At 71.3% G+C, this 47,343-nt stretch carries 43 protein-coding genes, 1 tRNA gene and 2 pseudogenes (1 of these 46 running past the window's edge); 25 read left to right on the forward strand and 21 right to left on the reverse strand.

Annotation, left to right across the window (positions count from 1 at the left end; translation table 11 throughout):
* From ACZ5C2_RS24695 to ACZ5C2_RS24710, 4 genes are all read left to right on the forward strand, one after another.
* Positions 1 to 815 carry the 3' portion of a hypothetical protein gene (locus ACZ5C2_RS24695; RefSeq protein WP_468794800.1) on the forward strand. It extends 136 nt beyond the left edge of the window, so only the last 815 of its 951 coding nucleotides appear in the window; its start codon lies off the left edge, out of view; it ends in the stop codon at positions 813 to 815.
* Between the two features lie 72 nt (positions 816 to 887).
* Positions 888 to 2,429, forward strand: coding sequence for an APC family permease (locus tag ACZ5C2_RS24700; RefSeq protein WP_468794803.1), 1,542 nt, complete (start codon positions 888 to 890; stop codon positions 2,427 to 2,429).
* An 84-nt stretch (positions 2,430 to 2,513) separates the two neighbouring features.
* Positions 2,514 to 3,269 (forward strand): molybdopterin-dependent oxidoreductase, encoded by a 756-nt coding sequence (locus ACZ5C2_RS24705; RefSeq protein ID WP_468794806.1) that lies wholly within the window; start codon positions 2,514 to 2,516, stop codon positions 3,267 to 3,269.
* Entirely contained in the window at positions 3,253 to 3,876 is a 624-nt protein-coding gene (locus tag ACZ5C2_RS24710) for a cytochrome b/b6 domain-containing protein (RefSeq protein WP_468794809.1), read from the forward strand. The genes ACZ5C2_RS24705 and ACZ5C2_RS24710 overlap by 17 nt, the downstream gene beginning before the upstream one ends.
* A gap of 75 nt (positions 3,877 to 3,951) precedes the next feature.
* Here the strand turns inward: ACZ5C2_RS24710 and ACZ5C2_RS24715 are convergent.
* A pseudogene (locus tag ACZ5C2_RS24715) lies at positions 3,952 to 5,275 on the reverse strand (GntT/GntP/DsdX family permease).
* On the opposite strand from ACZ5C2_RS24715, the gene ACZ5C2_RS24720 reads away from it, so the two are divergent.
* Positions 5,241 to 5,363, forward strand: a complete 123-nt coding sequence (locus ACZ5C2_RS24720) for a hypothetical protein (RefSeq protein ID WP_468795058.1) — start codon at positions 5,241 to 5,243, stop codon at positions 5,361 to 5,363. The pseudogene ACZ5C2_RS24715 and the gene ACZ5C2_RS24720 overlap by 35 nt on opposite strands.
* A 76-nt stretch (positions 5,364 to 5,439) precedes the next feature.
* Here the strand turns inward: ACZ5C2_RS24720 and ACZ5C2_RS24725 are convergent, their stop codons facing one another.
* The gene (locus ACZ5C2_RS24725; RefSeq protein ID WP_468794812.1) at positions 5,440 to 5,946 is read right to left on the reverse strand and encodes a gluconokinase; all 507 of its coding nucleotides are present in this window, start codon (positions 5,944 to 5,946) and stop codon (positions 5,440 to 5,442) included.
* Between the two features lie 136 nt (positions 5,947 to 6,082).
* Between ACZ5C2_RS24725 and ACZ5C2_RS24730 the strand changes: the two genes are divergently transcribed.
* On the forward strand, positions 6,083 to 6,784 hold the full coding sequence (locus tag ACZ5C2_RS24730) for a FadR/GntR family transcriptional regulator (protein ID WP_468794815.1): 702 nt from the start codon (positions 6,083 to 6,085) through the stop codon (positions 6,782 to 6,784).
* Positions 6,785 to 6,799: 15 nt separating this feature from the next.
* Here the strand turns inward: ACZ5C2_RS24730 and ACZ5C2_RS24735 are convergent, their stop codons facing one another.
* Complete coding sequence (locus ACZ5C2_RS24735) at positions 6,800 to 7,174, reverse strand: YchJ family protein (RefSeq protein WP_468794818.1); 375 nt, start codon at positions 7,172 to 7,174, stop codon at positions 6,800 to 6,802.
* A gap of 153 nt (positions 7,175 to 7,327) precedes the next feature.
* Positions 7,328 to 7,415 (reverse strand) — tRNA-Leu (locus tag ACZ5C2_RS24740).
* A 212-nt stretch (positions 7,416 to 7,627) separates the two neighbouring features.
* Here ACZ5C2_RS24740 and ACZ5C2_RS24745 point away from each other — a divergent pair.
* From ACZ5C2_RS24745 to ACZ5C2_RS24755, 3 genes are all read left to right on the forward strand, one after another.
* Positions 7,628 to 8,953, forward strand: coding sequence for a M20/M25/M40 family metallo-hydrolase (locus ACZ5C2_RS24745; RefSeq protein ID WP_468794821.1), 1,326 nt, complete (start codon positions 7,628 to 7,630; stop codon positions 8,951 to 8,953).
* Between the two features lie 152 nt (positions 8,954 to 9,105).
* A complete protein-coding gene (chpH, locus tag ACZ5C2_RS24750; RefSeq protein WP_468794824.1) occupies positions 9,106 to 9,339 on the forward strand; it encodes a chaplin ChpH in 234 nt (77 codons plus the stop codon).
* A 164-nt stretch (positions 9,340 to 9,503) separates the two neighbouring features.
* Positions 9,504 to 10,217 carry a chaplin gene (locus ACZ5C2_RS24755; RefSeq protein WP_468794827.1) on the forward strand — a complete coding sequence of 238 codons (714 nt, stop codon included), beginning with the start codon at positions 9,504 to 9,506 and terminating at the stop codon, positions 10,215 to 10,217.
* Positions 10,218 to 10,290: 73 nt separating this feature from the next.
* Here ACZ5C2_RS24755 and ACZ5C2_RS24760 read toward each other — a convergent pair whose 3' ends face one another.
* Complete coding sequence (locus ACZ5C2_RS24760) at positions 10,291 to 10,479, reverse strand: DUF5703 family protein (protein WP_004933366.1); 189 nt, start codon at positions 10,477 to 10,479, stop codon at positions 10,291 to 10,293.
* A gap of 47 nt (positions 10,480 to 10,526) precedes the next feature.
* Between ACZ5C2_RS24760 and ACZ5C2_RS24765 the strand changes: the two genes are divergently transcribed.
* A complete protein-coding gene (locus ACZ5C2_RS24765; RefSeq protein WP_468794830.1) occupies positions 10,527 to 11,210 on the forward strand; it encodes a hypothetical protein in 684 nt (227 codons plus the stop codon).
* 68 nt (positions 11,211 to 11,278) lie between these two features.
* Here ACZ5C2_RS24765 and ACZ5C2_RS24770 read toward each other — a convergent pair whose 3' ends face one another.
* Both ACZ5C2_RS24770 and ACZ5C2_RS24775 read right to left on the reverse strand, forming a co-directional pair.
* On the reverse strand, positions 11,279 to 13,321 hold the full coding sequence (locus ACZ5C2_RS24770; protein ID WP_468794833.1) for a helix-hairpin-helix domain-containing protein: 2,043 nt from the start codon (positions 13,319 to 13,321) through the stop codon (positions 11,279 to 11,281).
* Positions 13,318 to 14,304: an aldo/keto reductase gene (locus tag ACZ5C2_RS24775; protein ID WP_468794836.1), complete on the reverse strand. Its 987-nt coding sequence runs from the start codon at positions 14,302 to 14,304 to the stop codon at positions 13,318 to 13,320. The genes ACZ5C2_RS24770 and ACZ5C2_RS24775 overlap by 4 nt, the downstream gene beginning before the upstream one ends.
* A gap of 499 nt (positions 14,305 to 14,803) precedes the next feature.
* Here ACZ5C2_RS24775 and ACZ5C2_RS24780 point away from each other — a divergent pair, with 499 nt between their 5' ends.
* A complete protein-coding gene (locus ACZ5C2_RS24780) occupies positions 14,804 to 15,859 on the forward strand; it encodes an LLM class F420-dependent oxidoreductase (RefSeq protein WP_468794839.1) in 1,056 nt (351 codons plus the stop codon).
* 607 nt (positions 15,860 to 16,466) lie between these two features.
* Here the strand turns inward: ACZ5C2_RS24780 and ACZ5C2_RS24785 are convergent.
* The 5 genes from ACZ5C2_RS24785 to ACZ5C2_RS24805 form a co-directional block, all read right to left on the reverse strand.
* Positions 16,467 to 17,351 carry a cytochrome c biogenesis CcdA family protein gene (locus ACZ5C2_RS24785; RefSeq protein WP_468794842.1) on the reverse strand — a complete coding sequence of 295 codons (885 nt, stop codon included), beginning with the start codon at positions 17,349 to 17,351 and terminating at the stop codon, positions 16,467 to 16,469.
* Positions 17,344 to 18,129, reverse strand: coding sequence for a DsbA family protein (locus ACZ5C2_RS24790; RefSeq protein WP_468794845.1), 786 nt, complete (start codon positions 18,127 to 18,129; stop codon positions 17,344 to 17,346). Before ACZ5C2_RS24790 ends, ACZ5C2_RS24785 begins: the two co-directional genes overlap by 8 nt.
* Positions 18,130 to 18,189: 60 nt before the next feature.
* Positions 18,190 to 18,714 (reverse strand): hypothetical protein, encoded by a 525-nt coding sequence (locus ACZ5C2_RS24795; protein WP_468794848.1) that lies wholly within the window; start codon positions 18,712 to 18,714, stop codon positions 18,190 to 18,192.
* Between the two features lie 53 nt (positions 18,715 to 18,767).
* Positions 18,768 to 19,226 carry a hypothetical protein gene (locus ACZ5C2_RS24800; protein WP_468794851.1) on the reverse strand — a complete coding sequence of 153 codons (459 nt, stop codon included), beginning with the start codon at positions 19,224 to 19,226 and terminating at the stop codon, positions 18,768 to 18,770.
* A gap of 170 nt (positions 19,227 to 19,396) precedes the next feature.
* Positions 19,397 to 19,795 carry a DUF302 domain-containing protein gene (locus tag ACZ5C2_RS24805; RefSeq protein ID WP_468794854.1) on the reverse strand — a complete coding sequence of 133 codons (399 nt, stop codon included), beginning with the start codon at positions 19,793 to 19,795 and terminating at the stop codon, positions 19,397 to 19,399.
* Between the two features lie 182 nt (positions 19,796 to 19,977).
* Between ACZ5C2_RS24805 and ACZ5C2_RS24810 the strand changes: the two are divergent.
* From ACZ5C2_RS24810 to ACZ5C2_RS24825, 4 genes and pseudogenes are all read left to right on the forward strand, one after another.
* Positions 19,978 to 21,343, forward strand: a pseudogene (locus tag ACZ5C2_RS24810) (MBL fold metallo-hydrolase).
* 36 nt (positions 21,344 to 21,379) lie between these two features.
* On the forward strand, positions 21,380 to 21,739 hold the full coding sequence (locus tag ACZ5C2_RS24815) for a rhodanese-like domain-containing protein (RefSeq protein WP_468794856.1): 360 nt from the start codon (positions 21,380 to 21,382) through the stop codon (positions 21,737 to 21,739).
* Positions 21,736 to 22,485 (forward strand): sulfite exporter TauE/SafE family protein, encoded by a 750-nt coding sequence (locus ACZ5C2_RS24820; RefSeq protein ID WP_468794859.1) that lies wholly within the window; start codon positions 21,736 to 21,738, stop codon positions 22,483 to 22,485. Before ACZ5C2_RS24815 ends, ACZ5C2_RS24820 begins: the two co-directional genes overlap by 4 nt.
* 323 nt (positions 22,486 to 22,808) lie before the next feature.
* Positions 22,809 to 23,597: a ferritin-like domain-containing protein gene (locus ACZ5C2_RS24825; protein ID WP_468794862.1), complete on the forward strand. Its 789-nt coding sequence runs from the start codon at positions 22,809 to 22,811 to the stop codon at positions 23,595 to 23,597.
* Positions 23,598 to 23,613: 16 nt separating this feature from the next.
* Here the strand turns inward: ACZ5C2_RS24825 and ACZ5C2_RS24830 are convergent, their stop codons facing one another.
* On the reverse strand, positions 23,614 to 24,609 hold the full coding sequence (locus tag ACZ5C2_RS24830; RefSeq protein WP_468794865.1) for a magnesium and cobalt transport protein CorA: 996 nt from the start codon (positions 24,607 to 24,609) through the stop codon (positions 23,614 to 23,616).
* A gap of 86 nt (positions 24,610 to 24,695) precedes the next feature.
* On the opposite strand from ACZ5C2_RS24830, the gene ACZ5C2_RS24835 reads away from it, so the two are divergent.
* From ACZ5C2_RS24835 to mshC, 4 genes are all read left to right on the forward strand, one after another.
* Positions 24,696 to 25,382 (forward strand): histidine phosphatase family protein, encoded by a 687-nt coding sequence (locus tag ACZ5C2_RS24835; RefSeq protein WP_468794868.1) that lies wholly within the window; start codon positions 24,696 to 24,698, stop codon positions 25,380 to 25,382.
* An 89-nt stretch (positions 25,383 to 25,471) separates the two neighbouring features.
* The gene (locus ACZ5C2_RS24840) at positions 25,472 to 26,062 is read left to right on the forward strand and encodes a DUF3090 domain-containing protein (RefSeq protein WP_468794871.1); all 591 of its coding nucleotides are present in this window, start codon (positions 25,472 to 25,474) and stop codon (positions 26,060 to 26,062) included.
* Positions 26,026 to 26,859: an SCO1664 family protein gene (locus tag ACZ5C2_RS24845; protein ID WP_468794874.1), complete on the forward strand. Its 834-nt coding sequence runs from the start codon at positions 26,026 to 26,028 to the stop codon at positions 26,857 to 26,859. Before ACZ5C2_RS24840 ends, ACZ5C2_RS24845 begins: the two co-directional genes overlap by 37 nt.
* Positions 26,860 to 26,988: 129 nt before the next feature.
* Complete coding sequence (gene mshC, locus ACZ5C2_RS24850; RefSeq protein ID WP_468794877.1) at positions 26,989 to 28,218, forward strand: cysteine--1-D-myo-inosityl 2-amino-2-deoxy-alpha-D-glucopyranoside ligase; 1,230 nt, start codon at positions 26,989 to 26,991, stop codon at positions 28,216 to 28,218.
* A 62-nt stretch (positions 28,219 to 28,280) separates the two neighbouring features.
* Here the strand turns inward: mshC and ACZ5C2_RS24855 are convergent, their stop codons facing one another.
* From ACZ5C2_RS24855 to ACZ5C2_RS24880, 6 genes are all read right to left on the reverse strand, one after another.
* Positions 28,281 to 29,267 carry a PAC2 family protein gene (locus tag ACZ5C2_RS24855; RefSeq protein ID WP_468794881.1) on the reverse strand — a complete coding sequence of 329 codons (987 nt, stop codon included), beginning with the start codon at positions 29,265 to 29,267 and terminating at the stop codon, positions 28,281 to 28,283.
* Positions 29,188 to 29,943 (reverse strand): FadR/GntR family transcriptional regulator, encoded by a 756-nt coding sequence (locus tag ACZ5C2_RS24860; RefSeq protein ID WP_468795044.1) that lies wholly within the window; start codon positions 29,941 to 29,943, stop codon positions 29,188 to 29,190. Before ACZ5C2_RS24860 ends, ACZ5C2_RS24855 begins: the two co-directional genes overlap by 80 nt.
* A gap of 313 nt (positions 29,944 to 30,256) precedes the next feature.
* On the reverse strand, positions 30,257 to 31,873 hold the full coding sequence (locus ACZ5C2_RS24865) for a glycerol-3-phosphate dehydrogenase/oxidase (RefSeq protein WP_468794884.1): 1,617 nt from the start codon (positions 31,871 to 31,873) through the stop codon (positions 30,257 to 30,259).
* Between the two features lie 8 nt (positions 31,874 to 31,881).
* Positions 31,882 to 33,420 carry a glycerol kinase GlpK gene (glpK, locus tag ACZ5C2_RS24870; protein ID WP_468794887.1) on the reverse strand — a complete coding sequence of 513 codons (1,539 nt, stop codon included), beginning with the start codon at positions 33,418 to 33,420 and terminating at the stop codon, positions 31,882 to 31,884.
* Between the two features lie 83 nt (positions 33,421 to 33,503).
* Positions 33,504 to 34,298: an MIP/aquaporin family protein gene (locus ACZ5C2_RS24875; RefSeq protein ID WP_468794891.1), complete on the reverse strand. Its 795-nt coding sequence runs from the start codon at positions 34,296 to 34,298 to the stop codon at positions 33,504 to 33,506.
* A 351-nt stretch (positions 34,299 to 34,649) separates the two neighbouring features.
* Positions 34,650 to 35,414: an IclR family transcriptional regulator gene (locus ACZ5C2_RS24880; RefSeq protein WP_468794894.1), complete on the reverse strand. Its 765-nt coding sequence runs from the start codon at positions 35,412 to 35,414 to the stop codon at positions 34,650 to 34,652.
* 296 nt (positions 35,415 to 35,710) lie between these two features.
* On the opposite strand from ACZ5C2_RS24880, the gene metH reads away from it, so the two are divergent.
* The 3 genes from metH to ACZ5C2_RS24895 all read left to right on the forward strand — a co-directional run bounded on the left by metH (position 35,711) and on the right by ACZ5C2_RS24895 (position 42,139).
* Positions 35,711 to 39,232 carry a methionine synthase gene (gene metH / locus ACZ5C2_RS24885; RefSeq protein WP_468794897.1) on the forward strand — a complete coding sequence of 1,174 codons (3,522 nt, stop codon included), beginning with the start codon at positions 35,711 to 35,713 and terminating at the stop codon, positions 39,230 to 39,232.
* A gap of 153 nt (positions 39,233 to 39,385) precedes the next feature.
* Positions 39,386 to 40,087, forward strand: coding sequence for an HAD family hydrolase (locus tag ACZ5C2_RS24890; RefSeq protein WP_468794900.1), 702 nt, complete (start codon positions 39,386 to 39,388; stop codon positions 40,085 to 40,087).
* A gap of 444 nt (positions 40,088 to 40,531) precedes the next feature.
* Positions 40,532 to 42,139: an ABC transporter substrate-binding protein gene (locus tag ACZ5C2_RS24895; RefSeq protein ID WP_468794903.1), complete on the forward strand. Its 1,608-nt coding sequence runs from the start codon at positions 40,532 to 40,534 to the stop codon at positions 42,137 to 42,139.
* A 282-nt stretch (positions 42,140 to 42,421) separates the two neighbouring features.
* Here the strand turns inward: ACZ5C2_RS24895 and ACZ5C2_RS24900 are convergent, their stop codons facing one another.
* Together ACZ5C2_RS24900 and ACZ5C2_RS24905 are read right to left on the reverse strand one after the other, a co-directional pair.
* Positions 42,422 to 43,093 carry a response regulator gene (locus ACZ5C2_RS24900; RefSeq protein ID WP_468794906.1) on the reverse strand — a complete coding sequence of 224 codons (672 nt, stop codon included), beginning with the start codon at positions 43,091 to 43,093 and terminating at the stop codon, positions 42,422 to 42,424.
* Positions 43,094 to 43,107: 14 nt separating this feature from the next.
* Positions 43,108 to 44,049: a RecB family exonuclease gene (locus ACZ5C2_RS24905; protein ID WP_468794909.1), complete on the reverse strand. Its 942-nt coding sequence runs from the start codon at positions 44,047 to 44,049 to the stop codon at positions 43,108 to 43,110.
* A gap of 237 nt (positions 44,050 to 44,286) precedes the next feature.
* Here ACZ5C2_RS24905 and ACZ5C2_RS24910 point away from each other — a divergent pair, with 237 nt between their 5' ends.
* The 3 genes from ACZ5C2_RS24910 (at position 44,287) to ACZ5C2_RS24920 (ending at position 47,203) form a co-directional block, all read left to right on the forward strand.
* Positions 44,287 to 44,484 carry an XRE family transcriptional regulator gene (locus ACZ5C2_RS24910; protein WP_468794912.1) on the forward strand — a complete coding sequence of 66 codons (198 nt, stop codon included), beginning with the start codon at positions 44,287 to 44,289 and terminating at the stop codon, positions 44,482 to 44,484.
* Between the two features lie 161 nt (positions 44,485 to 44,645).
* Positions 44,646 to 46,250, forward strand: coding sequence for a site-2 protease family protein (locus tag ACZ5C2_RS24915; RefSeq protein WP_468794915.1), 1,605 nt, complete (start codon positions 44,646 to 44,648; stop codon positions 46,248 to 46,250).
* 50 nt (positions 46,251 to 46,300) lie between these two features.
* The gene (locus tag ACZ5C2_RS24920; RefSeq protein WP_468794918.1) at positions 46,301 to 47,203 is read left to right on the forward strand and encodes a tRNA (adenine-N1)-methyltransferase; all 903 of its coding nucleotides are present in this window, start codon (positions 46,301 to 46,303) and stop codon (positions 47,201 to 47,203) included.
* Positions 47,204 to 47,343 lie beyond the last annotated feature (140 nt).

Below are 47,343 nucleotides of genomic sequence, written 5' to 3' on the forward strand. Positions count from 1 at the left end.
TGCTCGTCCGTACGGGGGACGACTGGGACCGCCGGGGCCACCGGATCACGGTGCTCGCCAAGGAGTCGTACTGTGCCGCCTGGGCCCGTGAGTGGCTGCTCGCCGAGCCCGACTCCGGTGACGCCCGCGTGCTGCTCGCCCTCGCCCAGGTGCGGCGCGCGCTGCGCGGCAAGGAGAAGCCGGCCCGTGTCGGCGAAACCTGCCACCAGACGGCGGAACTACTGCCCGCCGACCCCACGCCTTGGCTCGGGCTGCTTCAACTGGAGTGCGCCCAGGGCGCGGAGGGGGACGTGGTCCGCGTCTTCGAGCAGGTCCGCACCCGGTACGCGGACCACCACCACGCCCACCACCTGGTGGTCGCCTGGCTCGCCGAGCGGCGGGTGGAGGCGGGCCCGGACCCGCTGCACGAGGTCTACGACTTCGCCAACTGGGCCGCCGAACAGGCACCCGCGGACTCACCGCTGGCGATCCTGCCGGTCATCGCGCACGCCGAGCGCTACCGCACGCTGGCCGCCGCCGGGCACGAACCCGCCGACCCGGTCGCCTCCGGCCACTGGGTCGGCCGCCGCGCCCGGCAGGTGATGAAGGCCGCCTTCGACTGGTGGCTGGAGTGGGAGCACGAGGACCATCCGCGCCGGCTGGTCGACCTGAACTTCCTGGCTCACGCCAAGGTGTGCGAGGGCCGGGGCGCCGAGGCCGCCGCCCTGTTCCACCGCATCGGCGACCACGCCACACCGGCCCCCTGGTCCTATCCCAACCGTGACCCCGTGGTCGCCTTCCGTACCGCCCGCGCCATCGCCCTGGGCACGGTCTGACCCAGCCCTCGGTCACCACCCCCAGTCCACCGCACCCGCCGCAACCACCACCGACCCAAGGACGGTCTCGAGATGACGACGGACAGTTCGAGCAAGAGCAGAGCGACAGCCGACGGCATCAGTACGTTCAAGGGGCAGGAGCGCGCTCTGCGCGCCGACCGCCTCGGCACGGGGGGCCTGCTGCTCTCCGTGCTCGCCGCGACGGCACCGCTCATGGTGGTCGCCGGTGTCATGCCCACCACATTCGCGGTGATGGGCATCGTCGGCCAGCCGCTGCTCTTCGTGGTCCTCGGCACCGTGCTGGTCCTCTTCAGCCTCGGCTACGCCGAGATGAGCCGGCACGTCCACAACGCGGGCGCCTTCTACGCCTACATCTCCCGCGGACTCGGCGGCACCGCCGGCGCGGGCGCCGCCATGGTCGCTCTCGTCGCGTACAACTCCCTCCAGGTCGGCATCTACGGCATCTTCGGCTTCGAGGTCTCCGGCCTCTTCGCCACCTACGCCGACCTCGAGATCGCCTGGTGGATACCGTCGCTGGTGGCCGTGCTCGCCGTCGGCGCGCTGGGCTGGCTGAAGATCGACGTCAACGCGCGTGTGCTCGGCGTGCTGCTGGTCATCGAGGTGTTGCTGGTCGTCGTCTTCGACATCGCCGCCATCGCCGACCCCGGCAAGGAGGGCCTGTCGCTGCACGCCTTCAACCCGGACACGCTCACCGGCGCGGGCGTCGGCACCGCCCTGTGCTTCTGCATCGCGGCCTTCCTCGGCTTCGAACAGGCCCCCGTGTACGCCGAGGAGACCAGCAAGCCGCACGAGGTCGTACCGCGGGTGATGTTCCTCGCGGTCGCCGGCGTCGCCGTCTTCTTCGCCGTCAGCAGCTGGGCGCTCACCGTCGCCACCGGCCCCTCCGGGATCATCGGCACGTCCCAGGAGCAGAGCGCGGGCCTGCTGTTCTTCCTCACCGAGGAACGGCTCGGCGGTACCTTCACCGACGTCCTGCACATCCTCTTCGTGACCGGCATGTTCGCGGCCATGCTCAGCTTCCACAACGTCGTCGCCCGGTACGCCTTCGCCATGGGCCGAGAGGGCCTGCTGCCCGCCGCCTTCGGCCGCACCACCGGCGGCAGCGGCGCCCCCGGCACCGGCTCGCTGCTGCAGACCGGCATCGCCGCCGTGCTGGTCGTCGTCTTCGCACTCACCGACGACAAGGCCACCGGGGATCCGACCGCACCCGTCCTGCGCCTGTTCACCTGGGGCGGCAACATCGGCGCGCTCGGCGTGATCGTGCTGATGGCCATTGCCTCCCTGTCCGTCGTCGTCTTCTTCGTCCGGCGCGGAGCCGCGGGCGCGCAGGCCTGGCGGCTGGTCACGTCGGCGCTGGCGGGCGTCGCCCTGGTGGTGATCGCCGGCTACACGGTCAAGGACTTCGACGTGCTGGTCGGGGCCGGCCCCGACTCCTCCCTGAGCTGGATCCTGCCCGGCGTCATCGGGCTCGCCCTCGTCGCCGGGCTGCTCCAGGGCGCGATCCTGCGCGCCCGCGCCCCCGAGACGCACGCCCGCATCGGACTCGGCAACGAGGCGTTCCAGCTCGACCAGGAGGCCGAGCGCATTCCGTAGGACGGTGGTGGTCGGTGGTTACGGAAGTCTGACGGGCACCTGCGAACCCTGGCCCGGACGGGGCGCGGGTGCTCGAATGAACGAGTGAACTCCGAACAGCCGCCGCAAGGCCAGGACGAGCGGAACGAACCGGACGGGCGTGGCAGGCCCATCGGCCGCCGGGTCCTGCTCGGCACCCTCGGTCTCGGCGCCCTCGGCGTCGTCACCGCACCCACCCTCCAGCGCGGCATGGAGTCCTTCCTCGCCGGAGCCTCCGACAAGGACCCCACCGGCTTGACCGGACTGCTGCCGAACGGTGGCGGCTTCCGCTACTACTCGGTCACCTCCTCCGTCCCGCGCAAGGACGCGGACACCTACCGCCTCACCGTCGACGGCCTCGTCGACCGGCCCGCGCGCTACACCCTGGCCGAGCTGAGGTCCCTGCCGCAGACCCGCACGGTCCGGGACGTCCAGTGCGTCACCGGCTGGCGGGTACCGGACACGGCGTTCGAGGGGGTGCGCCTGTCCCGGCTCCTGGACGCCGCGGGGGTACGCCCTTCGGCCGGGGCGGTGCGCTTCACCTGCTTCGACGGTGCCTACTCCGAGAGCCTCACCCTCGACCAGGCACGCCGCGCGGACGTCCTGGTCGCCCTGCGCCTGCGGGACGAGGACCTCGGCCAAGCCCACGGCGGCCCGGCCCGCCTCTACGTGGCCCCGATGTACTTCTACAAGTCCGCCAAGTGGCTCTCCGGCATCACCGTCACCGAGGACGTCGAACCCGGCTACTGGGAGGAGCGCGGTTACGACATCGACGCCTGGGTCGGCCGCTCGAACGGACGCGACGATGAGCCTACGAGCTGACACCCCGCCCGCCGTCACGGCCGTACGGCGCTTCGGCCGCGCCCAGCGGTGGGTGCACCGCACCACGGCCGCGCTGACGGGCCTGTGCGTCTTCACGGCCGCCTGCCTCTACGTCCCTCAGCTCGCCCAGCTCGTGGGTCGCCGCGCCCTCGTCGTCACCGTTCACGAGTGGTCCGGGCTCCTCCTGCCCGTCCCCGTCCTCGCCGGTCTCGCCTCCCGTGCCCTCCGCGCCGACCTGGGCCGCCTCAACCGCTTCGGCCCGCACGACCGCACCTGGCTGCGCGCCGCCCTGCGCCGCGACAAGCGACCCTCGTCCCGCCCCGCCGGGAAGTTCAACGCCGGCCAGAAGATCTACGCGGCTTGGATCGCGGGCGCCACGCTGGTGATGCTGGGCACCGGTCTGCTGATGTGGTTCACGCAGCTCACTCCGCTGGTGTGGCGCACCAGCGCGACCTTCGTCCACGACTGGACGGCACTGACCCTCGGTATCGTCCTCGCCGGGCACATCGGCATGGCCGTGGCGGATCCCGAGGCCCGCCGCGGCATGCGCACGGGCTCCGTCCGCCGGGAGTGGGCGGAGCGTGAGCATCCACTGTGGCGCCCCTGACAACGCCGACGGGCCGGTCCGTACCTCGTCGCGACAAGGTGACGAGGTACGGACCGGCCCGTGTGCCGGGTTCAGCTAGATGATCAGCGACAGCAGCAGGACCAGACCGCCGGCGACCACCGAGATGATCGTCTCCATCACCGACCAGGTCTTGATCGTCTGCCCGACGTCCAGGCCGAAGTACTCCTTCACCAGCCAGAAACCGGCGTCGTTGACATGGCTGAAGAAGAGCGAACCGGCACCGATGGCCAGCACCAGCAGGGCGGCGTGCGTGGTCGACATGTCGGCCGCGAGCGGTGCCACCAGACCGGCCGCCGAGACGGTCGCCACGGTCGCCGAACCGGTCGCCAGCCGGATCGCCACCGCGATCAGCCAGGCCAGCAGCAGTGCCGGGATGGACCAGTCCTTGGAGATGTCCAGAATCATCCGGCCCATGCCGGTGTCGATCAGCGTCTGCTTGAAACCGCCGCCCGCGCCGACGATCAGCAGGATGCCCGCGATCGGCGCGAGCGACTTCTCGACCAGGACCGAGATGCGCTCCCGGCTGAACCCGGCGGGCATGCCCAGCGTGAAGATGCCGACGAGGACGGCCGCGAGCAGGGCGATCAGCGGCGAGCCGATCACGTCGAAGACGCGCTGCGCCGAGTTCTCGGGGTCGTCGACGACGATGTCGACCAGCGCCTTGGCGAGCATCAGCACGACCGGCAGCAGAATCGTGGCCAGCGTCGCGCCGAAGCCGGGCCGCTTGTCCAGGTCCTCGGAGGGACGCTGCGGGACCATCCCCTCCGGCGCAGGGACGTCCACCCAGCGGGCGGCGTACGTGGAGAACAGCGGACCGGCGATGACCACCGTCGGTATGGCGATCAGCACGCCCAGCGCCAGCGTCACCCCGAGGTTGGCGCCCACGGCGTCGATCGCGACCAGCGGGCCGGGGTGCGGCGGGACCAGACCGTGCATCGGACAGACCGGCGAGCGCCGGGATGCCGATGCGCATCAGGGAGTAGTTGCCGCGCTTGGCGACCATCAGCACCACCGGGATCAGCAGCACCACGCCGACCTCGAAGAACAAGGGCAGACCGATCACCGAGGCGATCAGCACCATCGCCCAGGGCATCGTCCGGCCGCTCGCCCGCTCGAGGATGGTGTCGACGATCTGATCGGCGCCGCCGGAGTCGGCGAGCATCTTGCCGAGGATCGCGCCGAGGGCGATCAGTACGCCCACGCCGGCGACGGTGGAGCCGAGTCCGGCGCTGAAGCTGGTGATCACCTCGTCCAGCGGTGCTCCGGCGAACGCGCCGAGCGCCAGCGAGCCGATGGTCAGCGACAGGAAGGCATGCAGCTTGAACTTGGTGATGAGCAGGACGATGACGGCAATGCCCGCCAGGACGGCGATGCCCAGCTGGGCGTGGCCGGCCGAGGTGATCGGCTCGGGTGCGTCCGCCGCCAGCATCTCGACGCTGAGTCTGGTCACGGTGGTTCCCTGGTGAGTGTGGGGGTCGGTGAGAAACCGGGGGACAGGTGGGGGCCCCGGGGGAGGGTGCGGTCAGGGACCTGCCCGGTGGGCTACGAGAGGGCCTCGAGGGCGGTGGCCGCCTGCTCGGTGATCTCCTCGGGGCTGCCCGTCACCTCCACGGCGATCCCGGACTCGTCCGGCTCCAACGGCTGGAGCGTGGCGAACTGGGAGTCGAGCAGCGCCGTGGGCATGAAGTGCCCCTGCCGGTGCGACATCCGGTCCTCGATGAGCGCGCGGTCACCGGTCAGGTGCAGGAAGACGACGCCGGGCGCGGCATCCCGCAGCCGGTCACGGTACGCACGCTTCAGCGCCGAGCAGCTGACCACCCCGCCGTGACCCGCCCGCCCGTGCGCCCACGCGCCGATGGCGTCGAGCCAGGGCCACCGGTCGTCGTCGCCGAGGGGAGTACCGGCCGACATCTTGTCGATGTTGGCCTGCGGGTGGAAGTCGTCGCCCTCGGCGTACGGAACGTCGAACCGGGCCGCGAGCAAGGCGCCGACGGTCGTCTTGCCGGTGCCCGCGACGCCCATGACCACGACCACATGGGGGGTGTTCATCGCTGCCTCACTGTCTGCTGTCTTCGTTGACCCGTGATGTCGACGCAACTGAAGCGCATTAGATACGACGAATTCAAGAGTGTGTGACATATAAGTCTGACTTTTTAAGGCGTGATCCGCCCCGTACTCTGAGTGCATGAGCACCACGGACCGAGGGCTGCACGGCCGCGTACTGGACGCCCTCGGCCCCGAGATCACCGCAGGCGCCTACCCGCCCGGCAGTGTTCTGCGCACCGACGAGCTCGCCCAGCGATTCGACGTCTCGCGATCGGTGATGCGCGAAGTGGTCCGTGTCCTGGAGTCGATGCGCCTGGTCAGCTCCCGGCGCCGCGTCGGTGTGACGGTCCTGCCGACCCGCGAGTGGAACGTGTACGACCCCCAGGTCATCCGCTGGCGTCTGGCGGGCCCGGACCGCCCCCGGCAGCTGCGCTCGCTCACGGTGCTGCGTTCGGCGATCGAACCGGTCGCGGCGGCCCTGGCCGCGCGCAACGCCACGGCCGAGCAGTGCGCCGAACTCACCGAGTGCGCCCTTGGCATGGTCGCCCACTCACGCGGTCACAAGCTGGAGGGCTACCTCTTCCACGACGTGGCGTTCCACCGCGTGATCCTGACCGCCTCCGGCAACGAGATGTTCGCCCGCCTCGGTGACGTCGTCGCCGAGGTGCTCGCCGGCCGTACCCACCACGACGTGATGTTCGAGGACCCCGACCCGGCGGCCGTCACCCTGCACGTCCAGCTCGCCGAGGCGGTCCGCGAACGCGACGCCGCCCGCGCGGAGCGGCTGACCCGCGAGATCACCGAGGGCGCCCTCCAGGAACTGGACATCCTGGCGCCGTGACGCGGCGCGGCCGCTCTAGCTCAGGAAGTCCCCGTCGACATACACCCACGCCCCGTCGACCCGCTCGAACCGGCTCCGCTCGTGCAGGGAGCCACCCCGCCAGGACGCCCGGAAGGTCACCGTCCCGGCGGCGTGGAAGGCTGACCCGTCGCTCGTCTCCAGGATCTCCAGCCCGGTCCACCGCATCCCGGGATCGAAATCGATCCGCTCCGGCCGTGTCCCCGGATGCCAGGTCCGCAGCAGATACGCGCCGTCCTGCCGCACGAACGCGCAGTACCGCGACCGCATCAGCCGCTCGGCGGTGGGAGCGGCGGCGGCGTCGAGGTGGAACCGGCCGCAGCAGTCCTCGTACGCCTCGGGCAGCCCGCAGGGGCAGGGTCGAGTTGGCATGGTCGCTATTCTGCCCGGTCGGCGTGGCCCGGACGTTCGTACAGATCTTCTGGCTGGCATCTGACCTGGCCCGCGCCCGCTTTCGGGGAGTCGCCGGCTCGACGGGAAACGATGAAGGGCCCTTGGTGACCAAGGGCCCTTCATCAATCCTGCTGGTGTCCGAGGGGGGACTTGAACCCCCACGCCCGATAAAGGGCACTAGCACCTCAAGCTAGCGCGTCTGCCATTCCGCCACCCGGACAAGGTGTCTGTCGCGCGGGTTTCCCCCTGCGGCGACGACGTAAACATTACCAGGTGTTCCGGGGTGGCCGATCACCCCGCCCCGCGGTGTCCTGGCGTGAACGGCGTGTGACGGGCCGGGCCGGGTCTTGGGGTGGGCCCACGGGGGAGGGAGGATGAGGACGACCCACCAGCGGGAACACCAGCAAGGACACCAGCAGCGGGAGGAAGCACGTGAGCGAGACCGGCACGGCCAGGAGCGTCACCGGTGAGGACGAGGTCGTGGACCTCTGCCGCGAGCTGATCCGGATCGACACCAGCAACTACGGCGACCACTCGGGCCCCGGCGAGCGGAAGGCGGCGGAGTACGTCGCCGAGAAGCTCGCCGAGGTGGGTCTGGAACCGCGGATCTTCGAGTCGCACCCGGGGCGTGCCTCCACGGTGGCCCGGATCGAGGGTGAGGACCCGTCCCGGCCCGCGCTGCTCATCCACGGTCACACCGACGTCGTACCGGCCGACGCGGACGACTGGACCCACCACCCCTTCTCCGGCGAGATCGCCGACGGATGCGTGTGGGGCCGCGGGGCCGTCGACATGAAGGACATGGACGCGATGACCCTCGCCGTCGTCCGCGATCGCATGCGCAGCGGACGCAAGCCGCCCCGGGACATCGTGCTCGCGTTCCTCGCGGACGAGGAGGCCGGTGGCACCTACGGCGCCAAGCACCTGGTGCGGGAGCACCCCGAGCTGTTCGAGGGCGTCACCGAGGCCATCGGCGAGGTCGGCGGATTCTCCTTCACCGTCAACGAGAAGCTGCGCCTCTACCTCGTCGAGACCGCCGAGAAGGGCATGCACTGGATGCGGCTCACCGTCGACGGCACCGCGGGCCACGGCTCGATGACCAACGACGACAACGCCATCACCGAGCTGTGCGAGGCCGTCGCGCGCCTCGGCCGGCACACGTGGCCGGTTCGAGTCACCAAGACCGTACGGGCCTTCCTGGACGAGCTCTCCGACGCGCTCGGCACCGAGCTCGACCCGGAGAACATGGACGAGACCCTCGCCAAGCTCGGCGGCATCGCCCGCATGATCGGCACCACGCTGCGCAACTCGGCGGCGCCCACCCAGCTCGGCGCCGGCTACAAGGTCAACGTCATCCCCGGCCGGGCCACCGCGCACGTCGACGGGCGTTTCCTGCCCGGCCACGAGGAGGAGTTCCTCGCCGACCTCGACCGCATCCTCGGCCCGCGCGTGCGGCGCGAGGACGTTCACTCCGACAAGGCGCTGGAGACCGACTTCGACGGCCGGCTCGTCGACGCCATGCAGCTCGCGCTGCGTGCCGAGGACCCGATCGCGCGGGCCGTGCCCTACATGCTCTCCGGCGGCACCGACGCCAAGTCCTTCGACGACCTCGGCATCCGCTGCTTCGGCTTCGCGCCGCTGAAGCTCCCGCCGGAGCTGGACTTCGCGGGCATGTTCCACGGAGTCGACGAGCGGGTGCCGGTGGACGGCCTGAAGTTCGGCGTGCGGGTGCTCGACCGTTTCCTGGACGCGTCCTGAGACGGTTACCCGATGAACTCGATAATCGTGCAGGCGTGCAGAGTTGACCGGGAAGAGTGAATGCGACGATAAGCTCGTAGCCTCATTACTTCCTCCTCGTTACCCGTGATGTGATCCGCGACTTTGGATCGCTCTGCCAACAAGGAGGAATAATGCTCAAGAAGGTCGTCGCCGTCGCAGCTGCCACGGGTGGTCTGGTTCTCGCGGGTGCGGGCATGGCCGCCGCCGACTCGGGCGCCCAGGGTGCCGCCGTGCACTCCCCGGGTGTCATCTCCGGCAACGTCATCCAGGTCCCGGTGCACGTTCCGGTGAACGTCTGCGGCAACACGGTTTCCGTGATCGGGCTGCTGAACCCTGCCTTCGGCAACACCTGCGTCAACGCGTGACGTTGTGCCTCGCCCTCTAGGGAATGCCCGCTAGGGCTCGAGCCCGTCGGCCCCAGAGCGCGCCATGCTCTCCGGGGCCGACCGGTCTTTGAAAACGTCGGAGAACCGGGAATCCACGTGGAATGTCATGTCCCGGTACCAGGTCGAAGACAGGGATTTCAACAATGCGACAGGTGACCCGCAAGGGCCTGATGACGATGGCGGCCGCCACGGGTGTGCTCGCCGCGGGCGGGGCGGCCGCCCACGCCGACTCCGGCGCGGCGGGCACCGCCGCCGGATCGCCCGGCGTGCTCTCCGGCAACACGGTGCAGGCACCGGTGCACGTTCCGGTGAACGTCTGCGGCAACACGGTCAACGTCGTCGGCGTCCTCAACCCGTCCGTGGGCGACTCCTGCGCCAACGACAGCGGCGCCTCGTCCCCGGACGGGCACGGCGGCACCGGCGGCTCGCACGCCGACGGTCGCACGAGCGACTCACCCGGCGTGGGCTCCGGCAACCGGATCCAGGCCCCGGTGCACATCCCGGTGAACGTCTGCGGCAACAGCGTCGACGTCCTCGGCGCGGGCAACGCCACGGAGGGCAACGGCTGCGCGAACGGTGGATCCGGACACGAGCACCCCGAACAGCCCGGCGACCCGGGTGGTCCCGGCAGCCCCGAGCGGCCGGACCGCCCCGGCGACGAGCCGAGCACGCCGGCCACCCCAGGGGACTCCCCGCGCGGCAACCAGTCGGATCCCCACACCGTCGCCCACCCCCGGACCGACGCGCAGCTGGCGCAGACCGGCAGCGAACTGCCCATGGGTCTCGCCCTTCCGGTCGGTGCGGGCGCCCTGCTCGCCGGCACGGTCCTCTACCGCAAGGCCCGCAACGCCGCTTGACACCGGACACACGGAGCGGGCCCCGCGACGCGGGCCCCGCTCCATCGTGTGATTCCGGCCGGGAGAGGCGAGCTCACCAGGTGGCGCGCACCTGGCGGATGATCCGCCGCCGCAGCCGCACCCTGCGGCTGCCGTCACGCATCAGCGTCAGGCGGTACAACTCCCAGTGACCGTACTCTGCGTGGTCCGTCAGCAGACGTGCCGTCTCCTTGCGGGAGACCCCGCGCGGCACGTACACGTCGACAAATTCGTATTCCGGCATCGCATCTATTGTGCGGGCCGGGCCCCGGTACGGATAGCGTCTGCACTATGTCTGATGCTGCGCAGCCCACCGCTGCCGAGGTACGCGCCGCCGCCGAGGCGGTGAAGACCGCGCTCGACCGCCACCTGGCCGCGGTCGAAAGCCGGTCGGGGGAGGACGACCCGGCCGTCTACGAGGCGTTCAACCAGCTGGCCGCGGCCGCGGAGGCGTACGACGAACTGCTCTACGACCGCTACGACGAGGTCACACCCTTCGAGATCCCCAGTGCCGAGGACGCCCTGCCGCCGTACACCGGCCCCGAGGAGCCGAGCGCGCTCAGCGTGCTGATCCGCCGTGACTACGCCGTCGCGGAACCACAGCGGCTGCTCGCGCACGCCCAGCGGATCGAGGCGGCGGACGACGAGAGTTCAGAGACCCCCGGCACCGTCCACGGTGCGCTCGGCCTGCTGTTCGGCGAGTTCGAGCCGGACGAGATCGCCTCCCGGCACAAGGAATTCGGCCTGGAGGAGGGCGATTCCACGCTCTGGGTGACGGCGTCGGACGAACCGGCGGACCCCGGCGAGTGGCTGGAGGCCCCGTTCGATCACGTGGATCCGCAGCAGGTGGTCTGCCGCTTCGACGTCAGCGCCGTCTTCGACGACGACGAGGACATGGAGGACGACACCGACGACGAGCCGCTCCCGCAGCTGGACGAGGACGAGGACCTGGAACCACTCGACGCGGACCGCTGACCGCGGCCGCTCACCCGCACGGGGGCGGCACCACAGGTGCCGCCCCCGTCGCGCGGATGCGGTCGCGGTCAGCGGTCCGCGCCCGCCGGAACCTGCGGTGCCAGCAGCACCGGCAACCGGGTCGTCCGCGGCTTCGCCGTCACCTCGGCCACGGCGCGGGCCAGCGCCTGCTCCACCCCGTGCACCACCGACAGATGACGGCCGGCCCGGCCGAACGCCGTGTACACCCAGGGCCGGCTCAGTGCCTGGGCGGCGTCGCCGGGCAGCACCACGACCACCGCGGGCCACCGGCAGCCCACCGCCTGGTGCGCGGTCATCGCCCACCCGTGCCGCACGGACTGCTCCACCCGCTCCCTCGGAACGACGATCTCCTCGCCGCCGCACGCCAGACGCAGCCCTTCGCCGTCGGCGTTCATCACGCGGCCCGGCAGCGTACGTCCCGGAGCGGGGGAGTAGGCGACCCGGTCACCCGGATCGAACCCGCCGAAGCGCCCCGGCCCCGGATTCAGCCGCTCCTTCAGCGCGGCGTTCAGCACACGCGTACCGACGGCACCCCCGTGCCCCGGGGTGATCACCTGCGTCTCCTCGGCCGGCACCCCGATGGCGCGCGGCACCGAGTCCACCACCAGCTGTACGGTCCGGTGCACGGCCTCCCCCGCGTCCCGCACCGGCACGATCACGACCTCCTTGCCGGGCGCCGCCACCTGGTGCAGCTCGCCGGCGCCGATCCCGGAGACCAGCTCGCCCAGCGGCCCGGGATCCGGCCGCCGGGAGGCGATCTGCGGGCAGGACCGCGCCGTCAGCAGATCGGCGAAGACCCGCCCGGCCCCCACCGACCACAGCACGCCGGGATCACCGGCGAGCACCAGCCGCGCCCCGTCCGGCAGCGACTCCGTCACCAGCGCGGCGGTCTCGACGTCCAGCTGCGGAGCGTCGAGCACCACCAGCAGATCCACCTCCAGCGCACCGTCGGCGTCCCGCCCGGGCCCCTCGGCACCGGACAGCAGCCCGGCGACCGTGGCGACGCCGGGCCCCTCCACCAGTGCCGCGAACCGGGCACGCCCGACCGGACCGTGTGTGGCGGCCCAGACCCGCAGCCCCAGGCCGTGCGCCGCGTCGAGCAGTGCCGCCGGTTCGGCCGACGAGGCCTCCCCGCCGGTGTGCAGCACCAGCCCGTGCCCGGCGACGGCGCGGATCAGCTCACCGGCGGAACCCTCCGCCGAGGCGGCCGCACGCTCCCACTCCTCACTCCCGCCGTCCTGTTTGGGCACGGAGTTGACCAGCCGGGCGAGGCCGTCCGCAAGGCTCTCCTCGGCCATCGCGTACCGCTCGAGACCCACCAGCACCCGGACCGGCTGCTCCTCGTCCTCCCCGGCTTCGCCGACGGCGTCCTGGAAGACGAGAACGTCCCCCTCCGAGATGGCGTCCTGCACGGATCCCTCGGGCTCCGGCACTCCCTGCCGCCCCAGCGCGTCGGCCAGGGCGGCCATCTCGAGAACGGTGTGCCCGGCCAGCGCCGCCTGCTCCAGCAGCCACACGGCGACCGCCCGGCCCCGCCGCTCATCACCCGGCCCCGCCCCGGCACCGAGCAGTGCCCGCGCGAACCCGTCGGCCTGATCGGGCCGCACCCCGGCGATCCGCAGCAACTGCCACGGATCGGAGCGCAGCACCTCCCCGGCCCCTTCACCCAGCACCGCGGCAGCCTGCGCGGCGAGCCCTTCCGGAGCGCCCCCCTGGGCCAGCACGCCCCGCACCTCCTCGACGGCACCGGCGGCGGGGGCGACCGGAGTCACGGCCGTCGTCTGCCGGACGGGCTCGGGAGCGGGCCGCCGGGGCGAGGACCGGGCCTCGTCGAACACGGTGGCCGCCGGCTTCTCCCCGCTCTCCACGGCCCGCACGGCGGCCAGCAGATCCGCGGCCGTGCCGCTCAGCTTGGTGCCGGCCTCGACCGGCCCCTGCCGCTCCGCCTTCCGTCGCTCGATCCGCTCCCGCTCCAGGCGCTGCGCGGCCAGCTCGGCCTCGGCCTCGGACACCTGCGCGCCCTCGGCGGGCGCGGCGCCCGCGCTCCCCGGCTCGGCGTCCTCCGGCGTCTCGGGCGGCTCGGTGCTCACAGCGTGCTCCAGTCGTGATCGGGATAGCGGTGCACGGGCGCCGACACATCGTCCAGCGCCCGGCAGATCTCGTCAGGCAGACTAAGGGTCTCCACTGACAACGCCGCCGCGAGCTGCTGCGCGTTGCGCGCGCCGACGACGGGGGCGGTCACACCGGGCCGGTCCCGCACCCAGGCGAGCGCCACCTGCAGCGCGGTCACGGCGAGCCCGTCCGCCGCCGTGGTGACGGCGTCCACGATCCGGCTCGCGGTGTCGTCGAGGTACGGGGCGACGAACGGCGCGAGGTGCTCCGAGGCGCCCCGGGAGTCCGACGGGGTGGCGTCGCCCCGGTACTTGCCGCTCAGCACGCCCCGTCCGAGCGGCGAGGACGGCAACAGCCCGATCCCGAGATCGAGGGCGGCGGGCAGCACCTCACGCTCCACACCGCGCTGCAGCAGCGAGTACTCCATCTGTGTACTCGCCAGCCGTGTCCGTGTTCCCGGCGCGGCCAGCTGCCAGGTCGCCGCCTTGGCGAGCTGCCAGCCGCAGAAGTTGGAAACACCGGCATAGCGCACCCGGCCGCTGCCGACGGCGATGTCGAGTGCCTGGAGCGTCTCCTCCAGCGGGGTGGCGGGGTCGTAGGCGTGGACGTGCCACACGTCGACGTAATCGGTGCCGAGCCGGGCGAGCGAGGCGTCCAGGGCCCCGAGCAGATGTCCCCGTGAGCCGTCGAACCGGCGGTCCGGATCGGGCACGCTGCCGGCCTTCGTCGAGATCACGAGGTCGCGGCGTGGTACGAGTCCGTCCATCAGCCTTCCGAGCAGGTACTCCGCCTCGCCGTCGCCGTACACGTCGGCGGTGTCGACGAGCGTTCCGCCGGCTTCCCAGAAGGTCTTCAGGAGGTCCGCCGCCTCGTGCTCGTCGGTGTCCCGACCCCAGGTCAGAGTCCCGAGCCCGATCCGGGACACACGCAGGCCGGTACGGCCGAGATGCCTCTGCTCCATGAACGCCGAGATTACTGGCCGAGGGCGGCGGCGTGGGGGCCTGTGGACAACCGATTTCCGCCGGGCCGCGGGCGTTCGCCGGCCGGGTGGGACGTGCGACCCGGTGCCGCCGCGACGCCCCGCGTCCGTGCCGACCCGGGCGCAGCCCGGCGTTCACCGGGCACCCGGCGTCGGTGCGGGGCGGGGGCCTTCGCACGGGCGGGCGCCGACGGCGTGCCGCCGCGCCCGCCCGTGCCGCCATGGAAACACCCTCCCGGCCTTCACGGCACCGGGGGAGGCAGCCGGCCCGCGGCGGGCGGAGGGTGCGGCGTACCGCGGTCGCGTGCGGCGCGTGCGGGGACGGCGGCAGAGGCCGCCCCCGGACCCGACCCGTCCACCGGCATGGCGCTGCACGCACCTTCCACCCGCAGCGGTGCCGCGGGCACAGGACCCGCACCCCCGCCGGAGGTATAGGGTCGGCGCACAAGCGACGTTACTCATCGGTAAGGGGAGAACGGTCATGCAGCTAGGGATCAACCTCGGCTACTGGGGCGCCGGAATGGACGCGGACAACCTCGCCGTGGCCCAGGAAGCCGACCGTCTCGGGTACGCGGTCTGCTGGGCCGCGGAGGCCTACGGCTCCGACGCCGCCACGGTCCTCACCTGGGTAGCCGCCCAGACCCGGCGTATCGACGTCGGCTCCGCCATCTTCCAGATCCCCGCCCGCCAGCCCGCGATGACCGCGATGACCGCGGCCACCCTCGACTCCCTCTCCGGCGGCCGCTTCCGCCTGGGCCTCGGCGTCTCCGGCCCCCAGGTCTCCGAGGGCTGGTACGGCGTCAAGTTCGACAAACCCCTCGCACGCACCCGCGAGTACGTCGAGATCATCCGCAAGGCCATGACCCGCGAGCGCCTCTCCCACGAGGGCGAGCACTGGACCCTCCCCCTCCCCGGCGGTCCCGGCAAGCCGATCAAGCTCACCGTGCACCCCCAGCGCGAACACATCCCCCTCTACATCGCCGCGATCGGCCCGAAGAACCTCGAGCAGACCGGCGAGATCGCCGACGGCGCCCTGCTGATCTTCCCCTCCGCCGACCACCTCGAGGACACCGCCGTCAAGCACCTCCGCGCCGGACGCGAGAAGGCCGGCAAGACCCTCGACGGCTTCGACATCTGCCCCACCCTCCCTCTCGCCGTCGGCGACGACAAGGACGTCACCACTCTCGCCGACACCTTCCGCCCCTACACCGCGCTGTACGTCGGCGGCATGGGCAGCCGCAAGCAGAACTTCTACAACCAGCTCGCCCGGCGCATGGGGTACGAGCGGGAGGCCGCCGAGATCCAGGACGCGTACCTGTCCGGCGACAAGCAGGCAGCCGCGGCTGCCGTCCCGCACGACCTGATCGACAAGACGACCCTCCTCGGTTCGGTCGACCGCATCGCCGACCGGATGAAGGCCTACGCCGCCGCCGGAGTCACCACCCTCACCCTCGCCCCGGCCGGTTTCACGCTCGACGAGCGTCTCGCATCGCTCCGGGCCGGCACCGACGCGCTGGAGCGCGCCGGTCTGGCCTGACCCGCCCCAGTGGAGTACGCAGGGCGGTCCACCTCGCAGGACGTGAGCTGCCACGGCACCGTGGCGCAGAACTCGCAGACCTCCACCACCGGTTTGATCAGCCCGTCCGGCGTCGTGGACGCCGGATCGGCCGCATCCCTCGCCCACTGGAACTCCGACAGCGTGTCGAGGAAGCGGCTCCCCTGGCCCTGCGCCGAGATGCGTGCCTCGGTACTTCGCCGGCCCCGGGAAGCGTGCCCCGTCGACCCTGCGCGGCAAGATCGACGCGTACGTCGCGTTCCTCGAACAGCGCTGCGCCGGCGAGATGATGCGCCGATTCGGCTACACCATCGAGTCGCCCAGCGACCTGTTCAACCGGCCGCGCCACCGCGGCGATTTCGGTCTGCGGATCCCGCCCTCGCTGGCAGCGCTGCGGGTCTTCGGCGGCGCGGGGGGTGCCGGGGTTGGAGGTAGGAGGGGGCGGCGGGCAGGAGGGCGAGGAGAGGGCACCGCCGGTCCTCGCGCTCGCACGTGCCGTGCCAGGACTGGGTTGTCGGCCTTGTGGCCGTCTGCGAACCCCCGTTGTCCTGGGAGAATCCCGACGGGTCCCCCCAGGACACGCGTGAGGTCAGCGATGTTCCTTCGCGGTGCCGTCCGCGCGGACGGCACGCGGCGGGGGTCGCTCCTCCTTCCGTCCGGGGCGAGTGCGCAGCAGGACGGCGAGGGCGGCCGCTGCCGCGGCCGCGGCCAGGCCGAGCAGCAGGATGCGGTCGGGGACCGCGCCCGCCCACCGGGACAGCCGTTCCTCCCAGGCGAATTCCGCGTCCACTCCCATGGGGGACGGCAGTGCGGAGGTGCCGTCGAAGGCCAGGAACAGGACGCCGAGCAGGATGAACATCGTTCCGCCGACCAGGGAGGTGGTGTGCAGCGGTACTGTCCCGAGGTGGATCACCCGCCCGCGCAGCCACTGCCGGCGCCCGAGGTCGTAGCGGTCCCACAGGGCTGCCAGGACGAACATCGGCACCGCCATGCCCAGGGCGTAGACGGCCAGCAGCGCGCCGCCCCGCCAGGGGTTGCCGCCCATGGCCGCGACGGTCAGGACGGCGCCGAGGATCGGTCCCGCGCAGAAGCCCGCCAGGCCGTAGACCGAGCCCAGCGCCAGCACGGAGGCCGCGGATCCCGAGCGGCGCCTGCTGGCCGCCTGCTGCATGCGGCGCGAGCCGTATCCCCGGCCCAGCACCTGGGCCACGCCGAGCGCGATGACCAGCCAGCCGCCGGCCGTGACCAGGGTGTCCCGGTGTCCGTAGAAGAGCCGCCCGGCGAAGGAGCCGGCCACCCCTAGCGGCACCAGGGTGAGGCAGAGTCCGGCGTAGAACAGTGCCGTGCGGCCCAGGAGCCGGGTGCGGCTGCTGAAGGAGTATGCGAAGAACGCCGGCAGCAGCAGGGCCGAGCAAGGGCTGAGGAGGGCGAGCAGGCCGCCGAGGAAGGCGACCAGCACGCCGGGGTCACTCACCGCCGTCTTCCTGCTGCCGTGCCTGTTCGGCGGCCTGGTCGATGATGTCGGTGAAGACGTCCGTGGGCTGGGCGCCGAGCACTGGCCGGCCGTTGATCAGGAATGCGGGAGTGCTGGTGACCCCGATGTCGTAGCCCTCCTCGCTGTCGCGGGTGACTGCCTGGTGGGCGGCGTCGGAGGTCATGTCCTTCTCGAACCGTGCGAGGTCCTTGACACCGGCCTTCCGGGCCATGGCGACGAGCTTGTCCCTAGTGAAGTCGCCCGCGTTGCGGCGGCGCGGTTCGGCGTAGGCCTCGTCGTGGAACTGCCAGAAGCGGTCCTGTTGTCCGGCCGCCCAGCCGGCTCGTGCGGCATGGTCGGACTCGGCGCCGAAGACGGGGAAGTTGCGCCACTCGATGCGCAGGATGCCCGTGTCGACGTAGTCGCGGATCAGGTCAGGCTTGGTCTCACGGGCGAATCGGCCGCAGAAGGGGCACTGGAAGTCGGAGTACTCGATCAGCACGACAGGGGCGTCCGGGCTGCCGAGGGCGAGCGGGTCGGCGGCGTCCCGGCGGGCCAGGGCGAGCAGCTCGGGGTCGGCCGGCTGCTGTTCCTCGGGGGTCGACACCGTGGCGGGGGCGGCCGTGCCGCCTCCGGTGGTGTCACGGCCGAGGGCGAGGGCGAGGACGGCGGTCACGATGGCGGCGGTCAGCACGATCACGGCGAGGACGCGCCGGGTGCGGCCGGGGCGTGGCCGCCCGGCTCGCGGGGACGCGGAGGTCGCGGATTTTCCGGGCATGGTGGTGCTCCGAGAGGTGAGAAAGGGCGAGGAGACGTGTCCGCGGGGGCGGCGGGAGGCTCAGCGACGGGCCGGTACGGGGCACACGTCGGCTGTGGAGAGCCTGCGCAGTGCCGCCTCGGCCAGCAGGACGAGTGAGACGACGGCCACCAGCGGTTGCAGCGGTGCCCAGTAGGTGAGCGCACCGGAGGTGCCCAGCAGGACCAGGACGAGCTTGTTGCAGACGGGGCAGCCCACTGCCAGCAACGACAGCAGACCGCCGACCGACCCGAGTCGTCCGGCGGTCTTCGCGGACGGATCGCCGTGGTCCTCCGGCGTGCCCGGGCCGTCGGGGCCGGTGCTGTGCGGCGGCCTGAGGAAGGTGGCCAGAACGATGCCGGCGAGCACCGCGGTGGCGGCGAGCACGGGGTAGTTCCACCACTGGACGGGGACGGAACGGGAGAACAGGGGCGAGGGGACCACTGCGGTGGGCACGCCCACCAGCACTGCGGTCAGTGCGGCACCGGCCGTGGCGGCGACCCACTGCGGGGACTGCCACGCGGCCAGCGTCGCTCCCGCCCGGCGTGGTGACCGGGAGGAGGGCATGAGAGGGACTCCGTTTCGCTGAGGATGTGAAGGGACGCGGCGCGAGGGCCGGTCTAGATCCTCAGGACGGAGAGCTGTACCGGGTCGGGTGCGGGTGGCACGGACCCCGGCTCCCTGGAGGCGGCGTCCGTGCCTGCCGGCGTGTCCGGCGTCCGGTGCTCTTGGCGTTCCGGCGTCGGCAGCGGCGCGGACGGACGGGAGCCGTCGTGGGTGGAGGCGATGTCGGGGGTGGCCTGCTTGCCGCAGTGTCCGCTGTCCGACGACGAGGAGCCGACCGCCTCATGGAGGGCGACGGCTTCCAGGACATCGACGCTGCCCTGCTCCGAAGCGGCCTTGCCTGGGAGGGGTCCTGCCGCGGGCCGTGCGCCGACTGCGGCGGAGGACGGTTCGGCGCGGACGGATTCCGCCGCGGACTGCCCGGCCGCGCACAGGGACGAGGCCAGCACGGCGACCAGCACCAGCAGGCAGCGCAGCACGGAACCCGCTCTGTGGTGCGAAGAGGGCACTGTCATCGTGAGGGCTCCGGGAGGCGATACCGCATTCGGGAGTCACGATAGGGCATACCGGTAGGGGTATGAACCAGTGGGTCGTGAAAGCGTCGACACCGAGGCCGAGCAGGCCCCGGCCGCCACGATGGAGAAGCTCTGCTTCTCCCTACTCCCGACGCTCCGGCCCGGGCGGGTCAGGCGGCGGCGCCCACGGCGTGCAGGGCGGCGTCCAGGCGGGCGGTGGCCTCGTCGGCGACCGGCTTGAGCGCGTCGAGGCCGGTGAGGGTGACCATGGTGCCCGGGTCGAGGGCCTGGACGAGCGTGTGGTCGCCGTCGCGGCGGATGACGACGTTGCACGGCAGGAGCAGACCGATGGAGCGGTCGGCTTCCAGGGCCCGGTGGGCGAGGGCCGGGTTGCAGGCGCCCAGGATCAGGTAGTCCTCCATGTCGTGGTCGAGTTTGGCCTTCAGGGTGGCCGTCACGTCGATCTCGGTGAGGACGCCGAACCCCTGGTCGGCCAGAGCCCGGCGAACGGCGGCGACGGCGGCGTCGAAATCGGTGGTGGCCAGGCGGACGGTGCGGTCGTAGGACACGGTGCGCTGCTCCTTCGGTGCGGAAGACCTGATTCCTTGATACCCCGACGGGTACCCGTCGGGGCGTCGCGATATCAGGCGGGTTCCCGAGCCCCCGGGAATACCCCCCTAGGTATTCCTGTTAGGGTGAGTGAACCGGATACCCCCGAGGTACACAGCTCTCTTGTGGAGGAGTCGCAGCCGTGTTCTTCGTCGACACCCTGGAGTTCGAGGGCCTGGGCAACCGCAGCTACCTGACCGGTGGCGCCCACGGTGCGGTCGTCGTCGACCCGCCGCGCGACATCGACCGGGTGATCACCGCCGCGGCGAAGCGCGGGGTGCGCATCGTGTACGTGGCGGAGACCCACGTGCACAACGACTACGTCACCGGCGGTCTGGAACTGGCCCGCGTCACCGGCGCCTCCTACCTGGTGCCGGCCGAGGCGCACGTGTCCTTCGCGCGCACCCCGGTCGCCGACGGCGACAGCGTCGAGGTGGACGGGGGTCTGGATCCTGCGTGCGGTCGCGACCCCCGGTCACACGCCGCATCACACCTCCTACGTCCTGGAGCAGGACGGGCGCGGGGTGGCGGCGTTCACCGGTGGGTCGCTGCTGATCGGCACTGTGGGCCGCCCCGACCTCGTGGAGCCCCGGCTGACCGAGGAGCTCGCCCGCGCCCAGCACGCCTCCGCCCACCGCCTCGCCGACGAGCTGGACGACGAGGTGCCGGTGCTGCCCACCCACGGCTTCGGCAGCTTCTGCTCCTCCTCCCAGGCCGAAGGGGACGCGACCACGATCGGCAAGGAACGCACCACCAACGACGCGCTCACCCTGGACCTGGACACCTTCGTGGAACGGGTGCTGGCCGGCCTCGACGACGTGCCCGCGTACTACGCGCACATGGGCCCGGCCAATGCCGCGGGTCCCGCGCCCGTCGACCTCACCCCGCCGGAGCCGGCCGACGCCGGGCAGATCGCACGGCGGCTCGCGGCGGGCGAGTGGGTGGTGGACCTGCGCAGCCGGTCGGCCTTCGCCGAGGGCCACGTGGCCGGGTCGTTCAACTTCGAGGGGGACGGCAAGCTCGCCACCTACCTGGCCTGGCTGATCCCGTGGGGCAAGCCCGTCACCCTGCTCGCCGAGACCCCCGGGCAGATCGCCGACGCGCAGCGGGAGCTGGCCAGGGTCGGCATCGACCGCCCGGCCGCCGCCGCCACCGGCGGCCCTGCCGCCTGGGTCCGCGAGGGCGAACGGCCCGCCTCCTTCCCGCGCGCCCGCTTCGCCGACCTCGCCGACGTGCGGGAGCGCGGCGAGGAGGTGGTGGTGCTGGACGTGCGGCGGAACTCCGAACGCGCCACGGGTCACGTCGAGGGGTCGGTGCACATCCCGATCCACGAGGTGCACGGCCGGGTCGGCGAGGTGCCGGCCGGGACCGTGTGGGTGCACTGCGCGAGCGGCATGCGCGCGGCGATCGCGGCCTCCCTGCTGGACGCCGCCGGACGGGACGTGGTCGCCGTTGACGACGGCTTCGACGCCGCCGGCGAGGCGGGCCTGACCGTGACCCGCCACTGATCACCCCATCCGCTCACCCAAGCCAAGGGCACGACCATGTTCCTCTTCCGACGCGGCACGGACCGCCTCACCCCCGAGCAGGCCCGCACCCGCACCGGCGACGGCACCGCCGTGCTGCTCGACGTGCGCGAGGTGCCGGAGTGGAGGGCCGGGCACGCGCCCGGCGCCGTCCACCTGCCCCTGACCCGGCTGCTGGCCGGAGCCGCCCTCCCGCCCGACGTGCGGGACCGTCCGGTGGTGGCGATCTGCCGCTCCGGGCACCGCTCGCAGCAGGCGGCCAAGCTCCTGGCCTCCCGCGGCGTCGACGCCGTCGACGTCACCGGCGGCATGAACGCCTGGGCGAAGGCCGGGCTGCCGGTCGTCGACCAGCGCGGGCAGGGCGGCCGGATCGCGTGAGCGCACTGGTCCTGGCCCTGGTCGCGGGGGCCGTGGTCGGCCTGGCGCTCGGCGCGCTCGGCGGCGGCGGCAGCGTCCTGGCCGTTCCCGCCCTGATCTACCTGCTCGGCTTCACCCCCGCCGCCGCCACCACCGGCAGCCTCGTCATCGTCACCGTGACCTCACTGACAGCGCTGTACGCGCACGCCCGCGCGGGACACGTGCGGTGGAGAGCCGGAGCGGCGTTCGCCGCCGCGGGCCTTCTGCCGGCCGCCCTGGCGGGAGCCGCCGCCGCCCGTCTGCCGCAGGCCGTCCTCACCCTGGCCTTCGCGGGTGTCGCCGCCCTGGCCGCGCTCCAGATGCTCCGGCCCGCCGACCCGGCCGGTGCCGGAAGCGGCACGGTACGGCCGGGCAGGGCAGCCGGAACCGGGGCGGGACTGGGCGCGCTGACCGGGCTGCTGGGCGTGGGCGGCGGTTTCCTCGCCGTCCCCGCCCTGGTCACCGTCCTGGGCTTCGAGATGCAGGCCGCCGTCGGTACCAGCCTGCTGGTCATCACGGCCAACTCCCTGGCTTCGCTCGCCACCCGTTCGGGCGCCGCCGTCTCCCTCGACTGGGCGGTGATCGGCCCGTTCATCGCGGCCGCCGTGCTGGGCGCCTGGGACGGAAAGCGCCTCGCCGCGAAGGTCTCCGGACCCCGCCTTCAGCGCGTCTTCGCCGTGGTCCTGCTGGCCGTGGCCGCCTTCATGCTCGCCGACGCGGTGACGTGAAACGGCATTCGGGCCGGAGAGGGTGCCCAGGCGGCGAGTTCCGCGCGAAGGACGCGGACGTTCTCACGGCCGTGGTGGGGGCTCGGGGGTCCACCCCGCCACGGCCGTCACCCACAACAACGCCAGGCCGCCCTCACGGTTACGCCCTCTCGGTCAGTCCACCGCGCCACCGCGCCCTCCGCCTTCCCGCGCGTAATCCTTTTGGCGCACTTGCCGGGCATCCCTGTTGCCGCACCCGCTCCCGCGTACTTGACTCGTTCTTTGCGGAAACTGCAGAAGTCGGAAACGCGGCACCGCGGAAGTCCGCGGAGAGGCGGCCCACCATGCTCTCGGCAAAGAGCCTGTTCCAGGAGATCCTTGACAACGACGAGTCGTTCGCGCTGTTCTGCTCTATCGCGGCGAGCGGTGAGTCGCAGGGCGGCTGGGAGAACGCCCGCATCGCCGCGCTGGTCCCCGAGGCCCAGCGCGCCCTCGCTCCCAAGATCACCAGGCATGGTGCGGACGAGGACAAGCACGGCCGGATCTTCAACGCGTTGATGAAGAAGCGCGGTGTGCAGCCCGTCCCGGTCCCCCCGGAGACCGACTACACGATGCTGCTGGAACAGAACGGCATCGGTCTGGCCCACGACAAGCTCCACAGGGACGAGCCGCTCACGGTCCAGGACATCGTCACGTACCTCGCCCACAGCAGGGTCACCGAACAGCGCGCCTCGGAGCAGATGGAACTGCTGCGCAGGCATTTCGCCGACCACCCCGACCTCGGCCGCGCGGTGAAGATGATCTCGCACGACGAGGACAACCACCTCGCCTACTGCCACGAGGAACTGCTGCGCTTCGCCTACGCCGGCCACGGCCGGGACATCCGGCGCACGCTGCGCGAGTGCGCGCTGGCGGAGATCCGCGTCTACCGGGACGTGAGCCTCGCGGTGATGGCCCACATGGGCGGCATCCTGAACTGGTCCAGGCCCAAGGCGGCGGTCCTCGCGGCGGGCATCCGCGCGGTCTACGCGTACGAACGCCTGGCAGGCTGGCGCCGCATGGTCTCCCTCAGGATGCCGGACCGCCGCGACGCGCTGGGCGGCCCGGCCACCGAGGAACCCGAAGTGGCCTGACCCGCCGCGCCGCCCGTCACATCCACCCCCGCCGCTTGAACGTCCGGTACAGGAGCACCTCCAGCACGCCCATCACCACGATCACCACCGGATACGACCACTCCCACCGCAGCTCCGGCATGTGCTCGAAGTTCATCCCGTAGATCCCCGCGAGCATCGTGGGGATCGCGGCCATGGCAGCCCAGGCGGAGATCTTCCGCATGTCGTCGTTCTGCCGGACGCTCATCTGTGCCAGATGCGCCGACAGGATGTCCGAGACCAGCCGGTCCAGTCCTTCCACCGACTCGTTGACGCGGGTGAGGTGATCGTGCACGTCACGGAAGAAGGGGCGCGCCCTGTCCTCCACGAACGGCACCTTCCCCCCGTGCGTGCCCACCCCCGCCAGCCGTGCCATCGGCAGTGCCAGCGGCCCGGTGGCCCGGCGGAACTCCAGGATCTGCCGCTTGAAGTTGTAGATCCGGGACGCGGTGTGCCGCGAACCGCCGGCATCGGGGGTGAAGACCTCCGCCTCCAGTTCCTCCAGGTCGGTCTGCAACTCGGTCGCCACCTCCAGGTAGTGGTCGACGACGGCGTCGGCGACCGCGTAGAGCACCGACGTCGCCCCCTCGCCCAGCAGCTCCGGCTCCCGCTCCAGACGGTCCCGTACCACGGCCAGTGGGGCGCCCTCCCCGTGCCGTACGCTCACCGCGAACGAGTCACCGAGGAAGATCATGATTTCGCCGGAGGAGACGGTGTCGCTCCGCGGCTCGTACACCACCGGTTTGAGGACCGCGAAGAGCGAGTCGTCGTACACCTCGAGTTTGGGTCGCTGATGGGCCTTGAGGGCGTCCTCCACCGCAAGGGGATGCAGCCCGAACTCCTGCGCGACCAGGTCGAACTCGTCCGCGGACGGCTCGTGCAGGCCGATCCAGACGAAGCCCCCGGCCGACCGCGCCTCGTCCAGCGCGTCGGAGAAGTCCTGGGGCCCCTCCGACCGATGCCCCTCCCGGTAGATGGCACAGTCGACGATCACGAAGCGTCTTCTCCTCTCTCACCGCGGACACCCACCGGTGTCTCATCGCGGACACCGCACGCACCCGTACGCCTACCCTGGGCCGCATGCCCACGTTGCTCCTGGTCCGGCACGGACGCTCCACCGCCAATACCGAGGGACTGCTCGCCGGCTGGACGCCCGGCGTGGCCCTCGACGACCGCGGGGCCACTCAGGCCGCCGCACTGCCCGGTCGGCTCGCCGAGCTGCCGCTGGCAGAGGTCGTCGCCAGCCCGCTCCAGCGCTGCCAGGAGACGCTCCGGCCGCTGCTGGACGCCCGCCCGGGCCTGGCCGCGCACACCGACGAGCGCATCGGCGAATGCCACTACGGCGACTGGACGGGCCGCAAGCTCGCCGAACTGCGCGACGAGCCCCTCATGGACATCGTGCAGGCGCACCCGTCGTCGGCGGCCTTCCCGGGCGGGGAATCCATGCGGGCGATGCAGACGCGCGCCGCCGAGGCGGTGCGCGAGTGGAACGCGCGCGTGGAGCGCGACCACGGTGCCGACGCCGTGTATCTCATGTGTTCGCACGGCGACATCATCAAGTCTCTCGTCGCGGACGCACTCGGACTTCATCTCGACCTCTTCCAGCGGATCACCGTTGAACCGTGTTCCATCACCGCGATCCGTTACACACGGTTGCGTCCGTTTCTCGTCCGCCTCGGCGACACCGGCGACTTCGGGTCCCTGGCGCCCCGCGAGGAGGCGCCCGCCGACGACGCCACGGTCGGGGGCGACGCGGGCGCACCGTGATCGTCGGCCGCAGTAGGGTGAAGCGATCGCAGAGTTGCGTTGCCGTTTGAACAGCCGCCCGTTCCCACGACTCTCAATGGAGACAGGACGTGTCCCGTCAGGTGTTCCTCTACGACCAGCCGGAACGCTTCGTGGCCGGTACGGTCGGGCTGCCAGGGCGCCGTACGTTCTTCCTCCAGGCCTCCGCCGGCTCCCGGGTGACCAGCGTGGCCCTGGAGAAGACCCAGGTCGCCGCGCTCGCCGAGCGCATGGAAGAACTGCTGGACGAGGTCGTACGCCGTAGCGGCGGCAGTGCTCCGGTGCCCGCCGTGCCACCCACCGAGGTCGCCGACACCGCGCCGCTGGACACCCCCGTCGAGGAGGAGTTCCGGGTCGGCACCATGGCGCTCGCCTGGGACGGCGAGGACCAGCGCATGGTCGTCGAGGCGCAGGCGCTCGTCGAACTGGACGCCGACTCCGAGGAGGATCTCGCCGAGGCCGAGGAGCGGCTGCTCCAGGACGAGGAGAACGGGCCCCCGATGCTCCGCGTCCGCCTCACCGGCACGCAGGCGCGGGCCTTCGCCAAGCGCGCCCTGGAAGTCGTCAACGCGGGGCGGCCGCCGTGTCCGCTGTGCAGTCTCCCGCTCGACCCGGAGGGACACGTATGTCCGCGCCAGAACGGATACCGCCGCGGAGCGTGACGACCGTCGACCCGGCCGCCGCCGTGCTGCTCGCCCAGGGTGAGCTGACCGTGCGCGGACGCATCCGTGAGGCGTCGAACGCGGCGCTGTACTGCACCGTCGCCCACCAGGGACGCGAGGCCGCCTGCGTCTACAAGCCGGTCGCCGGGGAGCGGCCCCTGTGGGACTTCCCCGACGGGACCCTCGCCGGGCGCGAGGTCGCCGCGTACGAGGTCTCGGAGGCGACCGGCTGGGGGCTCGTGCCGCCCACCGTGCTGCGGGACGGACCGTACGGCGAGGGCATGTGCCAGCTGTGGATCGAGACCGCCCCGGGCACGGAACTCCTCGCCCTGGTGGACGGCGAGGAGCCCGAGCCGGGCTGGAGGGCGGTCGGATTCGCGGACGCCGGTGAGGGCCGCACCGCGCTGCTCGTGCACGCGGACGACGAGCGGCTGCGCAGGCTGGCCGTGCTCGACGCGGTGATCAACAACGCCGACCGCAAGGGCGGGCACCTGCTGCCCACCGCGGACGGACGGCTGTACGGCATCGACCACGGGGTCACCTTCAACGCCGAGGACAAGCTGCGCACGCTGCTGTGGGGCTGGGCGGGGGAGCGGCTGACCCAGGAGGCCCTCGCGGTCCTCCAGGCCCTGAAGGACGCCCTCACGGCCACAGGCCCCCTCACCACCGCCCTGACCCCGTTGATCACCCCCGCGGAGATCGACGCCACACGCGCCCGCGTCGCGTCCCTGCTGAGCACCGGCCTCCATCCGCAGCCGGGCACCGACTGGCCGGCCATCCCCTGGCCGCCGGTCTGACCACCGCATTCCCGCCGCACCCACCCCCGGGCGGAACGCACACCGCGCGGTGGGGCGTAAGAGCGACTTCCCGGTCATCCGGCCCGCTCCGGTTCGTATCCGGAACTCCGGTCCGGTTAGGCTCATGGCATGCATGCCTGGCCCGCTTCCGAGGTCCCCGCCCTGCCCGGTCAGGGCCGCGACCTGAGGATCCACGACACCGCGACCAGGGGCCCGATCGCCCTGGACCCCGGTCCCGTCGCCCGTATCTACGTCTGCGGCATCACTCCCTACGACGCCACCCACATCGGACACGCGGCGACCTACAACGCGTTCGACCTCGTGCAGCGCGTGTGGCTCGACACCAAGCGGCAGGTTCACTACGTCCAGAACGTCACGGACATCGACGACCCGCTCCTGGAGCGGGCCGACCGGGACGGCGTCGACTGGACCGAGCTCGCCGAGCGCGAGACCGCGCTGTTCCGTGAGGACATGACGGCCCTGCGGATGCTGCCCCCCCGGCAGTACATAGGCGCCGTGGAGGCGATACCCGGCATCGTCCCGATCGTCGAACGATTGTGCGAACTCGGAGCGGCCTACGAGATCGACGGCGACGTCTACTTCTCCGTCGAGTCCGACCGGCACTTCGGCCAGGTCTCGCACCTCGACGCCGCCGCCATGCGGCTGCTGTCCGCCGAACGCGGCGGAGACCCGGAGCGTCCGGGCAAGAAGAACCCCGTCGACCCGATGCTCTGGATGGCCGCCCGTGAGGGCGAGCCGAGCTGGGACGGCGGCTCGCTCGGACGGGGCCGCCCGGGCTGGCACATCGAGTGCGTGGCCATCGCCCTCGATCACCTCGGCATGGGCTTCGACGTCCAGGGCGGCGGTTCCGACCTGGTCTTCCCGCACCACGAGATGGGAGCCTCCCACGCCCAGGTGCTCACCGGCGAGTTCCCCATGGCCAAGGCGTACGTCCATGCCGGCATGGTGGCGCTGCACGGCGAGAAGATGTCCAAGTCCAAGGGCAACCTGGTCCTCGTGTCCCGGCTGCGGCGGGACGGCGTGGACCCGGCGGCGATCCGGCTCGCGCTGCTCGCCCACCACTACCGCGCCGACTGGGAGTGGACCGACCAGGTCCTCCAGGACGCCGTGACCCGCCTGGAACACTGGCGCGCCGCCGTCTCCCGCCCAGACGGCCCGCCGGCCGACGCCCTGGTCGAGGAGATCCGCGACGCCCTCGCCCACGACCTGGACGCCCCGGCCGCGCTGGCTGCCGTGGACCGCTGGACCGTGCTCCAGGAGGAGAGCGGTGGCACGGACACCGGCGCGCCCGGCGTCGTCTCCCGCGCGGTGGACGCGCTGCTCGGCGTGGCGCTGTAGGCGACCGCGAAGGGCGTCCCTCCCCGAGGGAGGGACGCCCTTCGTCCCGTTCGGTCCGTGGTTCAGTCCTCCGACGAATCCTCGCCGTCCGAGTCGGCCTCCGGCTTCGGCGGCTTCGAGGGCCGGGTCCGTCCGCCCGGGGTGTCCCTCCGGTACGACGGACCGTCCGAACCGTCCGCCGTCGCGTGCCCGCCGGGCGGACCCGACGACCCGTCACGGCGCCGCAGGTAGCGCTCGAACTCACGGGCGATCGCCTCGCCGGACGCCTCCGGCAGCTCGGCGGTGTCCCGGGCCTCCTCCAGCGTCTGGACGTACTCGGACACCTCGCTGTCCTCCGCGGCCAGTTGATCCACACCCACCTGCCAGGCACGCGCGTCCTCGGGCAGTTCGCCCAGCGGTATCCGTACGTCGATCAGGTCCTCCAGACGGTTGAGGAGGGCCAGGGTGGCCTTCGGGTTGGGCGGCTGCGACACATAGTGCGGGACCGCCGCCCACAGCGACACCGCGGGCACGCCGGCGTGGGTGCATGCCTCCTGGAGGATCCCGACGATGCCCGTGGGGCCCTCGTACTTGGTCTCCTCCAGGTTCATGCGCCGGGCCAGGTCCGGGTCGGACGTCGTACCGCTGATCGGGACCGGGCGGGTGTGCGGGGTGTCGCCGAGCAGCGCGCCCAGGACGACCACCAGTTCCACGCCGAGTTCGTGGGCGAAGCCGAGGATCTCGTTGCAGAACGAACGCCACCGCATGGATGGTTCGATGCCGCGGACCAGTACCAGATCGCGCGGTTTGTCACCGCCGACCCGGACCACCGACAGCCGCGTCGTCGGCCAGGTGATCTTGCGGACCCCACTGTCCATGAACACCGTGGGCCGGTTGACCTGGAAGTCGTAGTAGTCCTCGGCGTCCAGCGCCGCGAACACCTCGCCCTTCCACTCCCTGTCCAGGTGCGCGACCGCGGTGGTAGCAGCGTCACCGGCATCGTTCCAGCCCTCGAACGCGGCCACCATGACCGGGTCGATCAGCTCGGGAACCCCCTCGAGCTCGATCACCCAGCGCCTCCTTCCGACGTGCCCTCGCGTACGCCCCAACCTTACGGCGTGTCCGTGGGGGAGCCAGCACCCCCTGCACAGGGGGAGTGCCCCCCATCACTGCCCCGTCGGGCACCGGGAAACACCCCTCCGTGATGGCCGGGCCCTTGGTGCGGAAGGCAGGGTTCACAGCGGGGAACGCGGCCACTGCTCCACGCCCGCGCGGTCCTGGGCGACGGTGCACATCCGGGCGGTGGGCCCCCGACAGCCCGTCGAGCCGGGAGCGCAGCACGGAGTTGCCGGAGCCGCGGACGATGCCCCGGTGGAAGTGCGGCTCGGCGGCGGTCAGACCCTCCACGGACGGTTCGTCACCCAGTCCGTCCAACTGGCATGACAGCGCGTCCAGTTCCTTCTCGCTCAGGCGAGTCGTCGCGGCGGCCGTCGCGGCCGGTTCCAGGAGGCGGCGTACGGCGAGGAACGCCAGGACCGTGTCGTCGCGAGGGAAATCGGCGACAAAGCCCAACGCCTTCGGCAGGACCTGTGGGTCAAGGCCCGTCACATGGGTGCCGTCGCCCTGCCGCACGTTCAGGATGCGGATGAGGGACGGCGCACGCACCGCCTCGCGAAGGGAGTTGGGGGACAGCCTCGGCTCGGCGGTGAGCTCGCTCTCCTCGGGCAGCCGGGCGCCGGGACGCAGAGACGATCACCCCCTGGTCTTCACGATCGCCTCGTCGTTGACTGCCGTGATCGGCCTTCTGCGACTCGGACCTCCGATGTATCCGTCAGGGGGCGCGTGCGGTCACCCGTCAGGACCCGCGCCCTCCTCCGACGCGGGCAGACGCGGGTCAACCGGTCCGCACCCGGGGCGGCCCCGCCGAGGCGTGACCCGCCACGGGTGGCCACCGCCGTCGGCGGCTCCTCACCGCGTGCGACGGGGAGCGGCTCCGTCGGCGCGGAGCCGCCCCCGACCCGCTACCGGCTCCCGTGCGGGGGAGCCGGGCGAGGAGCGGTCAGCTCTTGTCGAGCAGGTCCTGGACGTTCGCGCGGACCTCGTCCGTGGCCAGCCCCCGGATCGTCAGGGTGGTGCGGCGTCGCAGCACGTCGTCCGCGGTCTCAGCCCACTCGTGGTCCCGGGCCCAGACGACCTGCGCCCAGATCTCCGGGGCGTCCGGGTGGACGCGCCGGGCCAGCGCCGGGTCCTCGTTCGCCAGGCGGGCGATGTCGAAGGCCAGCGAGCCGTAGTGGGTGGCCAGGTGCCTGGCGGTGTCCGCCGCCATGCGCGGGCCGGGTGCCGGGCCGTCCACGAGCAGACGGTGTGCCACCGCGCGGGGGTTGGCCACACCCGGAAGGGGCAGCTTCCTGGGCAGCCTGGAGACCGGCTCGAGGTCCTCGCCCAGCGGGTTCCCGGGCAACGCCTGGATCTTCTGCATCACCGTGCGGCCGATGTGGCGGAACGTGGTCCACTTGCCGCCCGCGACCGACAGCATGCCGCCCCGGCCCTCGGTGACGACCGTCTCGCGCTTGGCCTTGGCCGTGTCCCCCGGACCGCCCGGCAGTACCCGCAGACCGGCGAAGGAGTACGTGATCAGGTCACGGTCGAGTTGCTGGTCGCGGATGGAGAACGCGGCCTCGTCGAGTATCTGGGCGATGTCCTTGTCGTTGACCGCCACATCCGCCGGGTCGCCCTCGAACTCCTCGTCGGTCGTGCCGAGCAGCAGCATGTCCTCCCAGGGGAGTGCGAAGGTGATCCGGTACTTGTCGATCGGCGTGGCCAGCGCGGCCCTCCACGGGGAGGTCCGCTTCAGGACCAGATGCGCGCCCTTCGACAGCCTGATGGACGGCGCGGCATCGGGGTCCTCCATGCGGCGCAGGTGGTCGACCCAGGGGCCGGTGGCGTTCAGCACGAGGCGGGCGTTGACACCGAACTCGTCGCCCGACAGGCGGTCGCGCAGATCGGCGCCGGTGACCCGGCCCCTGGTGAAGCGCAGACCCGTCACCTCGGCGTGGTTGAGGACGACCGCGCCCGACTCGGCAGCCGCGCGGACCGTCATCAGCGCCATGCGCGCGTCGTTCATCTGGTCGTCGCCGTAGACGGCCACGGCCTTGAGGTTCTCGGTGCGCAGCTCCGGCACGTCCTGCGCGGCCTTGGAGGGGGAGAGCAGGTGGCCGACGCCGTCGCCGAAGGCGGACAGCGCCGAGTACGCGAAGACGCCGGCCCCGAGCTTGGCCGCGCCGTGCGGCCCGCCCTTGTACACGGGGAGGTAGAACGTGAGCGGGTTCGCCAGGTGGGGGGCCACCTGACGGGAGACCGCACGGCGCTCGAAGTGGTTCTCCGCCACCAGCTTCACCGCGCCGGTCTGCAGGTAGCGCAGACCGCCGTGGAGCAGCTTGGAGGAGGCGGAGGAGGTGGCGCCGGCGAAGTCACCGGCGTCCACCAGAGCCACCCTGAGGCCGGACTGCGCGGCGTGCCAGGCGGTGGAGATGCCCAGGATGCCGCCGCCGATCACGAGAAGGTCGTACGACGCCTTGGAGAGCTGCTCCCGGGTCTCGGCGCGGCTCGGGTTGGAGCCGGACGCCGGGTGCGTCCCCAGGGCAGGCACGGACTGCAGGGTGGACTGGGTGGTCATGGTGGTTCCTAATCCTCGTCCTCGAGCCAGCCCATGGTCCGCTCGACGGCCTTGAGCCAGCTCTTGTACTCACGGTCGCGGATCTCCGCGTCCATGCGGGGGGTCCACTCGGCGGCCCGCCGCCAGTTGGCGCGCAGGTCGTCGGTGCTGTTCCAGAAGCCGACGGCCAGGCCGGCGGCATAGGCGGCGCCGAGGCAGGTGGTCTCGGCGACCATCGGACGCACCACGGGGGCGTCCACGAAGTCGGCGAGCGTCTGCATCAGCAGGTTGTTGGAGGTCATGCCGCCGTCGACCTTGAGGGCGGTGAGCTCCACGCCGGAGTCCTTCGTCATGGCGTCCGCGATCTCCCGCGTCTGCCAGGCGGTGGCCTCCAGCACGGCGCGCGCGAGGTGCGCCTTGGTGACGTACCGGGTCAGTCCGGCGATCACACCGCGGGCGTCGGAGCGCCAGTACGGCGCGAACAGACCGGAGAAGGCCGGCACGAAGTAGGCGCCGCCGTTGTCCTCGACGGAGAGCGCGAGGGTCTCGATCTCGGCGGCGGTGGAGATCAGGCCCATCTGGTCGCGCATCCACTGCACCAGCGAACCGGTGACGGCGATCGAGCCCTCCAGGGCGTAGACCGTGTCCTGGTCGCCGATCTTGTAGCCGACCGTGGTCAGCAGACCGCTGTAGGAGTTGATGATCTTGTCGCCGGTGTTCATCACCATGAAGGTGCCGGTGCCGTACGTCGACTTGGTCTCGCCCTCGGCGAAGCAGGTCTGGCCGAACAGGGCCGCCTGCTGGTCACCGAGCGCGGAGGCGACCGGGATGCCGCCGAGCAGGTCACCCAGCTTGCCGCCGGTGATCTCGCCGTAGACCTCGGCGGAGGAGCGGATCTCCGGCAGCATGGTCAGCGGGACGCCGATGGACTCGGCGATCTTCTCGTCCCACTGCATGGTGTGCAGGTTCATCAGCATGGTGCGGGAGGCGTTGGTGACGTCGGTGACGTGGTGGCCGCCGTCCGCGCCTCCGGTCAGGTTCCAGATGACCCAGGTGTCCATGGTGCCGAAGAGGATGTCGCCCGCCTCGGCGCGCTCCTTCAGACCGTCGACGTTGTCGAGCAGCCAGCGGGCCTTGGGGCCGGCGAAGTAGGAGGCGAGGGGAAGGCCGGTCTCACGGCGGAAGCGGTCCTGGCCGACGTTGCGGCCGAGTTCGCGGCACAGGGCGTCGGTGCGGGTGTCCTGCCAGACGATGGCGTTGTGGACGGGCTCACCGGTGTTCCTGTCCCACAGCACGGTGGTCTCGCGCTGGTTGGTGATGCCGATGGCCTTGATGTCGTCCCGGGTGATGCCGGCCTTCTCGATGGCCCCGGCGACGACCTCCTGGACGTTGGTCCAGATCTCGGTGGCGTCGTGCTCGACCCAGCCCGGCTTGGGGAAGATCTGCTCGTGTTCCTTCTGGTCGACGGAGACGATGCGGCCGTCGCGGTCGAAGACGATGCAGCGGGACGAGGTGGTGCCCTGATCGATGGCGGCGATGAAGGGGCCGGCGGTGTGGGCGTCGGTCACGGTGTGCTCCTGGGTGTTCCTTGGTTACGGGGCTGTGGGTACGGCGCTTCTACAAGATTCGCGCGTTGCGGTGATCCGGTCACCTAGGCGAAGGCGACGTTGTAGATACCGGCCGCGAGGGCACCGCCGATCAGCGGGCCGACCACGGGGATCCAGGAGTAGGACCAGTCGGAGCCGCCCTTGTTGGGCAGCGGCAGCAGCGCGTGCACGATGCGCGGACCGAGGTCACGGGCCGGGTTGATCGCGTAGCCGGTCGGGCCGCCCAGCGACAGACCGATCGAGACGACCACGAGCGCCGTGATCAGACCGCCCAGCACGCCGAGGCCGTTGCCCGCGTCGTTCAGACCCTGGGTGAGCACGGCGAGCAGCAGCACGACGGTGCCGATGATCTCCGTGGCGAGGTTCTGCACCGTGTGCGGGATCTCCGGACCGGTGGAGAAGATGCCGAGCACGGGGCCCGCGCCCTTCTCCTGCGCCTCGACCGACTTTGCGGCGGTGGCCTGTGCGCCCGGACCGCCGACGATCTCCTTGTCGGTGAGGTGGGCCTGGAACTGGCCGTAGTAGGCGATCCAGACCAGCGTCGCACCGATCATCGCACCGAGAAGCTCTCCGGCGAAGTAGACCGGAACGTTGCTCCACTCGCCGTCCTTGACGGCGAGTGCCACGGTCACGGCCGGGTTGAGGTGGGCCCCGGAGAGCGGCCCCGCTATGTACACCGCCGTCATGACGGCGAAGCCCCACCCGAACGCGATGGCGAGCCAGCCGGCGTTACGGGCCTTGGAGGCTTTGAGCGTCACGGCGGCGCACACGCCGCCGCCGAGCAGGATGAGTATGGCGGTACCGATGGTCTCGCCGATGAAGATGTCGGAGCTGGACACCCGCGACTCCTTTGTCCTTCGTCCAGGGAAGCCGACCCCCGGGTCCCTCCGGGGATTGGCGCCCTCAGGGATGAGAGCGATGCCGGCCCTTGGCGCTGTCACACTCTAACGTGTATTGCCGGTAAGTGTTCGACAATGCCGACCGATGGACGGGAGTCTTTCCCGGAGCCTTGGATGCGTCAAGAGTTTGGTTGTCGAAAACCCGATCGTTATTGAGTGCTCCGAGTGCTCCGAGTGCTCCGAGTTGTCGGTCTCCGCGGCGGTTCTGACGCCCGGTGCCCGGTGTGCGGGCCTTGCGGCATGACAGTGACCGGGACGCCGTACGGCTCCCGGTCCTCGTTCCTGTGCTGTTCAGAACCGCCCGGCGCCCAGGTCCCGCGACACCGCGCGGGCGCAGTCCCGGACCGCCGCGATCAGCTCGGGCCGCAGCTCGCCGTCCCGGCGCAGCCGCTCCACCGCCCCCGCGATGCCGACTGCGCCCACCGGCATGCGGCGCCGGTCGTGGATGGGGGCAGCGAGGGAGGCGACGCCCTCCCAGGTCTCCTCCACGTCCGCCGCGTACCCGCGTGCGCGGGTGAGGTCGAGGAGGTGCTCGAAAGCGTCGAGGTCGCACACGGTGCGGTCGGTGAAGGCCTTGCGGTCGGCCTCCAGGGCCTCGCTGTGGGCCACGGGGTCGTAGGCCGACAGCACCTTGCCCAGGGCCGTGGAGTGCAGCGGCTGCATGGCCCCGATCTCCAGGACCTGGCGGCTGTCGTCGGGCCGGAAGACGTGGTGCACGATCAGCACCCCCTGCTGGTGCAGTACGCCCAGGTAGACGCTCTCACCGCTGGAGCGGGCCAGGTCGTCCGTCCATACCAGGGCGCGCGCCCGCAGCTCGTGCACGTCGAGGTAGGTGGTGCCCAGGCGCAGCAGTTCGGCGCCCAGCTGGTAGCGCCCGGAGGCGTCGTCCTGCTCGACGAAGCCCTCGTGCTGGAGGGTGCGCAGGATGCCGTGGGCGGTGCCCTTGGCGAGGCCCAGCGACGAGGCGATGTCCGACAGGCCGAGCCGTCGCTCGCCGCCCGCGAGCAGCCGCAGCATCGCTGCCGCCCGTTCGAGCGACTGGATGTTCCGTGCCATCGCCGTACTGCCTCCGTCCCCTTCGACCGTCGACCTGCGACGCCGCTGCCGCTGTTCGGCAATGCCGAACACTACCGGTCCATGTCGACCTCTCGCCAATGGTCGGCCGGGATCGCTTCCGCAACTCCTACTCCGTGCACCGCGCTTCGGCCATCATCGTCCGCCCCGTGGACGCCTTGAACATCAGGGCGCGGTCCCGGATACCCTGACGGCGTGCGGCCTGCCGGGAAGCTCGAACAGAAGCTCTCCGGACAGCCGCAAAGCCGACAGCCGTCGCACTTGAGGGAGCCCCTTACATGGCCTCGTTGCCGCTGACCCCTTCCGCCGACAGCCGGACCCGTGCGTCCGCTCTCCGTGAGGCGCTCGCCACCCGCGTGGTGGTCGCCGACGGAGCGATGGGCACCATGCTCCAGGCCCAGGACCCCACCCTCGAGGACTTCCAGAACCTCGAGGGCTGCAACGAGATCCTGAACCTGACGCGCCCGGACATCGTCCGTTCGGTCCATTCGGAGTACTTCGCCGCCGGAGTCGACTGCGTCGAGACCAACACCTTCGGCGCCAACCTCACCGCCCTGGGCGAGTACGACATCGCCGAGCGTGTCACCGAGCTGTCCGAGGCGGGCGCCCGTATCGCCCGCGAGTCCGCGGACGAGTTCGCCGCCCGGGACGGCCGGCCCCGCTGGGTCCTGGGCTCGATGGGGCCGGGCACCAAGCTGCCGACCCTCGGCCACACCACGTTCACCGCCATCCGCGATGCCTACCAGCAGAACGCCGAGGGCCTGCTCGCGGGGGGCGCGGACGCGCTGCTGGTGGAGACGACGCAGGACCTGCTGCAGACCAAGGCCTCCGTCATCGCCGCCCGCCGCGCGATGAAGACCGCCGGATTCGACGTCCCGCTGATCGTGTCGGTCACGGTCGAGACGACGGGCACCATGCTGCTCGGCTCGGAGATCGGTGCGGCGCTGACCGCGCTGGAGCCGCTCGGTGTCGACCTGATCGGCCTGAACTGTGCGACCGGGCCGACCGAGATGAGCGAGCACCTGCGCTATCTGGCCCGCCACTCCCGGGTCCGGCTGTCATGCATGCCGAACGCCGGTCTGCCCGAGCTCACCAAGGACGGCGCGCGCTACCCGCTCTCCCCGGAAGAGCTGGCGGACGCCCAGGAGAACTTCGTACGGGACTACGGCCTGTCCCTGGTGGGCGGCTGCTGCGGCACGACGCCCGAGCACCTGCGCCGGCTCGTCGAGCGGGTGCGCGAACTGACCCCGGTGGAGCGCGACCCGCGCCCGGAGCCGGGCGCCGCGTCCCTCTACCAGACGGTCCCCTTCCGGCAGGACACGTCGTACCTGGCGATCGGTGAGCGGACGAACGCCAACGGGTCGAGGAAGTTCCGTGAGGCGATGCTGGAGGGCCGCTGGGACAACTGCGTGGAGATGGCCCGCGAGCAGATCCGTGAGGGCGCGCACATGCTCGACCTGTGTGTCGACTATGTCGGCCGGGACGGCGTGGCCGACATGGAGGAGCTGGCCGGCCGGTTCGCGACCGCTTCCACACTGCCGATCGTGCTGGACTCCACCGAGGTGGATGTGATCCGGGCCGGGCTGGAGAAGCTGGGCGGCCGTGCGGTGATCAACTCGGTGAACTACGAGGACGGCGCAGGACCCGAGTCCCGCTTCGCCCGGGTGACGCAGCTGGCGCGGGAGCACGGGGCGGCGCTGATCGCGCTGACCATCGACGAGGTGGGGCAGGCCCGTACCGCCGAGAAGAAGGTGGAGATCGCCGAGCGGCTGATCGACGACCTGACGGGCAACTGGGGCATCCACGAGGAGGACATCCTCATCGACTGCCTGACGTTCACCATCTGCACCGGTCAGGAGGAGTCCCGCAAGGACGGTCTGGCGACCATCGAGGGCATCCGCCGGCTCAAGGAACGCCACCCCGCGGTGCAGACCACCCTCGGCCTGTCGAACATCTCCTTCGGCCTGAACCCGGCCGCCCGGATCCTGCTCAACTCCGTCTTCCTGGACGAGTGCGTCAAGGCCGGCCTGGACTCCGCGATCGTCCACGCGTCGAAGATCCTGCCGATCGCGCGGTTCAGCGAGGAGGAGGTCCAGACGGCACTGGACCTCATCCACGACCGGCGGCGGGAGGGCTACGACCCGCTGCAGAAGCTCATGCAGCTGTTCGAGGGCGCCACCGCCAAGTCGCTCAAGGCGGGCAGGGCCGAGGAACTGGCCGCCCTGCCCCTGGAGGAGCGGCTGAAGCGCCGCATCATCGACGGCGAGCGCAAGGGCCTGGAGGCCGACCTGGACGACGCCCTCACGGAGCGCCCGGCCCTCGACATCGTCAACGACACCCTGCTGGACGGCATGAAGGTGGTCGGTGAGCTGTTCGGATCCGGCCAGATGCAGCTGCCGTTCGTGCTCCAGTCCGCCGAGGTGATGAAGACCGCGGTGGCGCATCTGGAGCCGCACATGGAGAAGGTCGAGGACGGGGAGGACGTCGGCAAGGGCACCATCGTGCTGGCCACCGTCCGCGGCGATGTGCACGACATCGGCAAGAACCTGGTCGACATCATCCTGTCGAACAACGGCTACACCGTGGTCAACCTGGGCATCAAGCAGCCCGTCTCCGCGATCCTGGAAGCGGCCGACCAGCACAGGGCCGACGTCATCGGCATGTCCGGCCTCCTGGTCAAGTCCACCGTGATCATGAAGGAGAACCTCGAGGAGCTCAATCAGCGCGGACTCGCGAACGACTACCCGGTCATCCTCGGCGGGGCGGCACTGACCCGCGCCTACGTCGAACAGGACCTCCACGAGATCTACCAGGGTGAAGTCCGCTACGCCCGCGACGCCTTCGAGGGCCTGCGCCTGATGGACGCCCTCATCGGCGTCAAGCGGGGCGTCCCCGGAGCCCGGCTCCCGGAGCTCAAGCAGCGACGGGTCCGCGCGGCCACCGTGGAGATCGAGGAGCGTCCCGAGGCCGGGCACGTCCGCTCCGACGTCGCGACCGACAACCCGGTCCCCGAGCCACCCTTCCGGGGCACCCGCGTGATCAAGGGCATCCAGCTCAAGGAGTACGCGAGCTGGCTCGACGAGGGGGCCCTGTTCAAGGGCCAGTGGGGTCTGAAGCAGGCCCGTACCGGTGCGGGACCCACGTACGAGGAGCTCGTCGAGACCGAGGGCCGTCCGAGGCTGCGCGGGCTGCTGGACCGGCTCCAGACGGACAACCTGCTGGAGGCGGCCGTGGTCTACGGCTACTTCCCGTGTGTCTCCAAGGACGACGACCTGATCATCCTGGACGAGCAGGGCAACGAGCGCACCCGCTTCACCTTCCCCCGCCAGCGCCGCGGCCGCCGGTTGTGCCTGGCGGACTTCTTCCGTCCGGAGGAGTCCGGCGAGACCGATGTCGTGGGCTTCCAGGTCGTCACCGTCGGCTCCCGTATCGGCACGGAGACCGCGCGGATGTTCGAGGCGAACGCCTACCGCGACTACCTGGAGCTGCACGGGCTGTCCGTGCAGCTGGCCGAGGCCCTGGCCGAGTACTGGCACGCGCGTGTGCGCTCCGAACTGGGCTTCGCGGGTGAGGACCCGGCCGCCATGGAGGACATGTTCGCCCTGAAGTACCGGGGCGCCCGCTTCTCCCTCGGCTACGGCGCCTGCCCGGACCTGGAGGACCGCGCCAAGATCGCCGATCTGCTCCAGCCCGAACGCATCGGCGTCCAGCTCTCCGAGGAGTTCCAGCTGCACCCCGAGCAGTCCACGGACGCCATCGTGATCCACCACCCGGAGGCCAAGTACTTCAACGCCCGCTGAGGCGTCCGCGCACCGGCGCACGCGACACGACCGCGCACCGGCGCACGCGTCACATCAGGCGTTCCGGCCCCGCACGACGTACACTGGTCGGTCCACCGCAGGCCGGTTCCCCTCGTGGGAACCGGCCTGACCGTCCCTCAAGGAGGTATGTGGATGACCAGTACGGTCCCCGCGCTCGGAACTCTTACGGCCGAAGGCTCGGCCCTCCAGGCCGTGCTCCTCGACATGGACGGCACCCTGGTGGACACCGAGGGCTTCTGGTGGGACGTCGAGGTCGAGGTCTTCGCCTCCCTCGGCCACACCCTCGACGACGCCTGGCGCCACGTCGTGGTCGGCGGCCCCATGACCCGCAGCGCGGGGTTTCTCATCGAGGCGACCGGCGCCGACATCGATCTCGCCGAACTGACGGTCCTGCTCAACGACGGCTTCGAGGACCGCATCGACCATGCCCTGCCGCTGATGCCGGGCGCCTCGAGGCTGCTCGCCGAGCTGGCCGAGTACGAGATCCCCACGGCGCTCGTCTCCGCCTCCCACCGGCGCATCATCGACCGGGTGCTGACCACGCTGGGCCCACATCATTTCGCGCTGTCGGTCGCGGGCGACGAGGTGCCGCGTACCAAGCCGCACCCCGACCCTTATCTGGCGGCGGCCACCGGGCTCGGTGTGGATCCCGTGCGGTGTGCCGTCGTCGAGGACACCGTGACCGGTGTGACCGCTGCCGAGGCGGCGGGATGCCAGGTCGTCGCGGTGCCCTCGGTCGGCCCGATCACACCGGCGGCCCGGCGGACGGTCGTCCCCTCGCTGGAAGTCGTGAACCTGACATTCCTGCATGGTCTGATGACGGAAATGCGCTAGGCGTTCACCCAGCGTGCAGCGGTGCGAGAAACCGGAATTCCGCCCCTCGGCCCGTGGTGAAGGGCTGACGACCCGAAAGAATTCGCTCCGGTCACGGATGGCTGAATTCCGGCGTCATCTCGCCCCTTTCACATGTGAGGTTCGACACATGAGGAGGGGTCGACAACGATGTCCGGGTGTGCCGTCCGCCCGATTTCGGACGTCACTGGTGTGCCCTTGTGTCCCGATTGGCGAGAAGGTGCACCATTCCTTCCCCGGATTCCTTCGCCGATCCGTTCACACCTGGTTCCACTGCGTGATGAGCTTCCAACTCCGGCTGTTGCGGGCACCCCTGCGGGCGCGGACTAATGTCATCGCGAGAACCTCGCCCCCATCCCTGTGATCCGCTGCGACAACCCCTGCATGCCGGATACACGGAGTCGACAGTCCTGGAGAAACTCGAGCATGAACCGCAAGACTTTGGTGCTGGCGGCCGCGATGGGCCTGCTCGCGCCGGTGCTCGCCGGCTGCGGCGACACCGACGGCGGGAGCGGCGACGGCGATGCGATCGTCGTGGGCACCACGGACCGGTTCACCGCATCCAAGGAGGACGGCCTCGCGCCCCTCGACCCGGCCTGGGCCTATGACGTCGGCACCTGGAACATCCTGCGGCAGACCGTGCAGACCCTGATGGTCCAGCCCCGGGGCGACGGCGAGCCGGTGCCCGAGGCCGCCGAGACGTGCGGGTTCACCGACGCCGGCAGCGAGCGCTACAGCTGCACCCTGCGGGACGGGCTGAAGTTCTCGAGCGGCGACGCGATCACCGCGGAGGACGTGAAGTTCTCCATCGACCGCGCCCTCGCCCTCGAAGGCGACAGCGGCGTCTTCGCGCTGCTGTCCACCATCGACACCATCGAGACGCAGGGTGACCGTGAGGTGATCTTCCACCTCAAGAGCGCCGACGCCACCTTCCCGTACAAGCTGTCCACCCCGGTCGCGGGCATCGTCAACCCGGACGACTACGACAAGGGCAAGCTGCGCGAGGGCTTCGAGGTCGACGGCTCCGGCCCGTACACCCTCGAGAGCACGGTCGAGGACGGCGTGATGGTCCAGGCCACCTTCACCAAGAACGGCTTCTACAAGGGCGCGCTGGAGGTGAAGAACGACAAGGTCGAGATGGTCTCCTTCGACGACGCGGACGCCATGGGCGAGGCGCTGGAGAAGAGTGAGATCGACATCATGACCCGCAGCATGTCGCCGGAGCAGATCCGGAAGCTCAGCACCGCCACCGACGGGGAGGTCGAGCTCGTCGAGTCGCCCGGTCTGGAGATCCGCTACCTGGCCTTCAACACCGACGCCGAGTCCGTGCAGGACAAGGCCGTCCGTCAGGCGATGGCCCAGGTCATCAACCGCAGCGAGCTGGTGGGCAAGGTCTACGGCTCCCAGGCCCAGCCGCTGTTCTCGCTGGTCCCCGCAGGCGTCACCGGCCACTCCAACGCGTTCTTCAACAAGTACGGCGACCCGAGCGTCGCCAAGGCCCGCAAGCTGCTGGAGGAGGCCGGCATCTCCACACCGGTGGAGCTGACCCTGCACTACACGTACGACCACTACGGTCCCGCCACCAAGAGCGAGTTCGAGCAGCTCAGCAAGCAGCTCGACGACAGCGGCCTGTTCCGGACCGACATCAAGGGCGAGACCTGGAACAAGTTCAAGACCGCCGGTCAGAAGGGCAAGTACGACGTCTACGGCATGGGCTGGTTCCCCGACTACCCGGACGCCGACGCCTTCGTCGCCCCCTTCCTCGACAAGGACAACTTCCTCAACTCGCCCTACGCCAACCCCGAGATCATCAAGAACCTGATCCCGGAGTCGCGCCGCCAGGCCGACCGACTGTCCGCCTCCGACAGCCTCACGGAGATCCAGGACATCGTCGCCGCCGATGTTCCGGTGCTGCCGCTGTGGCAGGGCAAGCAGTACGTCGCCACGCGCGGCGACGTCACCGGAACCGCCTACGCGCTCAACTCGTCCTCGACTCTCCAGCTGTGGGAACTCGGACGCGGCGTCAGCGGCTGACGACCTGTACGGACCCGGACCGTGGCACGGTCCGGGCAGGGAACGACAAGGCAACACACGTGAGTCCGCGCAACCGTGGCCGGTCCTGCCCATCGTGGCGGGGCCGGCCTCCGGCCTGTTGACCGGCTGCGGCACCGAGAACGGCGGCACCGGGGCCGACGGCTCCCAGATCGTGGTCGGGAAAAGATCAATGACCCCGACGGCCCCGCGGTCATGTTCCCCACGCTGGAACGGGTCAGCACCCCTCCCCGCGCAGAGGGGCGCCCTCGTAGTACCGCGCTCCTACTGTGCGCCCGGGCGCACCAGCCCGCTCTCATAGGCGTACACCGCCGCCTGCACCCGGTCGCGCAGACCCAGCTTGGTCAGCACATGCCCGACGTGCGTCTTGACCGTGGTCTCGCTGACGAACAGATCGGCCGCGATCTCCGCGTTCGACAGCCCGCGCGCCACCAGCTTGAGCACCTCGACCTCGCGGTCGGTCAGCGTGTGCAGCGTGTCCGGCACCGGCTCGTCACCGGACGGCAGATGCGTGGCGTACTTGTCCAGCAGCCGGCGGGTGATGCTCGGCGCGAGCATCGCCTCCCCGGCGGCCACCACACGGATCGCCTGCACCAGCTCGTTGGCCGGGGCGTCCTTCAGCAGGAAGCCGCTGGCCCCCGCCTTCAGGGCCTCCACCACGTACTCGTCGAGATCGAACGTCGTCAGGACCAGGACCTTCGCCGGCCCGTTCCGTTCGGGCCCGGTGATCTGCCGGGTCGCCTCCACCCCGTCCATCCGCGGCATACGGATGTCCATCAGCACCACGTCGGGCTGCAGCGCCCGCACCTGGTCCAGGGCCTGGAGGCCGTCTCCGGCCTCGCCGACGACCGCGAGATCCTGCTCGGCTTCCAGAATCATCCGGAACCCGGTACGCAGCAGCGGCTGGTCGTCGACCAGTAGGACGCGGATGGCCACGTAAGTCTCCTTCGCTAGTCCGGCCCCATTCTGCCCTGACCGCGCCCACCGGACTCAGTCGCCCTCACCGTGAGCGGATACGGCGGGGGAGTGCCGCCGAACTCCGGGCAGTGGGCCTGGTGGTCGCACCAGCCGCACAGCTTCGTCGGACGCGGACGCCAGTCACCCGTTTCGGTCGCCAGCCGGATCGCGTCCCACAGCGCGAGCAGTTTGCGCTCGACCCGCTCCAGATCGGCCAGGACCGGATCGTAGGTCAGCACATCACCGCTGCCCAGATACACGAGCTGGAGCCGGCGCGGGATCACCTGCCTGAGGCGCCACACCACCAGCGCGTAGAACTTCATCTGGAACAGCGCACCCTCGGCGTACTCCGGGCGCGGGGCCTTGCCGGTCTTGTAGTCGACGATCCGCACCTCGCCGGTGGGCGCCACGTCCACCCGGTCGATGATGCCCCGCAGCCGCAGCCCGGACTCCAGCTCGGCCTCGACGAACAGCTCCCGCTCGGCAGGCTCCAGCCGGCTCGGGTCCTCCAGCGCGAACCAGCGCTCGACCAGCGTCTCCGCCTCCGACAGCCAGCGCGCGAGCCGCTCGCCCTCCGGATCGTCGGCGAACAGCTCCACGACCTCCGGGCGGGTCTCGCGCAACCGGTCCCACTGGCCGGGGACCAGCGCCTTCGCCCGCGGCGCGGTGCGCTCGGACGCCGGAGCGTCGAAGAGCCGCTCCAGCACCGCGTGCACCAGCGTGCCCCTGGTCGCCGCCTCGCTCGGCTTCTCCGGCAGCCGGTCGATCACCCGGAACCGGTACAGCAGCGGGCACTGCATGAAGTCACTCGCACGCGAGGGGGACAGCGAGGCGGGCGGTACCGCGCCGGCCTGGGCCACCACGACCGTGTCCACTGCCGCCTCCGCCGTGACCGGACTGTCGGGCCGTGCCGCGCCCTCGGTGCTCGTCTCCATGCCCACAGACCTTACGTCCCGCCACTGACATTGATCCTGATACTCAGGCTCCGGTGATCATGGCTCTGCCACTGACCGACGTCCTGCTGGACTGTCTTCTGGCTGTTCTGCCCGGCCGCCGGGACCTGTCCTCATGGCCCCGGCCGGGCGGAACATGACCTGGTAGGAGCTTGGTGTCCGGACGGGCCTCCAGCGCCCCCAAGGACGACACCGTCGCGGGCATACGCGCCCTGCACAATGCCGCCCGCTCCGCGGTCAAGGCCCGCACTCGGCATCGACGGCCCACGGCCTCCGAGGCAGTCCAAGAACATCACCCTGACCGCCGCAGCCAACCACTTCGGCCTCTGGCCGGCCACCATCTCCACCCTCGAACGCGGGATCCGCCGAGACGGCGACCTCGCCCACGCCTACCGCGACTGGCTACAGGCCGCTTGACAGGCAAGAGGAGCATCAGCGTGGCGTGACCGAAGGGAGAGAAGGGGAAGGAGGGGTAGAGACAGGGGTGCCGGGCGGAAGGGGCGGCGAACGCCGCATACCATCGACTCGAGACCTCCCGTCCGGCAGGCGCGGGATACGCAGCGAACGAGGGGACACCGGTGGACGTAAGCGGCGGGCGCGGGCAGCCGCGGCCCGGCAACGACGAGTCGGCCGAGGACACGGGGCCCCGGACCCCGGCCGCCGACGACACCCCCCACGAGACCGGCGAACGCCCCGCGGCTCCGGCCGAGCCCACCGCCGACGGCGCCCGCGTGCACGGGCCCTCGGCACCGCCCGCGGGGCCCGGCCCCACAACTCGGGCCGACACCGGCGCTCCCGCGAACCGGACCCCCCCTCCCGGACCGCACGAGGAGCGCCCGGCGCCCGCCGGGGACCGCCACGACGCACCCCCCGCGGGCCCGGCCTCGGCACCGGCCGGTCCGCCCGCCGGCCGGGACACCGGTGAACGCCCCGACGACCCGGCGGCGCAGCACCACGCCGGTCGCCCGCCGGCCCACTCAGGCGGCGGCAAGGGATCGGGCAAGGGGTCAGGGCCGCGGCGGCAGGAGGAGCGCCGGCGGGGCGGGCTGCTCATGGGGCGGCCGTTCGGGGTGCCCGTGTATGTGGCGCCCAGCTGGTTCCTCGTCGCCATCCTCATCACCTGGGTGTTCGGCGGACAGATCGACCGCGTACTGCCCGAGCTCGGCGCCGCGAGCTATCTGGTCTCCCTGTTCTTCGCGGTCGCCTTCTACGCCTCCGTACTGGTCCACGAACTCGCCCACACACTCGCCGCCCTCCGCTTCAAGCTGCCGGTGCGCCGCATCCAGCTGCAGTTCTTCGGCGGCGTCTCCGAGATCGAGAAGGAGGCCGAGACCCCCGGCCGGGAGTTCGTGCTGGCCTTCGTCGGCCCCCTGCTCTCCCTCGTGCTGTCGGGTGTCTTCTACCTCGCCCTACTGGCCGTCGACCCCAGCAGCGTCCCCGGTGTCCTGCTGGCCGGCCTGATGATCTCCAACCTCATCGTTGCCGGCTTCAACCTCCTGCCGGGCCTCCCACTCGACGGGGGCCGTATGCTCCGCGCCGTCGTCTGGGCGATCACCGGCAGGCCGATGACCGGCACCATCGCCGCCGCCTGGGTCGGCCGCGCCCTCGCCGTCGCCGTACTGATCGGCCTCCCGCTGCTCACCCAGTCGGGGGCGCTCGGCTCCGACGCCGTGGACAACGTCGGCATGGACACCGTCCTGGACGCGCTGCTCGCCGCCATCCTCGCCGCGATCATCTGGACCGGCGCCGGGAACAGCTTGCGCGTGGCCCGCCTGCGCGAACACCTGCCCGAGCTGCGCGCCCGCAACCTCACCCGCCGCGCGGTGCCCGTCGAGACGGACACGCCCCTCTCCGAGGCCCTGCGCCGCGCCAACGCGGCCGGGGCGCGCGCCCTGGTCGTCGTCGACCCCGACGGCACGCCCCTCTCGCTGGTCCGCGAAGCGGCCATCGTCGGCGTACCGGAACACCGCCGCCCCTGGGTCGCGGTCAGCGGACTCGCCCAGGACCTCACCGACGGCATGCGGGTCTCCGCCGAGCTCGCCGGGGAGGACCTCCTGGACGCCCTGCGGGCGGCACCGGCCACCGAGTACCTCGTCGTCGAGGACACGGGCGAGATCTACGGAGTCCTGTCCGCGGCCGACGTCGAGCGTGCCTTCGTGAAGGCCATGGCGAGGCCGAGCTGAACGCGCCGGCGGTGGTCGGCGGCCGCTCCGGGGACCGGTAGGCTGGTCACATGTCCGAACCGACCGGTGCCGCCCGCAGGCGCGGGCCCTTCAAGGTCGGGGACCAGGTTCAGCTGACCGACCCCAAGGGCCGCCACTACACGTTCACGCTCGAGGCCGGGAAGAACTTCCACACCCACAAGGGTTCCTTCCCCCACGACGAACTGATCGGTGCTCCCGAGGGCAGCGTCGTCCGCACCACCGGGAACGTCGCCTACCTCGCGCTGCGCCCCCTGCTCCCCGACTACGTCCTGTCCATGCCCCGCGGGGCGGCTGTCGTCTACCCGAAGGACGCGGGGCAGATCCTCGCCTTCGCCGACATCTTCCCCGGCGCACGCGTCGTGGAGGCCGGCGTGGGCTCCGGCTCGCTCAGCAGCTTCCTGCTGCGCGCCATCGGCGACCAGGGCATGCTGCACTCCTACGAGCGCCGGGAGGACTTCGCCGACATCGCCCGGCAGAACGTCGAGCGGTACTTCGGCGCTCCGCACCCCGCCTGGCAGCTGACCGTGGGCGACCTCCAGGACAACCTGTCCGACCCCGACGTCGACCGCGTCATCCTGGACATGCTCGCCCCCTGGGAGTGCCTGGACGCCGTCTCCAAGGCGCTCGTGCCCGGCGGCATCCTGTGCTGCTACGTCGCCACCACCACCCAGCTCGCCCGGACCGTGGAGTCCATCCGCGAGATCGGCTGCTTCAACGAGCCGACCTCCTGGGAGTCGATGATCCGCAACTGGCACATCGAGGGCCTCGCCGTCCGCCCGGACCACCGGATGATCGGCCACACCGGCTTCCTGCTCACCGCCCGCCGCCTCGCCGACGGCGTCGAGCCGCCCATGCGCCGCCGCCGCCCCGCCAAGGGGGCCTACGGCGAGGACTACGCCGGTCCCAACGCCGACGGAGGCGCCGGTCGCTGATCCGGCCCGTCGTCCGCAACACACAGGCGCCGTGGGGGGGGGGGTCGGGACAGGAAGGGACGCGGTGGAGCGTTTTTGTGTTTGGGGGCTTCAAGCCACCAAGACTCTACCGAGGAGGAGGATGGATACCCCCCTCCTGT

This window comes from Streptomyces sp. NPDC031365, from assembly GCF_055569765.1.

Coding starts and splice junctions, on each gene's coding strand:
- ACZ5C2_RS24700 (WP_468794803.1), top strand. CDS start 888: ATGACGACGGACAGTTCGAGCAAGAGCAGAGCGACAGCCGACGGCATC.
- ACZ5C2_RS24710 (WP_468794809.1), top strand. CDS start 3,253: ATGAGCCTACGAGCTGACACCCCGCCCGCCGTCACGGCCGTACGGCGC.
- ACZ5C2_RS24720 (WP_468795058.1), top strand. CDS start 5,241: ATGACGGCAATGCCCGCCAGGACGGCGATGCCCAGCTGGGCGTGGCCG.
- ACZ5C2_RS24725 (WP_468794812.1), bottom strand. CDS start 5,946: ATGAACACCCCCCATGTGGTCGTGGTCATGGGCGTCGCGGGCACCGGC.
- ACZ5C2_RS24730 (WP_468794815.1), top strand. CDS start 6,083: ATGAGCACCACGGACCGAGGGCTGCACGGCCGCGTACTGGACGCCCTC.
- ACZ5C2_RS24735 (WP_468794818.1), bottom strand. CDS start 7,174: ATGCCAACTCGACCCTGCCCCTGCGGGCTGCCCGAGGCGTACGAGGAC.
- chpH (WP_468794824.1), top strand. CDS start 9,106: ATGCTCAAGAAGGTCGTCGCCGTCGCAGCTGCCACGGGTGGTCTGGTT.
- ACZ5C2_RS24755 (WP_468794827.1), top strand. CDS start 9,504: ATGCGACAGGTGACCCGCAAGGGCCTGATGACGATGGCGGCCGCCACG.
- ACZ5C2_RS24760 (WP_004933366.1), bottom strand. CDS start 10,479: ATGCCGGAATACGAATTTGTCGACGTGTACGTGCCGCGCGGGGTCTCC.
- ACZ5C2_RS24765 (WP_468794830.1), top strand. CDS start 10,527: ATGTCTGATGCTGCGCAGCCCACCGCTGCCGAGGTACGCGCCGCCGCC.
- ACZ5C2_RS24775 (WP_468794836.1), bottom strand. CDS start 14,304: ATGGAGCAGAGGCATCTCGGCCGTACCGGCCTGCGTGTGTCCCGGATC.
- ACZ5C2_RS24780 (WP_468794839.1), top strand. CDS start 14,804: ATGCAGCTAGGGATCAACCTCGGCTACTGGGGCGCCGGAATGGACGCG.
- ACZ5C2_RS24790 (WP_468794845.1), bottom strand. CDS start 18,129: ATGCCCGGAAAATCCGCGACCTCCGCGTCCCCGCGAGCCGGGCGGCCA.
- ACZ5C2_RS24795 (WP_468794848.1), bottom strand. CDS start 18,714: ATGCCCTCCTCCCGGTCACCACGCCGGGCGGGAGCGACGCTGGCCGCG.
- ACZ5C2_RS24800 (WP_468794851.1), bottom strand. CDS start 19,226: ATGACAGTGCCCTCTTCGCACCACAGAGCGGGTTCCGTGCTGCGCTGC.
- ACZ5C2_RS24815 (WP_468794856.1), top strand. CDS start 21,380: ATGTTCCTCTTCCGACGCGGCACGGACCGCCTCACCCCCGAGCAGGCC.
- ACZ5C2_RS24825 (WP_468794862.1), top strand. CDS start 22,809: ATGCTCTCGGCAAAGAGCCTGTTCCAGGAGATCCTTGACAACGACGAG.
- ACZ5C2_RS24835 (WP_468794868.1), top strand. CDS start 24,696: ATGCCCACGTTGCTCCTGGTCCGGCACGGACGCTCCACCGCCAATACC.
- ACZ5C2_RS24845 (WP_468794874.1), top strand. CDS start 26,026: ATGTCCGCGCCAGAACGGATACCGCCGCGGAGCGTGACGACCGTCGAC.
- mshC (WP_468794877.1), top strand. CDS start 26,989: ATGCATGCCTGGCCCGCTTCCGAGGTCCCCGCCCTGCCCGGTCAGGGC.
- ACZ5C2_RS24865 (WP_468794884.1), bottom strand. CDS start 31,873: ATGACCACCCAGTCCACCCTGCAGTCCGTGCCTGCCCTGGGGACGCAC.
- ACZ5C2_RS24880 (WP_468794894.1), bottom strand. CDS start 35,414: ATGGCACGGAACATCCAGTCGCTCGAACGGGCGGCAGCGATGCTGCGG.
- metH (WP_468794897.1), top strand. CDS start 35,711: ATGGCCTCGTTGCCGCTGACCCCTTCCGCCGACAGCCGGACCCGTGCG.
- ACZ5C2_RS24890 (WP_468794900.1), top strand. CDS start 39,386: ATGACCAGTACGGTCCCCGCGCTCGGAACTCTTACGGCCGAAGGCTCG.
- ACZ5C2_RS24895 (WP_468794903.1), top strand. CDS start 40,532: ATGAACCGCAAGACTTTGGTGCTGGCGGCCGCGATGGGCCTGCTCGCG.
- ACZ5C2_RS24905 (WP_468794909.1), bottom strand. CDS start 44,049: ATGGAGACGAGCACCGAGGGCGCGGCACGGCCCGACAGTCCGGTCACG.
- ACZ5C2_RS24910 (WP_468794912.1), top strand. CDS start 44,287: ATGCCGCCCGCTCCGCGGTCAAGGCCCGCACTCGGCATCGACGGCCCA.
- ACZ5C2_RS24920 (WP_468794918.1), top strand. CDS start 46,301: ATGTCCGAACCGACCGGTGCCGCCCGCAGGCGCGGGCCCTTCAAGGTC.